Raw genomic sequence first — 57671 nt, 5'->3', positions numbered from 1 at the left:
ATTCAGCAGCAGCAAACTGCTGGGATTGTTGATCTCATGGGCCATGCCAGACACCAGAATGCCCAGCGAAGTCATTTTATCCGCCTGAATCAGTTGTTGCTGCTGGAGCTGCTGCGCTTTGGTCCGCCGGGCCACTTCCCGGCTCAGCGCCCGGTTCCAAATCATGATTCCCCCCAGCACCAGCAACAGAAGGGCAGAAATCGTGGCGGCAGCCATGCCCAGTTTCTTCCAACTGATCCCCGGCGCTTCCAGCGGGCCCAGCCATTTGTCATAGATAGCCTGCTGACGGCCGGTATTTTTCAGAATCGCCAGCCCTTCGCTGAACTGGGCCAGTAAATCTTCATGACCTTTTTGCACCGCATAACCGTAATGCTGGGCACCAAAAGGTTTTCCTACCGGAATGATATTCGACAGATCCAACGCCTTGCCGGTATACAGACCCGGCAGGTTCGCCACCAGCGCGTAGTCATGCTGACCGGAGGCCAGCAAACGCAGCCCGTCGGCGTGAGAGTCCACCAGCACCAGGTTTGCACCCGGCTGCTGATTGCTCAGGTAATCGTGCATTGCCCCGCTGCGCTGAACAATCACGGATTTGCCCGCCAGGTCATCAAGACTGGCCACAAAGGGGGTGCCCTTTCGGGCAAATACCGACTGATGCACTATGGCATGGGGCGGCGAAAAACTGTATCTCGCCTGCCGGGCACTGGACTGGATCATGCCCTGGACGATATCAATCTCGCCCTGATCAAACTGGCGGCGGATATCATTCCATGCCCCCATTTTGATCTCGATATTAATGCCCATCAGTTCGGCAATCGCCAGGGTCAGCTCGGTGTTGTAGCCATCCGGCTCACCGTCTTCATTGATGAATTCGTAAGGCGGGTAGTTGTGATCCGCGCCGATAATAATGACCTGACTGTCTGGTGCAGCCATCACACCGAAGGTGCAGAAGAAAGACAGTCCGACACCGAACCAGCGCATCCAGGCACCCCATACGTCACGACAGCCTGTCAGCTTCTGGATCATGCACTCTTCCTTCATCAGCCCGGCCTGACCGGTAAAGCAGTCAGTACGCCGGATTTGGCGACACCGGGCAGAACGTGATATTCCGCCCAACAAATGAAGGGGCTATTTTATAGATTTGCCAACAATAGCCAAGGAAAGAAAGTGGGGCTGTGGTTGAGTGCCTTTTTGTTCTTTGGTGTTGTGCCTGGGGTTTTGGTACGGCTGAGGTATGTCGCGCTTGAGTCCGGTGGCTCTTTTGGCATGGTGCGATGCGCGCCAGACACTCTTTATAGGGATAAAGAGTGCCCAGAAAGCCCTTTTTGTTCTTTGGTGTTGGCCGGGTCGGTTGTAGGCGCTCCCGGCGCCGACAACCTAAAAATTCGTCCTGAATTTTTCCTGTGGGAATGCCATCAATGTACATTTTCAACCCGTCATTCCCGCGATAGGCGGGAATCCATACAGCGAGTGCAGTTTTTAAGGCTGAGGATTCTGGTGAAGCGGAGGTATGTCGCGCTTGAGTTCGGTGGCTTACTTGGCATTAATTGATGCGCGCCAGACACTCTTTATCGGGATAAAGAGTGCCCAGAAAGCCCTTTTTGTTCTTTGGTGTGGTCCGGGCCGGTTGTAGGCGCTCCCAGCGCCGACAACCTAAAAATTCGTCCTGAATTTTTCCCTGATTCAGTGATAACTATACCGGCTCTCGCTTGTCATTCTCGTGAAAGCGGGAATTCATGCAGTGAGTGTGATTTTTGCGGTCAGTCATGAATCACAAAAAAGTCCATAACATCAATTGGGTAGCATGAGTGATTTAGGTAAGATACACGCTAAGATGTCGTATAACTTACTGATGGATTTATATGATTAAGCATGAATTATCTAAATTAATCATTCATTTAGGTGGATTTCATCAAGAATAGTTATACGACAGAGTTATGCGACATGATGTCGTATAACAAAATGTTAGGCATATACGAGGATAACAATAATGGAAGCTGTTACTTGGGGTTTTATTGGGACGATTATCGGAGCTTTAGCAAGTATTGCAACAACAGCGATAACAAGTTGGAACTCACATATTTTAAGCAACAAAGCTAAAGAACATGAAAAAAAAGAAGCTGCCAATGCTTTTCAAAGAGAAACAATCCTCGAGCTTCAAGTTGAACTTTTAGAGTACTTTCGGTCTTGCTGTCAAATCTATAGAGATGACAAAATTAACTTTGAAAATACCGAACAATGGGGACGTCCAATCTCAGAAGAGTTAAACGTTCAAAATCGGGCTTTAAACGCTAAAACTTCAATTTTAGTTCAACGTGTTGTAAATGATGAACTTCGGGCTAGTTTACAAGTATTGAAAGACAATTGTACCAAATGCTTGATGGCAAAAGATGAACCTGAGGCGACAGCTTATCATTTGATAGCTTCGGATGATTATATTAAGGCTAGTGAATTATTGGGTAAAGTATTGAGATCTACATATTGGCAACCAAGTGCCTAAAAAATAACTTAGTTGAACGCCAGAGGGCGGCGATGCGGGCTGTTTTTATCAGGTACAGTAAGCCCATAAGCCATCAGATGACTAATAACTTCAGTTGGTTACATGATTTTTGCCGTCGGTTGTAGTACGTTCCTCCGCTTGCGGTGTGGCTGGTTGCTTCTGCTACGGGGGGCTGGCTTCGATCCCGATCATTTCAGGTGCGATATCAGCAAACGCTTCAAGGACTATAGAACGCGCTATTGTTTTGTGAATCAACACCTTGCCTTGGTGATCTTCACCGTGAATACTGAAGCTATGTTTGGCTAAATCAATGCTATTGATAGATAGTGACATCTTGATGGCCTCAGGCGATTTCTTAATCAGACTTGCCCAGTTGTGACAAACCTAATGAGGGGGAGTCCATGTCATTCGTTAGAATGACGACTGAAATGATATCGGGATGGAAAATGAGAAGTATATTTTTAGCATTTGTTCTTACTTGGGGAACGAGTGCTTTTGCTCAAAATAATCATGCGCTTGAGGACTCCCTCCGGGAATTGGTTCCTGATGGATATTTCGTGACTGAAACGATTTATGGTGACTTAAACAAAGATAGTCAAGAGGACGTTGTTTTAATCATAAAAGGAACAGACCCAAATAAAGTTGTTGTTGATGAATTTCGTGGTGAAGTAGACCTCAACCGAAGAGGGATCGTTGTTGCTTTAAGAAACCAACAAAAATACGAATTAGTCATTGAAAATCTAAACTGCTTTTATTCGGAAGAAGAAGATGGCGGTGTATACTTCGTACCAGATATTTACACCAAAATTGAAAAAGGAAATCTATATGTCCTTTTCGCTCATGGTCGCTATGGACACTGGCGCTACAATTTTCGTTATCAAGGAGCAGATTTTGAGCTGATCGGTTATGACAAAAGTGCTAACAGAGGGCCAACAGTAGAAGTAGTCACTAGCATTAACTACCTGACAAAGAAAATGCTGGTGAAGAATAATATTAACCGTCATGAAGAACATGCAGATCCAATATTTAAAGAGAGTTGGACGAGCTTTACGCTTGATAAGCGATTTAAGCTAAGTGAAATTAACGATTTTAGTGAGTTTGGTGATGGGTTACGGGAGTAGATAGACTTGTATCGAAACGTAATTCGAACAAACAACTATAGCGTCAATCCTTAAATTAACGCCGTTTTTTCCCATCGTAGCCACCCCGCAGCATCGCATTGAGGATGACAACCATTTACCTGAAGCATGCAATGATGGCAACTTCTTTCGGTTTACCTTCAGCCAGAAATCGTTGATAAGTGCGCTTGAATACAGAGTTACGCTGCATTCAACTCAACAATAGTCGGTGACGACTCAAGGAGTTTTGAGCGCGCTATTGTTTTGTGGATCAACACCTTGCCTTGATGATCTTCACCGTGGATACTGAAGCTATGTTTGGCTAAATCAATGCTATAAATAGAATGTGACATGGTGGCCTCCGGTAATTTCGTAGTCAGACCTACCTAGTGTGGCAGAGCCTGATGAGGGGGAGTCCATGTCATTCGTTAGCTGTCTTAAGGAGAGAGTGCATTTAGTCCAATAGGGGTGATAGGTGGGGGTTCAATTCCCCTAGCGATTGTTGGCTCCATAGCCTTGTTATTGATTTTGCTGCGTTACGTAAGTATCCGTTTGGTTCTTTTGGCCAACGACAACAATGATAAGGAGGTGTCTATGGTAAAAACATTAACTGCTCGAACTCGTATTTTTTTAAGCTCTACGTTTGAAACTTTATGGGCTATCGGAGTCAGCAGCGTGGCAGGTTTGCACCTATTGGCCTAAGTGCATTCAACAGCTAACAAGCGCAGCCACAGGGACAAAGTTTCCGCTGCGCTTCAACTTTGCCCGTGCTGCGGGCGTTAGGGCTCTGTATAAGGAATTTATTATGAGAACAGGCGATCTTATTTTTACGCAAATTGGTAGCTCTGCTAATGCAATATCATCTGTTACCGAAGGATTTCGTGGGGCGAGGGTAAACCACGTTGGAGTGGTTGTTGAGAACTCATTTGGTAAGTACGTCTTAGAAGCATACTACCCCGAAGTTCGGCTAACCAACATTGCGACTCATATCCGGCGTTCAAGAGATCACCGTTCAAATCCAAGGTATATGATTGGGCGATTGAAGAGCAGCCATCAAGATTTGATTCCAGACGCTATAGTATATGGACTTGAGCAACGAAATATTCCTTATGATCACTTGTATCTGACAGGTGAGTCAGCTTTATATTGCAGTGAGCTAATTGTTGATATGTTTAAACATGCGAATGGCGGTACAGAGTTTTTTACTGAACAACCAATGAGTTTCAGAGACATTGAAACTGGTGAAGTACATGATCAATGGATCTCATATTACGAATATTTCGGGATGCCGGTACCAGAGAATGAGCCTGGGTCAAACCCCGGTGATATTAGCAAAGACGCTCGCTTACATATTTATGATGTCGTTGGCGATATATCAGGTTATCAGCCCTAACAAGGCCAGTCAGCCGCAGCAAAGCTGCGCCTCTGCTGGCGGCGTTAGGCGATTAAAGTAACCCTCTCATGGAAAAAGAGTATTTAAAGCGAAACAGATTAGGTGAAGTAATTGCATTAATCCAAGTTCAAGTAATGCAAGGTTTGGGACTGCCGCTCTACATTCGGTCTGTTAACTGGCTTTGGTGCCATGACCCTGATAACAGGACGCGGTTGCGGTTCCTCATTCGTTAGAAAGCATCAAAGGTGCTAGCCGCATGATCAGGCTTTTCCGCAAAAAGCCTGAACCTTACAGCATCATTGGCTGTTGCAATAACCCGGTGAACAAGTGAATCCGTAAATCAGCACCTTGCCTTGGTGATCTTCACCGTGGATACTGAAGCTGTGTTTGGCTAAATCGATGCCATAGATAGATGGTGACAAGTGGCCTCAGGTAATTTCGTAGTCAGACTTACCTAGTGTGACAAAGCCTAATGAGGGAGAGTCCATGTCATTAGTTATGTGTAGAATGGAGAACGCATGAAAGATTTGTTTTTCATCGACGAGTCCGTGTCTGGCAGGTGTGGACCAGACAAACTCATGTGGGATCTCGATGAACTCAAACGTAACAATATTAGAGCCATTCTATCCGTTAACGATGGAGAATTGGTTCACACTTCGAGATTAAGTGAGTTAGGGATAGTTTATGGTCATATTCCGCTTTCAAGTAATGTACCCATTCAAAGCGGTGACCTAGAGTTTTGTGTGGAAGCCTTACCTAGAATCGTTGAGTTCATCAATAAAAATCGAACGGAAGGAATTGTTTTAATTCACTGTAAATCAGGAAAAGATCGTACGGGTTTGGCTCTTGCCACTTATCTAATGCAGTCGGAAGGCTATGAAGTTAAAGAAGCAATGAAAGCAGTGAAAAATATCCGAAATATTGCATTTACTGCACCTGGCTGGAGTAAGTTTTCAGTGGCGGTTCTTACTGAGCTGAAAAACACATAACAAATAAGGATAAGTGTCTCGCAGCCGACACTTTATCCGGGTGTTGGACAAGCCCGAAGCGGCATTATTATGGAAATAGCTTGGTTGAACGCCGGAGGGCGGCGGTGTGGCGGGTTGCCTCTGCTACGGGGGGCTGGCTTCGATCCCGATAGTTGCGGGTGGATATTAGCAAACGTCTCAAGGACTTTTGACCGCGTTATTGTTTTGTGGATCAACACCTTGTCTTGGTGATCTTCACCGTGAGTACTGAAGCTATGTTTGGCTAAATCAATGCTATTGATAGATAGTGACATGTTGATGGCCTCAGGCGATTTCGTCATCAGACTTAACAAGTGTGGCGAAACCTGATGAGGGGGAGTCCATGTCATTCGTTATGTTCTAGGGAGATATAATGCATATGGACTGGGAAACTATTAACGGGATAACGGGCATTATTAGTGCTATTTGCTCTGTTTTAGGATTGGGCTACTTCGGTACAAAACGTAAATCCCAGATTGCTCTAAGCGATCATGTTTTGACATTCCCAATGTTTATGTCTTTCCTACTAATTAGTGGTGGTTGGGCTTTGTTGTGTTTATGCGGTTTATGGGTATTAGAACCTTTTGGTTCGTATATGCAAAACGATCAATATCTTAAATTTTATGGTGTAGTCCTAGTTCTGCCATCTCTCATGATATTAAATTTCGGGGTTAACACACTTAAGGCGCAACGAACATAACAAACAACTATGGCGCCAATCATTCAATTAACGCCGTTTTTTCTTCTCGTCGGACGCCATCCCGAAGCATCGCATTGAGGATGGCAATCATTTTCCTGACGCATGTAATGATGGCAACTTTTTTCGGTTTTCCTTCAGCCAGAAGTCGTTGATAGTGTCCACCGGTAGTTACAGGACGGACTGGCCAAGTGTGGCAAAACCTGATGAGAAGGGAGTACATGTCATTCGTTAGCACACAGCCAGTAAGTTATGGTCGTATCCTGTTACGGTATTTTTGTTCATTGCTTCTAAGCCTTCGTTTAGTATCGGCATCTCTTTCTTACTCAGAGGCTTAAGATGAAAAAATCAGTAATCACATTGACTTTAATACTCGCTTTAGTGGGTTGTGATGATGCGAGTAAAGCAATTGATGAGGCTCAAGCTGCAGCGAACAAAGCAGTCGATAGTCTGCAGCAGAAGGCAGATTCACTAGATTTGAATCATCTCAATCTTGAAGTTTTTGGTGATGCGACACAAAAGGCTCAAGATTTTACTCAGTCGATAGACTCATTGATCAACACAGATTTCACTGACCATCAAGCGGTTGTAGCAGCAACCGATAAAATTTCTCACAGTTACAGTTGCTTAGTTGATGTTTCTTCTGAGGCGACAGCAGAAAATTTGCTCGATAAAATCGTGTCTTCAGTGAAGAACGATCAAGTATTGGCAATCATCGAAAAAGGTGTCGCACAAGCGAAAACGGCGACAGAGTGCATGATGTAGCCACGCGGTGCTCACAAACATCTCATGAGGGACTGCCATGTGCACTGGCTTTGAGGCCAAATCCTGATAACAGGCGCGATTGCGGTCCCTCATTCGTGATAATGCAGCATCAACTTCTTGCTCATCACAGCTGGCTGAACTATCATTTGTACGTTATTTTGTACCAAATGGAGTTCAACATGAGTCGTATTCATTTCGATCAAGATATTCAGCCGTTGTCTGAATTTCGCGCAAGTGTCGCTTCTTACATCAAACAAATCAATGAAACTCGTCGTCCATTAGTAATTACACAACGTGGTAAAGGTGTCGCTGTGGTTCTTGACGTTGCAGAGTACGAGGCAATGCAAGAGAAAATCGAATTACTGGAAGAAATGCGCACAGCAGAAGCTCAGTTAGCTTCCGATCTGGGTGTTTCTCATGAAGATGCACGCGCCCAAGTGCTGGCACGCATTAAGAAATGAAAGTAGTTTGGTCTCCTTTAGCGCTTCAGAAGCTTGGTGACGTAGCAGAGTTCATCTCTTTAGATAATCCATCTGCTGCAGAAAAGTGGGTCAATGATGTTTTCGACAAAACGAAGTTACTCGGAAGCATGCCTGAAATGGGGCGCTTTGTTCCAGAAATACCCCACACGAACTATCGTGAAATCATTTTCGGTCACTATCGTATTATTTACAGCTTAGGCCATGAGATCAGAGTGCTAACGGTTCGTAACTGTCGACAAGTGTTGTCGGAAAAGGACGTATAAAACTGCGTTCTACCACGATTATGATGCAACAACTCTGAAGCATGCCTGTTCAATCACGAGCAATAAACCAGCGTTCCCCACTCCCCCAGGGGAAAATTCAGGACGAATTTTCAGGTTGTCGGCGCCAGGAGCGCCTACAACCGCCCCGGACAACACCAAAGAACAAAAAGGGCTTTCTGGGTACTCTTTGGCCCACAAAGAGTACCTGGCGCGCATCAAACAAAGTCAAATGGACCACCGAACTCAAGCGCGACATATCTCAACTGCACCAAAATCCCAGCCACAACACCCCAAAAAAACTAAAAGAAACCCACTCCACAGGGGAAAATTCAGGACGAATTTTCAGGTTGTCGGCGCCGGGAGCGCCTACAACCGAACCGGACAACACCAAAGAACAAAAAGGGCTTTCTGGGTACTCTTTGGCCCACAAAGAGTACCTGGCGCGCATCAAACAAAGTCAAATGGACCACCGAACTCAAGCGCGACATACCTCAGCTGTACAAATATCCACAGCCTCAACACCCCCAAAAAACGAAAAGAAACCCACTCCACCAGGGGAAAATTCAGGACGAATTTTCAGATTGTCGGCGCCGGGAGCGCCTACAACCGCATCGGGCGCTCCGAACAGCCCGTGGACGGCCTTGTAAACGTATCAATCAAGGCGAGGAACATATCCTCGCCTTGCATCATTGCGGAGCAGTTTGGTTTTTTGAAAAAACTAATTTAATCAAAAGATAACTCTGCCACTAACCCGGCTAAGCATCTCTGTATTGGTACTAAGCCAATAGTTCTCTTCGGACGATGTCTGCACCTGCACTCAAGGCATTCAGCTTGCCCCTTGCGACGTCACGGGATAAAGGTGCCATGCCACAGTTGGTGCAAGGATAAAGCTTGTCGGCATCGACAAACTGCAGTGCTTTTCGCAGGGTATTGGCAACTTCCTCTGGCGTCTCAATGGTATTGGTTGCGACATCAATCGCTCCTACCATGACTTTTTTACCCCGAATGAGTTCCAGTAGCTCGATTGGAACACGCGAGTTGTGACATTCCAGTGAGATAATATCGATATTCGATTGCTGCAGTTTGGGAAACACTTCTTCGTATTGTCGCCACTCTGAGCCCAAAGTCTTTTTCCAGTCTGTGTTAGCCTTGATGCCGTAACCGTAGCAAATATGTACCGCCGTTTCGCACTGAAGTCCTTCAATGGCTCTTTCCAAAGCCGCAATGCCCCAGTCATTGACCTCATCAAAAAACACATTAAATGCAGGCTCATCAAATTGGATGATATCAACACCAGCGGCTTCTAATTCTTTGGCTTCCTGATTGAGGATTTTGGCAAATTCCCAGGCAAGTTTTTCACGGCTTTTATAATGGTTATCATAAAGCGTATCTATCATCGTCATAGGGCCAGGCAGGGCCCATTTAATCAGTTGATTGGTTTGCTGACGTAAAAACTTGGCATCTTCAACAAAAACCGGCTTGGGGCGACTCACAGGACCCACGACTGTCGGTACACTCGCATCATAGCGGTCACGGATTTTCACTGTCTTACGTTGCTCGAAATCAACGCCGCTGAGGTGCTCAATGAAGGTCGTCACAAAATGCTGACGGGTTTGCTCGCCATCACTGACAATATCAATACCTGCCCGTTGTTGCTCTTGTAATGACACACGTAAAGCATCGTGTTTGCCGTCTATTAACTCCTCACCTTGTAATTTCCAGGGTGACCAAAGTGTTTCAGGTTCTGCAAGCCAAGAGGGCTTAGGTAAACTGCCAGAAGTTGAAGTCGGTAATAATGTTTTCATAATAGGCTCTATTGTAATTTATCGTTAATTATAAAGCGTAATTAGCAGACCACTGCTCAAGAATACTTTGGTATGGTTTGATGAAGTGTTCCTCAGCAAATTTACCTTGCTCAATAGCCAACTGGCTGCGTTCTGCTCGATCATAAACAATTTGAGTTAATGAATGATCCTGATTCTTCAAATTGGGCTGATATAATTTCCCCGCTGAAGCATTCGCATTATAAATCTCAGGTCGGTAAATCTTTTGAAACGTTTCCATCGTGCTGATGGTGCTGATCAGCTCAAGATTCGTATAATCATTGAGCAAATCACCAAAGAAATAAAAAGCTAAAGGCGCGGCACTGTTTTGAGGCATAAAATAGCGAACCTGCAATCCCATTTTCTTGAAATATTGCTCAGTCAACGAAGACTCATTGGGCTGATACTCAAAACCCAATACAGGATGCTGGTTTTCAGTGCGATGATAGATCTTGCTATCCGAAACACTGAGGCAGATAACAGGCGGCTTACTAAAATTAGCCTTGTAAGCATCTGAATTAACAAAGCACTGGAAGAGCTTTCCATGCAGTTCGCCAAAATTATCCGGAATGCTGAATTTGGGTTGATTCTTATTATGATCCAACAGTAATACGCTAAAATCATAATCTCGCACGTAGGAGGAAAAATTATTCCCTACAATGCCTTCAATGCGTTCGTTGGTTTTATGATCAACAATGTTCGTTTTCAATACTTCAATCGATGGAAAAGCCTGACCACTGCCTTCAATATCCATATCCACTGAAATAATTTCAAGCTCGACAGAATAACGATCGCCTTTTTGATTATCCCAACTGGCCAAAGCATTAAAACGATTGTTAATCATCTTTAAAGTATTGCGCAAGTTCTCTTGACGGCTTTCACCTCGCGCCAAATTAGCAAAGTTAGTTGTGATACGGGTATTATCTGAAGGATGATAATTTTCATCGAAACAAATATTCTTTATCGTAAATCTAAAATCTTTATTCATGGTAACCTGTCATCCAATTCTCTGAGATAATCCTGAATTTATTTCTTTTTCTTTCCGGACTTTACAATTTTATATTTTTGTTTTTTCCAGTCCGTCATCGTCACAGTTGTTTGATTTTCACCTAATGGCCTCAATCAGAGCCAACTGTAATATTGTATAAAGCTGACAATAGAGTGATTTATACTTGGGTCGAACCATGAATAAAAATGATTTAATTTCATTAATCCATGAGCCACACTCATGAGTTGTTAAAGTCGAACGTTCCCGCAAACCATACTAAAAGAAACACCGGGCTCAAGCGCGACATGCCATCAATGCAACAACTGGTCACCGTACTCGCTGCATGGATTGCCGCCTGCGCGGCAATGACAGAGGTAACTTAATGAATGTAGACCTAAAAACGCTCTATCCAACAACGATTCAGAATCCAAAGTTACCCACTCTACAAGGGGAAAATTCAGGACGAATTTTCAGGTTGTCGGCGCCGGGAGCGCCTACAACCAACCCGGACAACACCAAAGAACAAAAAGGGCTTTCTGGGTACTCTTTGGCTCAACAAAGAGTACCTGGCGCGCATCACACAATGCCGACAAAGACACCAGACTCAAGCGCGACATACCTTCAAACTCAGATATAACAACTCGTCACCGCACTCGCTGCATGGATTGCCGCCTGCGCGGCAATCACAGAGGTAACTTAATGAATGCAGGCCTCAAAACGCTCTATCCAACAACGATTCAGAATCCAAAGTTACCCACTCTACAAGGGGAAAATTCAGGACGAATTTTCAGGTTGTCGGCGCCGGGAGCGCCTACCACCGCCCCGGACAGCGCCAAAGAACACAAAGGGCTTTCTGGGTACTCTTTGGCCCACAAAGAGTACCTGGCGCGCATCACACCATGCCAAGTGAACCACCAGACTCAAGCGCGACATACCTCAGCCGTACAAATATCCACAGCCCCACCCCCCCCAAAAATGAAAAGAAACCCACTCCCCCAGGGGAAAATTCAGGACGAATTTTCAGGTTGTCGGCGCCGGGAGCGCCTGCAACCGACCCGGACAACGCCAAAGAACAAAAAGGGCTTTCTGGGTACTCTTTGGCCCAACAAAGAGTACCTGGCGCGCATAAAACAATGCCAAGTGAACCACTGAACTCAAGCGCGACATACCTCAACTGCACCAAAAATCCCAACCACAAAACTTTCACTCACAGTAAGCGGGTTATAAATCCACCCTCAACCGCAGCATATCTTTATGCTGAATACCCAACTCAAAGATTGCCTCATCATAATGGTCGAGAAAGAAATCTTTGACGACACTCTCGACCCGAAACCCCAGCCGCTGGTAAAACGTCAGCTGATAACCGAACGTACCGGTCCCCAGCACGACTGACTGAACACCCTGCTCTTTCAGCCGGGGAAATAATGCAGATAACAGCTGCGAGCCTATGCCCTGCTGCTGAAACGCCGGATAGACCGCCAGATTGAAGACTTCGTATGTATTTTCTGCGATCAGCTTGGCAACACAGACCCCGATGATTTCGCCATCAACCACAGCAGCCAGGCAATAAGCCCCGTTCAGATAACGCTGGATACAGGCTTCCGAAGGATCAGCTTCCAGCAACAATGACATAGGGATCTGTGCCGCATCCAGATGCTGAATCTCAATCATGGCAACCTAAGTGTCATGATCAGCTCGTCTGCGGTCTCGCCTGTGACCTGAAAACCGGCTTTTTCATAACGGTGCTTTGCCGCCAGGTTATGCGGATAGACATCCAGCTGGAGTACACAAGCCTGATACTTTTCAGCCGCCGTGTGTCTGGCAGCATTGATCAGCGCCACGCCGACACCAGAGCCCTGGCATCGGCTTTTGACGTACATTTGTGTAAGCAGCACCGTTCGGTTTTCCAGTTCAGACACACCACACAAACCGACGAGTTGCTCACCCTCAAATGCCCCCAACATAGTGTGTTGCGGGCTTTGGTTGGCAATGTTGCGCTCAAAGTACATGGTTGGCTGCTGCCGCTGCTCCTCATAGCTGGCACCAAAACAGTCTGGATGTAACCGCAGGCTTTCCAGACGAAGGTCGCGATATGCAGGAATATCAGCAGGGGTTAAAGCACGAATGACCACTTCCATATCTCTGTCTCTCAGATTTCCTTTTCACCTGCATGTTAACCACAATTTCAACAAGTTGTATAGCCTGTTTCCCACTTAGAATCAGGCGACCAGAACCTCCGGGAACCGGTCAGTATTTGATGTTTTCATTGACCTACTGAAACGATTCAGCAATCATACTTTGCCAAAGGAATGTTTCTGTTTTGGGGAGATACAATGAGCAAAATATGGGTAACCGGCGATGCAGTCGTCGACTTGATACCAGACGGTGAAAACCGCTATCTGAAATGCCCGGGCGGGGCGCCGGCCAATGTTGCCGTGGCGATTGCCCGTCTTGGCGGTCAGGCCGCATTTTTTGGCCGGGTGGGACAGGATCCTCTGGGCCGCTTTATCAAACAAACCCTGGCCGGTGAGCAAGTGAATACCGACCACATGAGACTGGATGAGGCACACCGAACCTCAACCGTGATTGTCGATCTCGATGCCAGCGGCGAGCGCAGTTTTACCTTTATGGTCAAGCCAAGTGCTGATCAGTTCATGCAGGTATCCGATATTCCTGAATTCTCTGCCGGTGAATGGCTTCATGTCTGCTCTATTGCGCTGGCCAGTGAACCCAGCCGCAGCAGCACACTGGAAGCCATGCGCCGTATCAGACGCAGCGGTGGCTTTGTCAGTTTTGACCCGAATTTGCGTGAGGAAGTCTGGTCAGATACTGACGAGATTATTCCCGTGGTCCGCCAGGCAATAGAACTGGCCGACGTCGTCAAGTTTTCCGATGACGAACTGCTGTTTCTGACACAGACAGAGAATCTTGAGCAAGGTCTGGCAGCCATTCAGCCTTACAACCACCCCTTAGTGTTGATCACCCAGGGGGCAAAAGGCGCGCTGGTGCTTTTTGACAATACCTGCGAGCTGATGACAGGCCAGACAGTGAGTCCTGTCGATACGACAGGCGCCGGAGACGCTTTTGTTGGTGGCCTGCTGGCGAAGCTGGCGCAGCATCCGGCGTGGGCAAACAGCGAAACCATCCGCGACGCTGTCAGGTGGGCAAATGGCTGTGGTGCACTGGCGACCACGCAAAAGGGTGCCATGACCGCTTTGCCAACCCGGCAGGCTTTACTTGAATATATCGAATAGATGATTCAACAGACTGCCGGGAATCGCCGGGCAGTCTGTTCTCTTTGCTCATTGCTTTGCGCTAAGACGGGAATGGCGCACTGGCCGGGCGGTATGTCCGCAACAGCGCTGATCGCGCCTCGCCGGACAGCGAAACACAGGTTGCCGTTTGGTCGGTAAAAATCCGTGAACTCATTACGGCTTCGCCGCCGTTGACAAAGATTTCGATCGAGGACGTATCAGCCAGAATACGCAGCTGCACACAATCGGATGTCAGGGGCAGTTCGCGAACCGTGTCCTGGGCACGGTTCAGGGTATGGCAGCGGTCCAGGATCAAGGCCCGGCGCTGGCTGTCAGCCCGAATCACAAGATGTTGCGTTTCATTCTGAAACAGCCGCAATTCATCTCCCCATTGCAGGCTGAGTGACAGATCAAACGCTTTGGTTGCCAGATCCAACGGCGTTGCAGAGAGTTGGATCGCCTGCTCTGCGATCACCAGTTTTTCCTGCTCCCGAACGGGCCACTGGCATAACTTGCCGTCACGTACCGTCAGTTCTCTCATGCAGGTTAACTGGTGCACCCAGCCGTTATCGGCGCTTGGCTGATCGACCTCATCCGGCAGTCCCATCCAGCCGCATAACACCCGGCGGCCATCGGGCGTCAGCAGGGTCTGGGGCGCGTAAAAATCAAAGCCGTAATCCAGCGGCTGAAACCCGGCAAGAGTGAGCATCCCCTGCTCGTCCCAGCAGGCTTTGGCGATGCCATTATGATGAGGAACGCTATTGTGCGGCGAAAATGACGCAATGCCCTGCGGCCCCAGCACCACAAAGCGCTGATCGCCCAGCTCAAAGTAATCCGGGCACTCCCACATATAGCCAAAGTCACCGAGTTCCTCGCCACAGAGGCGGTCAAATGTCCATTGTTTGAGATCGTCGGACTGATAAATCGCCAGCCGGCCTTTCAGATCGTCTGTTTGCGCGCCCAGCAGCATCAGCCAGCGGTCCTGATGGCGGATGACTTTAGGGTCACGGATATGCGGGGTCACACCGGGTGGCAAGGCCTTGATAACCGGGCCTTGCTTGGTAAAGTGCACACCGTCGGCTGAAGTTGCCAGACACTGCGTGGTCTGCCTGTCCCTTTGTGCACCAATACGGGTATTGCCGGTATAAAACAGCAGGAGTTCGCCAGCGTGACTGATGGCATGACCCGAAAAAGCGCCATGACTGTCAAACCAGTGAGAGGGCGTCAGGGCAACGGGCTGCCAGGTCCAGTTGATGAAATCCGGGCTGGTCAGATGCGCCCAGTGCTTGTCATTATGGGTGCAGGCATAAGGAAACCACTGATAGAACAAATGATAACGGCCATCATGAAAGATAAAGCCATTGGGGTCATTCAGCAGCCCCTGAGGCGGGGAAATATGCCATGAAGGACGAAACTCGCACGGTACGGGTCTGGCAAAATCCTCAGACCGTGCCTGTTGTCTGGCGGCAATCAGATTTCCCATCGTCAGCAAATCGTGTTCAGAGACATCTTCAGGACGCCTGAAGGTAACCTGCAGCTTGCCCTGTACCGGCCCGATATGCTCAATCAGTCCGGATTCTCTGACCAGCTCGGCATTCAGCACTTCAAAAATCAGTGTATCGTCCGAAATGAGTATCCGGGCGAGATTATCAATGCTGCCGCAGAGATTGGATAAGGACTGAAGAGACATATGTGCAAACCTAAATTGGGAACGTTTGCAAAAAGTACATCAAACAACTGAACGGGACAAGCAGAAAGCGGGTGTTCCGGTGCGTTTACCGTGATCACTGCCACAAAAAAACCGGACAATGCCGGGCGGTGTCAAAGCGGCTCAGCAGGTTTCGCGGTCGATGTTCTGGAAGGTTAAAACAACTTTGCTCATGACCTGCGGCTTGCCTTCGATGAGTTCCAGCAACACTCTGGCAGCACTTTCTCCTGCTTTATCAAAAGCATAATTAAAAGTAGACAAGCTAGGTGAGCAGACAGAGCTCAGCTCGTCGTTCCCGACCCCCAGCACCTTGACGTCCTTTCCTGCGGTTTTTCCGGCGTCTTTCAGCGCGTTGATAGCACCGATCGCAATCCGGTCGGTGGCACAAAATACCCCGTCGGTTTGGGGGAAGGTCTCGAGCAACTGTTTCATCTGGCTGTAGCCGGACTCAATCGTGAATTCGCCGTGGCTGTGAAACAACAGCGGCTCGGCCTGACGCATTTGCAGTGCCTGCTGCAGCCCTTCTGAGCGCAGTTTGTCGACGGCGACATCGGAATCGGCAACGCCAATAAAACCAATCTGCCGGCAGCCGGCATTCAATAACCGGTTGCCGGCTTCAAAACCAACCCGGAGATCATCATGAATGATGCTGGGAATATTAAACAACGAGCCATCCTGCCCCACCAGAATGACAGGGGCATAGGACTGCTGAATAGCGTGCACCAGTTGCTGATCGATATGTGTGGCATAAAGGACAATACCCTCCACCCGTTTTTTGTTAAACAGCTGAATATACTCAATTTCTTTTTCAGCGTTTTGCTGGCAACTGGCTAAAAGCACGTGCTTTTGCGCATCGTCAAAGACCTGACTCAGCCCGTCCACTCCTTGCGCTGTGGCATGCGAGGAGACCCGCGGAACAATCACCCCGACTAAGTTGGTTTTCTGTGACTTGAGATCTTTGGCGACCTGATTGACCACATAGCCCACCTCTTCAACAGCTTTCATGACCTTGATTCTGGTCGCTTTTTTAACGCCGTATTCATCATTGATCACACGTGAGACTGTCGATTTTGACACGCCAGCCAGCAGCGCCACGTCATGCAAACTTGCCATCGCCTTGGCCTTTTCTTCTAACTGATTGGGATTGTTTGCAAAACTACCAGAATCTCGCCTGATTACCAGTGAGACAGAGCGCTTTATGGCGCGCTATTAGCAGATCCACTTCACATAAAGACGGAATGTGCTTTGACGACACCGGTTTCTTCAAGAAAAATGATTGTTGCAAACGTTCCCGAAATTATAAAACACCATAGATAGTACATAACGATTACAGCCAAATACCTACCGGGGGATGAAATGGACTACCCAACAATTGCCAAGGCGCTACTCAAGCAACTTGGCGGCAAAGAAAACCTGCAAGCTCTGGCGCACTGTGCAACGCGTCTTCGTCTGGCACTGAAAGATGATGCCATAGTCGATGAGAAAGCCATTGAGTCGCTTGATGGCGTCAAAGGCCAGTTTAAAGTGGCCGGCCAGTACCAGATCATTTTTGGTTCAGGGATTGTGAATCAGGTCTACGCTGAGCTGGCCAGACTCACAGGCATGGCCGACATGTCGACAGCGGATGTCGCCAATACCGGCGCGCAGAAACAGAATATCGTGCAACGGGCTGTGAAAGGCCTGTCTGACATTTTTGTCCCTATTATCCCGGCGATCGTGGCCGGTGGTTTATTGATGGGAGTATTTAACCTCCTGACAGCAAAAGGGCTGTTTCTTGATGAGATATCATTGATTGATGCATATCCGGGCCTGGCTGATCTGGCAAATATGCTCAACACTTTTGCTAACGCTCCTTTTGTGTATTTGCCCGTTTTGCTTGCATTCTCGGCCAGTAAAAAGTTTGGCGGCAACCCTTTTCTGGGGGCTGCGCTGGGCATGCTGATGGTCCACCCTGATTTGCTCAACGGCTGGGGATTTGGCAGCGCCAGCGTTACAGGTACGGTGCCGACCTGGAACATCTTCGGCTTTAGCATAGAAAAAGTCGGTTATCAGGGCTCTGTCCTGCCGGTGTTAGTCTCGGCATTTATTCTGGCTAAAGTTGAAAACGGATTACGGAAAATTGTCCCGTCAGTGCTGGATAATCTGCTCACCCCTATGCTGGCAATATTTGTCACCGGGTTTCTGACCTTCACCCTGGTTGGTCCGGTGACGCGGGATATCGGCTTTCTGCTGGGTGATGGCCTGAACTGGCTCTATGATTCCGCGGGCTTTTTAGGCGGTGCCTTGTTCGGGTTTATTTACGCGCCTTTCGTCATTACCGGGATGCACCATAGCTTTATTGCCATCGAAACTCAGTTGCTGACCGATATTGCGGTCACAGGCGGCACCTTTATCTTCCCGATTGCGGCCATGTCGAACATTGCCCAGGGAGCGGCAGCACTGGCGGTCGGCTTCTCAACCAAAGAGACCAAAACCAAAGGTATCGCCCTGCCGTCCGGTGTCACTGCGCTATTGGGAATTACCGAGCCGGCCATGTTTGGCGTGAACCTGAAACTGCGTTATCCCTTCATCGCAGCGATTATCGGCTCGGCCGTAGCAAGTGCCTGGATTACATTGTTCAATGTCAAAGCTCAGGCGCTTGGCGCGGCAGGTTTGCCCGGCATCATTTCCATCAGCCCTGGCTATATTGGTTACTTCGTCGTTGGCATGCTGATCTCGTTTGCTGTCACCTTTGTGCTGACGCTGCTGCTCGGTATTCGTCAAAAAGCCAAAGCGGGCGCTCTCGCAGCGGCCTAGTCTTCAACACAGACATAGCTTTCAACACTATACCAAGCCACCGGCAGACGCTTCCTCTAGCGAAGCGTCTGTCTCTTGCGTTTCCTCCAGCAAAGAGTCACTGGCGCGCATCACACAATGCCAAATGAACCACCGAACTCAAGCGCGACATCCCTCAGCCGTACAAACATCCACAGCCTCAACACCCCCCCAAAAAACGAAAAGAAACCCACTCCCCCAGGGGAAAATTCAGGACGAATTTTCAGGTTGTCGGCGCCGGGAGCGCCTACAACCGACCCGGACAACACCAAAGAACAAAAAGGGCTTTCTGGGTACTCTTTGGCCCACAAAGAGTACCTGGCGCGCATAAAACAATGCCAAATGAACCACCGAACTCAAGCGCGACATATCTCAGCCGTACAAATACCCACAGCTTCAACATCCCCAAAAAACGAAAAGAAATTCGCTATCCGGTCAACCAAAAATAGCTCATTTAGTGTTGCAAGAACAAATTTGAACCTCTATGATAACCATTAAATGAGCCACACCAAATGAACCATATCCTGAGACCACAAACAGAAGCGGTTCTGTTAAGGAGTCACCATGCCGACCTTATACGGCTATATTCGCCTGTCGCCGAAAATGAGCGATCCTGAGGCGTTGATCCGGCAAATTACCAATTATGATCCCAATCTGTGTCTGTTCCGGGAAACCGGGATCCGCGGCAATGTCCCTGCTGAGGATCGCCCGCAGTACCGCGACTTATTCAACAGACTGAAACCGGGTGATCAACTGATCGTCCGCTGGTTGACGGATCTTGGTTTTCATTTTGATGCCTGCCACCAGACCCTTCAGCAACTACTGGACAAAGGCGTGATCGTCCATACCGTGAGCCAGCCGCTGACCTTCAAGCCGGACTGCCCGATCACCGATGCCCTGCTGCTGATGCTCAAGGGTTATGCTCATTCACACACCCAGCACCGGCTGTGGGCCGCCGAGGCGGGCCGGGAGTCGCTGCGTCAGAACAAAGCCGCGTGGAAAGAAAAGTTTCGCGGCCGCCGTGCCAACCATGAAGTGCACCGCCAGATTGCCATGCTGCTCGAGGCAGGGAAAACCCTGCAGACAGTGGCTGACGAAACCGGTGTCAGCCTTTCCACGGTAAAGCGTGTCAAAGCAAAAATGCAGCATCACGGCCACGAGCTGTAAACCCGAATTCAAACAGAGACCAACAGATGCAAAAACGACTACAAGCCAAATCATTTACTGTACAGCAAGCCTTCGATATCAGCCCGAACATGCGCCGCGTGATTCTGACAGGCAAGGATATCCACCATCTTCCGGCCGACAGCGCCGGTCAGTATGTCAAACTGCTGTTCACTCCTGCCGGCAGTACCGACCTGAGCACACTCTCTGAGGGTCAGAAACCTGTGCTGCGCACCTTCACCATCAGTGAATTTGATCCGGAGCAGGGCACCTTGTCACTGGATTTTGTCAAACATCATCACAAGGACAAGAGCCAGCACAGAGGCGAGATCACGCCGGAACAAGGCGGTTACGCGTGTCACTGGGCCATGCACACTCAGCCAGGCGAGCAGATTTCTCTCGGCGGGCCGAATACCATTCAGGGCCTGGCCGATGACAGTGACTGGGTGCTGATCATAGGTGATATGACAGCGCTGCCTTCCATTCAGCTCAAAACAGCCCGCCTTGCTGCTAATAGTCAGGGTTATGTGGTGCTGGCACTGGGCAGCGAGCAGGATCTGCCCGCGCTGCAACTGCCTGCCGGTGTTGACTTAATCACTGTGATCGAGGGGGAGCACTCGGGCAACGCACTGGCAGAGAAAGTGGCGGCGCTGCACTGGCTGGAAGGCAAACCAGCGATCTGGTGCGCCTGCGAATTTAACAATATGCGCGCCATTCGCCAGCACATCAGCCAGCAGAATCAGTTCGATCGCAAAGCCTGTTACATCAGCAGTTACTGGAAACTCGGGGTGACAGAAGACGGGCACAAGGTTATCAAACGCGACGATCAGGACAGCTATCATGGCAAAGCCTGATGCCGAAACAGCTGAGGGAACAGCGGTGTCAGCCGCTTTTTCCTGGCGCCCGATTTTGCTGGCCTGCCTGACCATCAGCATAGGTCAGTTTGGCATGGGGCTGGTGTTTCCTTCCCTGCCCTGGATAGCCAAAGACTTTGGCATATCCATCGATCAGGCACAGCTGCTGATTTCGGTCTACTTACTCGGTTTCGGTCCGTCGCAATTCATCTATGGCCCGATCTCGGATGCCTTAGGCCGTCGCCGGGTGCTGTTAGCCGGTATCCTGCTTGCAGTGGCCGGTCTGATTCTGGTGATCCTTGCCAGTGACAGTTTTTACGGCTTAGTGGCCGGTCGACTGATGCAGGGGCTGGGGGCGGGTTGCTGCGCTGTGCTGGCCCGCGCTTCGACACGGGATTCCTACACAGGTGAACAGCTGCCGCAGGCGCTGTCTTATCTGACCATGGTGGCCTCTTTTACGCCGATTTTTGCGCCCGTGATTGGCGGTTTCATTAACCACCACTTTGGCTGGCTGTCGGTCTTTATCGTGCTGGCGAGCTACATCACCCTGGTGTGGTTTGCATTGTGCCTGATGTTCAAAGAGACCATGCACGACATACAAGCGGTGCCTTCAGTGAGGAAAATCGCTGCGGATTACCGCTCCCTGCTATCGTCGCGCTATTTTCTGAGTTTTGCCAGTATCGGCTGGCTGAACTTCAGTCTGGTCGTCACTACCATCTCGCTGATGCCCTTTATCATGCAGGTTCAGATTGGTATGACCTCAGATGAATACGCCCTCTGGGCACTCCTGCCGACCGCAGGGTTATTTGCCGGTGGTTTTCTGGTCAGCTGGCTGCGGCCCAAAATCGGTACCAAACGCATGCTGTACCTCGCGCCTGCCGTTCATCTCATTGCGGCTGTCTGGTTAATCCTGGCGCCGCTGACGCCATTGATGATGATGCTGGGTCAGTTCCTGATGGTGTTTGGCAACGGCATCGCAATGCCTTGTGCCCAGTCGCAGGTGATGCTGCCGTACCGCAAACAGGCTGGTACGGTGGCCGCGTTATCCGGTGGCGGGCAGATGCTGCTTTCAGCCCTGGTCAGTATGGCGCTGATCAAGCTGGGTATTCAGCAGGCCTGGCAGCTTGGCTGTGTGATCGGGATCTTTGCTCTGATTGTCACCCTGAATATCCGCAGCGGATTCCGCACGCCGTTACCTGACAGCCAGTAAAGAAACAACTGCCCCTGTTTGTGTTAGCAGGGGCAGGTGCTCAGTCACAGTAAAACGGCAGGGTTACGATGAGCGCAGGAAATCCAGCATCCAGCGGGTGACTCTTTCACTGTCTACCGGCATGTCCAGCGACGTCAGTCCGGTATCCAGCACATTGGCCGGTAACAGCGCCTTTCTTGCCAGCATCAGATCCCGTGAATAGGCCTTGCTGAATTCCGGGTGGCCCTGAATGCCAAGAAAGTGTTCTCCCACCTGCAGCATGTAATACGGGCAGAAATCACTCCCGGCCAGCACAGCCGTATCATCCGGTAACCTGACCACCTGATCCTGATGACTGACCAGCAAAGACAGATCAGGCGGGGACGCGGCATTTTCCGTTACTCCCGCTGGCAATGCATGCAGCGCATGTGTCGCCACACCAATCCCCCAGCCCTGCGGCGCCTGAATCACTTCGCCGCCCAGCGCTTTTGCGATCAGCTGATGACCAAAGCAGATCCCCACCAGCTTCTTTTTGCGGGCATGCAACGCCTGTACAAAAGCCAGCAACGGGGGGATCCAGGGCAGATCATCGTTAACACTGTGACGACTGCCCGTGGTCATATACACATCGCATTCATCAACATCCTGCGGCAACTCGCCGTCCAGCGCCCGGTAAAAAACCAGTTCCGGCGCGTCACCGGCATCGCGCAGCAGCTGAGTGAACATCGCCGGATAATTACCGTGGTCGGCCTGCAAATCCTGCCTGACATCATCGCACTGCAGAATACCCATTTTTAGCGTCATGGAGCCTCCTGGTGTCAGTGCTGCGGCAAGCGGCCCGTCACAGCATCCACAAAAATCCGGCTGTATTGCTCGGCGCTCAGTGCGACAGGATTTCCGCCTGCCGACGGATCCTGCACCGCCATACTGCCGACGCGCTGTGCTTCTTCCACCGTGATGTCGATATCCGCCAGCGTATGGGGGATCTGCAGCGCGGCACGGAAATCCAGAACCCAGGTCAGAAAGGCATCGAAACCGGGCTCGGGTAAATCCAGATAGCGGGCCAGATGGGTCAGCTTATCTTCAATCGCACTGCGGTTTGCCACCAGCACATAGGGCATCAGGATGGCATTCAGTAAGCCGTGATGCTTGTCGTATAACGCCCCCAGTGTGTGGGCGATGGCATGCATGCCGCCCAGGCCACGCTGAAAGGCAGTCGCGCCCATACTGGAGGCCACCAGCATCTGGGTGCGGGCCTCAAGGTTACTGCCGTCGGCAACCGCCTGTGGCAGATAGACTTTAATCAGCCGGATGCCTTCAAGTGCGATACCTTCGGCCATCGGATGATAGCCGTTGGCACAATAGGCCTCAAGGTTATGCGACAGCGCATCCATACCGGTCGCCGCTGTGATATGCGGCGGCAATCCGGTCGTCACCGCCGGGTCGAGCAGCACACGTACCGGCAGCATCTTAGGATGGAAAATGATCTTTTTGACGTGATTGGCCGTATCTGTGATTACAGATGCACGCCCGACTTCAGAGCCAGTCCCGGCTGTGGTCGGGATCGCGATAACAGGGGCAATGGCATCCGCATTGGCCTGCAACCAGTTATCGCCCACATCCTCGAACGCCCACAGCGGCAGTGACTGTCCCGCCATCAGGGCAATGGCTTTGGCAGCATCCAGACTGGAACCACCACCAAAGGCAATCACACCGTCAAAACCGCCCTGACGATACACAGCCAGGCCGTCGTCGACATTCTCGCCGGTCGGATTACCCTGAATCCGGCTGAACACCTCACAGCCAATGCCGGCTGCGCGGCATAACGCCACGGTTTCCGTCACCATGGGCAGGGCGGCCAGCCCGGGATCGGTGACCAGTAATGCGTTGCTGATCCCGGCGCCCTGACATGCCTGTCCGATCTGCTGTAAACAGCCTTCACCTACTGTGATTGGCGTTGGATAATTCCAGTTTCCTTTCAGCGACATCTTGCTCTCCTTAACGCCGGTTCAGGCCAGTGTTTTAATATGAAATGATTTCGGACGTGTCAGCGCCGCAAAGCCCAAGGCCGACAAGGTACAACCGCGGCCAGACTGTTTGACACCGGTCCAGGCCAGCGCCGGATCGAGATAATCACAGCGGTTAATAAAGAAAGTACCGGTTTCCACCTGCTGACCTAACGCAATACCCCGCTCAATATCACGGGTAAAAATGCTGGCGGTCAGGCCGAAATCGCTGTCGTTCATCAGAGTGATGGCTTCTTCATCGCTATTCACTTTCATAATCCCGACAACCGGCCCGAACGATTCTTCGTGCATCACGCGCATCGTATGATCAACCTGGGTCAGAATTTGCGGCGCCAGATAGGGCGATCCGGCCTGACTGAGCGGAAAAGCCTTTTCATCGATATGGGCCACCGCACCCTGCGCGATCGCTTCCTGGATCTGGCCGCGGACAAAATCAGCGGCACGGGTACGGACCAGTGGCCCCAGCGTTGTCTCCGGCTCATCCGGTCGGCCCAGCTTATATTGCCTGACGATCCCCACCGCTTTTTCGACAAAAGCGTCATACACAGAGGCGTGAACATAAATGCGTTCAATACCGCAGCACGACTGGCCGCTGTTGAAAAACGCCCCGTCAACCACAGTGTCAGCGGCATTATCCAGATCGGCATCTTCACGCACGTAAGCCGGGTCTTTGCCGCCCAGCTCCAGCCCGACCCCGATAAAGCGACCCGCAGCAGCTTGCTCGACCTGCGCGCCTGCCGGTACTGAGCCGGTAAAGGCGACATGATTCACCGCGTCAGACTGAATCAGTTTGGTGGTGTCCTCGTGCGTCAGATGCAAAAACTGAAACACCCCTTCCGGCAGACCTGCGGCATCAAACGCCGATTTCAACCGCTCAGCACACAAAGGCGTCTGCGCAGAATGCTTAAGGATGACACTGTTGCCGGCCAGCAAAGCAGGCACAATGCTGTTGATGGCCGTCAGGTACGGATAATTCCAGGGGGCGATCACTGCCACCACACCCACGGGTTCGCGGGTGATATAGCGGCTGAAGCCGGGCTTGTCGGGTAAGGTGATCGCGGCCAGCGCCGCATCGCTTTCGGCAATCATATGGCGTGCCCGTTCCGCCAGACCGGCGATTTCGCCCTGCGCATAGCGGATCGGCCTTCCCATCTGCCAGCAGATTTCCTGGCCGATTTCGGCTTTATTGGCTTCAAACCAGTTAACCGCTTTGCTGCAAATAGCCTGACGCTCGCTCAGTGCAACGCTGGCCCAGCTTTTCTGGGCACTTTTCGCCAGGCTGAGCGTTTGCTGAATGGCTTCATCAGAGGCAAGCGGACGAGTGACATACACACTGCCGTCTACCGGCGATATTGTTTGTTGCATTCGAGTCATGACGCATCTTCCTTAAATAATTTCGAAATAACGATCCATTTCCCAGTCAGTCACGTGTTTTCTGAATTCCCGCTCTTCCCACTCTCGGCTGGCAGCAAAGTGCTCAACAAACTCATCACCGAACATGGTCCGGGCCGCATCTGACTGCTTAAACCGCTGCGCGGCATCCCAGAGCGTACGTGGTAATTGTAGCTCTGGGGCGTGCTGCTGGTCGTAAGCGTTGCCCTTCACCTGATCGAACGGTTCCCATTCCTGCATAATGCCGTACAGACCGGAGGCCACTGCGGCCGCCAGCGCCAGATACGGGTTGGCATCTGCCGCCCCTAAGCGGTGTTCGATGCGCTGGGATTGCTCACTGCCGGGGATCACCCGCAGGGCCGTGGTACGGTTTTCCACGCCCCAGGTGGCCTCCGTCGGTGCCCAGAAGCCGGGGATCATACGGGTATAGCTGTTAATGGTTGGTGCAATCAGACACAAAAACTCAGGCATTAAGCGCTGCTGGCCGGCCAGAAAATGCCGCTGCAGTTTGCTCATATTGTGAGTTTGTGTCGGATCGTAAAACGCCGACGAGCCGTCTTTGTTTTTAAGCGACACATGAATATGGCCGCTCTGGCCCGGATAATCCCCCGACCATTTCGCCATGAAGGTCGCCAGCAGCTCCCTTTTCTGGGCCAGCACTTTCATGAAGGTTTTGAACAAGGCCGCTTTGTCGGCCGCCGCTTCAGCGCCATCCACCGCGATGGCAGCTTCTAAAACACCGGGGCCGGTTTCTGAGTGAATGCCCTCAATCGGAAAATCCATCTGCTCACTCATGCCCAGAATGGCTTCATACAAGCCGGAATGCACCGAGTTGCGAATCATCGAATAACCAAACCAGTCCGGCGTGATGGTTTCCAGATTGCGGAAGCTTTTTTCTCGGGCCGAGTGCGGTGTTTCATTGAAAACGAAGAACTCATATTCAAGGGCGGCAAACACGTCAAAGCCCATGTCATTGGCTTTTTGCAGCACCTTGCGCAAGGTGCCGCGCGGGCAGACTTTTTCGGCTTCATCGGTAAATTCGGCAATAAACAGCAACATACCTTCTTCACCGTAAACCTCCCGGCAGGTGTGCGGCAAAATGCGTACCGGGGCGTCCGGGTAGCCGGTATGCCAGCCGGTATATTGAGTGTTGTCGTAGAGCTGATCTTTGGAGTCCCAGCCCAGCACCACGTCACAAAACGCAAACCCCTTTTCGAGCGATGAAAAGAACTTGGATTTCGACATATATTTCCCGCGCATGATGCCGTCGTTATCAAACAAGCCGACTTTCACGTGGGTCAGTGCGCGTTCTTCTACAATGGCCATTGCATCGGCAATCGTCTTCACTTCTCTGGCTTCCATGTGTACCTCTTTCATCAAGATGACTCGTTCCTGAGCCTGTTTGGAGATAGGTTCAATCCGGACGCGCTGACCGGCAGCGGCAGCCGCGTCCTCAAATGACATTAACTGAGTTCAGACTCTGCATCAGCAATCAGGTCAAACTCTTCTTCCGGTGCATTAGCAACAATACGGTGACGGCTGTACAGCGCGAAGTAGGTCAGCATGACAGCGTAAAAGAGTGCGGACCACAGCGCCGCCTGCAGGCTCACCACGAAAGTGGAAGCCAGCGCAACCAGCGACAATGCCAGCGCAATGCCCGAGGTCAGGGTGCCACCCGGCGTTTTATAAGGACGTTCCAGCGCTGGCTCTTTGCGGCGCAGAATAATATGGGACAGGCTCATCAGAGCATAAGACACGGTCGCGCCAAACACCGCCATGGTGATCATCAGATCCCCTTCGCCGGAAAGCGACAACAGAAAGCCGATGATGCCGGGTACGATGAGTGCCCAGACCGGCACTTTACGCTCACCGGACAGCGACAGAAAACGCGGCAGGTAGCCGGCACGCGACAGCGCAAACACCTGGCGTGAATAGGCATAAATAATAGAGAAGAAGCTGGCAATTAAGCCAAACAGACCAACAAGGTTAACGAATTTCGCCGCCAGCGATTCTGTACCATACACCGACTGCAAAGCACCGACCAATGGCGCACTGTGCGATTTCATCGCTTCGGCTCCGGCTCCGCCCGGCACCAGAATCAGTACCACAGCGGCAAACACTATCAGTACCAGCATGGAAGCGATAATGCCACGCGGCATATCTTTGGCCGGATTGGTGGCTTCTTCCGCCGCCAGCGGCACACCTTCGACCGCCAGAAATAACCACATGGCAAATGGCAGTGCCGCCCAGATCCCCATGTAACCTTCCGGCAGAAAAGCACTGGCACCGGCGACATCGGAATTAACGGCAATATCAAAAAGGTTGTTGATGTCAAAATGCGGCAGCATACCCAGCGCAAAAACTATAATCGCAATCACCGCCAGTAAGGTGATCCCCATCATAATGCGCAGCGCTTCTCCGGCACCCCACAAATGGATACCGACGAACACACAATAAAAAGCGGCATAGACTACCGGCCCGTCAATGCCGATTAACTCATTCACGTAGCCGCCGATGAAAATCGCAATCGCGGCAGGGGCAATGGCATATTCCAGCAAGATAGCGGTGCCGGTCAGAAAGCCTCCCCACTGGCCCATGGCGCGACGGGCAAAACTGTAACCGCCACCCGCCGTGGGAATCGATGACGACATCTCGGCCAGACTCAGCACCAGGCACATATACATCAGCCCCATCACTAACGTCGCCAGAAACATGCCGCCAAACCCTGCGCGCTCTAAGCCAAAGTTCCAGCCTGCGAAATCCCCGGAGATCACATAGGACACACCCAGGCTTGCCAGCAGTACCCAGCCTGCCACGCCTTTTTTGAGTTGCCGTTTACTTAAGTATTCGTCAGAAACGGTATGGGTTTCGACGGTTTGCTCGTTGCTGCCAGACATAACTTTTCCTTTTCAACAGTGAATGAAGTTAAATCGCACATCTTGTTAAGCTTTTGTTAACTTAATGGCGACATCTACTGCCCGGCAACAAGAATCAGTTAAGCTAAAACTAAGGTATAAGTTTTATTAATAGTAGGCGGCATTTCCGTGACGACGGGCCGCTATGTGATGAATCTTAAAAGGAAAAAGTCGACGTCTGTGCTCGCTTATGTATGGCCGCTGATGCCGGGGCAAGTACCATTAACTGGTGAATTGATGGCCTTGTGGGGGTGTAGCGGATGGACAGGCAGACACACCAGAACGATAGAGAATTAAAGACGTAGCTGAAGAAAAGATTGTTCCGGCTCAGCTGTTATGCCGGAGTAAAAAGACATGCTTCAGCAAGGGAGAACCAGCTCCCTTGCTGAAGAGTCCGTTAATCAGAAATAACTATCGTACCTGTCTTGCCAGCTTGAAAGCGCCGACCAGTCGGTCCAGTTTCTCTGCCAGACCGGCCAGATCCTGACTGGTTTTTTCCAGCTCCATGCTGGCATCCAGCCCGGCCTGCACCGCCTGATTCACTGTATCCATGTTGAGGTTGATCTCATTGGCCACACTGGATTGCTGCTCTGTGGCCGTGGCGACCTGAGTGTTCATGTCCAGAATCGCGACGACCTGACCCGATATTTCGTCCAGCGCATTCAGGGCGTCTTCGGTGGCTTTGGTGCCTTCCTCTGTCAGGGATTTACTGCTTTCCATCGCGGTCACTGCGTTTTTCGCTTCATGCTGCAACTGGTCAATCATACGCTGGATTTCATCGGTAGACTGAGCCGTTTTAGTTGCCAGATTGCGCACTTCATCCGCGACCACAGCAAACCCACGACCGGCCTCACCGGCACGCGCTGCCTCAATGGCCGCATTCAGCGCCAGCAGGTTCGTTTGCTCGGAAATGCCGCGAATCACATCGAGAATCGAGCCGATCGACTGCGTCTTGTCTGCTAACGTCGCAATCACCGCAGACATGTTATTCATTTCACCGGCCAGATGATTAATGGTATTGGTCGCCGCTTGCAGCGTCTTGCGTCCGGCCTGAGTTTCGCTGTTTGCACTGCCTGCAGACTCTGCGGCACCTGCGGCGTTATTGGAGATTTCATTAATCGTCGCGATCATTTCATTCATCGACGTTACCACCAACAGCGTCTGTTCGCTCTGGTCCTGCCCCCGCGACAATGCGTGTACTGACTGATCACGCAGCGAAACTGCAGAGCGCCCCAGGCCAACACCCGTATCAACCACCTGAATGATAATGTCGTTGATCTTGCCGACAAAGGTATTGAACGCCTCAGAAATATGGGCGATCTCATCATTCCCTTTGACCGGCAGACGCACCGTCAGGTTACCATCGCCTTTGGAAATATCCTCCAGCGCCTGCTGCAATCCGGTGAGCGGCATGAACAAACGGTTCAGCATCCACATCAGAAAAGCCGCACAAATGATAAAAATAATGATGATGGCGGTGAGCTGGGCAATCACAATTTCACTGGCGGCATTATCGACTTCTGTAATCGGAATACCGACGTCAAACGCGCCGTAAAGCGATCCGTTCACGTACACAGGCATCATGATGTCGTATACCCAGACTTTCTGAACATCCGCATACCACTTGGAGTGTTTCGGTTTACCCTGCCCTGCCCCTTCCACTGTGTAGCTGTCGTCATAGACTTTGTTCAGCTTTTGCGGATCACTGTGGGCAACGGCCGTAATGTTTTTATTAATCACCACGGCATAACTGATATCGCTGCGCTGCTTGAGCGACAACACCAGTGCCTGTAAATCGTCTTCCGGCTGCTGAGAATTCTCAAGCACATACTCAACATTCTTTGCCAGTAACTCAGCCTGAGCCTGCGATTTTTTCAGAATAATACTGTCAATTTCCTGGTGAGAAATATACGAGGTCGACCAGATACTCGCTATCGCTGCAATGGCAAACATTGCACAGACAACCATCACTATAAATTTTTTCATTTTTATAAAACCCTGACGCAAGAAAGACTATAATTTAATAATTAAAATCAATAACTTAAAAAAACACCAGTCTCCTGGTTGCCCTGTGTTCATCCAAATAAAAAACGGGAAAGCACTTGTCAGCAACAAAAAACCAATCTGGAAACCAATTTGAGCAAAAAGCTTATGCATCGATCCACTTATTTGATACTCAGCTTGCATTATTTGAAGTGAATGCACATTTTTACATCAACACAGACCCACAAGACCAGAGTCATTTGACCTGATAGTCGTAGTCGCATCAAAAGGAAATAACTGGCAGAAAAATGAGTACCACTCCCATTCATGCACCACATCAGCCTCCAGCACTTGCTGGTGTTGTTGTTGCTTATACTCTTCCGTGTATTCAGGTAAAGATACTGTTGTGGTCATATTACAACACTCACTCGTATTAGCCTTAGGCTCGTTCTGAACGTTAATCTGCAAACCGAATGTATTGCTTCAACACTTTTTCAATGTGAGGAAAGTCTGATGCCTTACATTGAAAACCAAACCAATAGAGGTTATATAATTTCTGGTCATCAAAACTTGGAATGTCGCACATAAATGTATAAATATCCCATTGATAAATATCATCTAATTCAGAGCAGGTATTTCGATAAGTAAAGCTTTCCAGGAACGGATACACTAATACTTGCCGCTGTTTATGAAACCCCGTCATCTTAAACGACAGCAAGGCAAAAGCCCCGGCGCCAACAAAGGCCAGCGGCCCGACCATCAGGGCGGCAATCACGCACACCACAATGCCGATATAGGCCATACCCCGCGTTGCCTTGTAGAAGATTTCCGGCACCCGTTCTGTTTTCTGAATAATGATGCCTTTGGGAGTGATTTGGCCCTTGTAGTCGTAGTCTGTATCAAATAAAAAATAGGTTAGGGGCATGAAAATTAATATTATCCCGACCCACAAATAAAGTATGAGTACATCTTGATTAAAATAATAGGTCACGCCGAAAAACATGCATATCCCTAATCCTATAATGAGTGTAAATAATTCCTTAATTTTATTCCTCAAGATACACTCCCACTCATGCACCACCTCAGCCTCCAGCACTTGTTGATGTTGTTGCTGTTTATACTCTTCCGTGTATTCGGGTAAAGATACTGTTGTGGTCATACCGCTGCACTCTTCAGTACAGACTGAATAATATGGGTTACCTCAATCATCACACTTTATTCTCGAATTCAACAAATCGGGATAACTGAGAAAGAACTTCCTTTTCCTGATCAGCGGTGCAGTTAATTGTCCACCGATGAAAGCACCTTAGCTGCTCTGCATTGTCATTTAAGTCTTTTAAACTTTTACAGTGACTGGAAAATTGTTGAACTTCGTATTGGTACGGCATTTCAGAACGTCTGATTCGATAAGGGATACCCTTTAAAAAGGAACGAACATACACTTCCGGCTGTTTATGAAACCCCGCCATCTTAAACGACAACAAAGCAAAAGCCCCGGCGCCAACAAAGGCCAGCGGCCCGACCATCAGGGCGGCAATCACGCACACTACAATGCCGATATAGGCCATGCCTCGCGTTGCCTTGTAGAAGATCTCCGGTACCCGCTCTGTTTTCTGAATAATGATGCCTTTAGGAGTGATTTGGCCTTTGTAGTCGTAGTCGGCATCGAACAGGAAATAGCTGACAGGAACGAAAATCGCGACAAAGATAGGCCACATATATAAAAAGTTGGTATCGGTGCTCAAATAATATGAAATACCAAAAACAACACTAATCCCACCAACCATAAATAACGGTAAATGATGCTTATCCTGATGACGAAGCACACACTCCCATTCATGAACCACCTCGGAGTCCAGCACTTTCTGACGCTGTTGTTGCTTATACTCTTCCGTGTATTCAGGTAAAGATACTGTCGTCACCATGATGCTATAACCTTACCGGTATTAACCGCAGCTTTCAGTTTCTTTCGCCACATCAATATACTGGCGTATTATTTTGTCTATCTCTGGCAATTGCTCATCAGTACAACTAAATGCAACTTCATAGACACCATAAATCGGAGTTCTTAAAAATTCTTCCACGCCATATCCATGGGTACACACTGTGTATTGATAAAATGATTCGTACCCCATGTATCGGTATTGCTTGTCTCGAACAAATGGAATGACCTCAGTTTGAGCCTTTTTATGAAACCCCGTCATTTTGAACGACAGCAAGGCAAAAGCCCCTGCACCGACAAAGGCCAGCGGCCCAACCATCAGGGCAGCAATCACGCACACTACAATGCCGATATAGGCCATGCCCCGCGTCGCCTTGTAGAAAATGTCCGGCACCCGTTCTGTTTTCTGAACAATGATGCCTTTGGGGGTGATTTGACCTTTGTAGTCGTAGTCGGCATCGAACAGGAAATAGCTGACAGGAACGAAAATCGCGACAAAGATAGGCCACATATATAAAAAGTTGGTATCGGTGCTCAAATAATACGAAATACCAAAAACAACACTAATCCCACCAACCATAAATAACGGTAAATGATGCTTATCCTGATGACGAAGCACACACTCCCATTCATGCACCACATCAGCCTCCAGCACTTGCTGGTGTTGTTGTTGCTTATACTCTTCCGTGTATTCAGGTAAAGATACTGTTGTGGTCATACGTCCTCTATTTTTACTGAAATCAGTTGTTGGCCGATCATATCGCTTGCCTGGCCGTCTTTCATCACATCCGTTTCAGCCTGGAGCTGCGGATGCAATTGATATTGATAGTACTGTGCCGTCTGCTGTGATTCGGCAAAGGGGTTATGGTTGTTGACAATGGCAAATACCCTAATGGTGTCGATACGTTCGACCCAGATAGGAATATCCAGCACCAGAATCGGCCCCTTGTGTTCATCAAATTCCCAGCCGCCCCGAGCGATATCCTGCTCAGTTAGCTGATAGGTAAAAGCATCAACTTTAGTGGTTTTGTAATAGCCTTCGTAAACTTCCCGCTCCCGCAACCCGGAGACAGTGACGCCGACCTTGATGCGCTGTCCAGGCCGTTGCTGCGGAAAAGTGAGCTTCAACTGCTGCTGAAAGGTATAAGGTAAAGGCGCATAAGGGGAGGCGACTTTACCCGGTAGTTGCCTGGCACTTTTGACCACCGCCTCAATGTGCGGCTGATTGAGAATTTGCAACAGCGCCTGATATTCAGTTTCTGCTGTCCAGTCGCCTTTGGGTTCTGCCCCCCAGACACTGTTGCGCAGCCAGTTTTCCAGCGGGGATTGTTGCAACGCATTGATGATCACGGACACGGCCAGGTAAGCGATCCCCAGCCAGAACCAGGCTGCCACCATCCAGCCTTGGAGTGCAGCCCCAAGAGCGATTCTGTTAACTAAACCCCTTCCACTTTGAAAAGCTAACGCTAACCATGTAAAACCTTGAGCATATAAAATCACACTCTTCGTATACAGGAGACCTTTTTCCACCATAAAATCAGCTTTCTCAGCATCCTGCCAGGTTCGGTGGGCTTCCCACCCCGCCGCGACAACACCCAGCATGCCTGCCAGCATGGAGCGCTGAAGATAGCTTTTGGCAAGTTTCCCGATATCAGCTCCATGATTAGAGTGAATATAAGATAAGGAACGATTAAGAGTCTCGCTATGCTGCTTCACCCTATCAAATGCCAGCCCGCGGAAGATCTCACTGGTGGCATGCATCAGCCAGGCGGTGCTGAAGCCGACCACATGGCGCTGGGTATTCACGTCGGCATTGGGTGTGGAGGCCAGCGTCTCTTCCACTGCGTATTGTTGGGCGACCACGTTAATGGCATTAAGAAATGCCACAATAAAATCCAACCGGCCGAGCCGACTGAACCCCTGATTGGCCCGGTCAAGAACACTGTTGAACGTCTGCAATTTTGCGCCGTTGAAACTGTCGTATACCCCCGGTGCCTCGGTGACCATCCGGGCGACACGGGTTTCCATTTTCTGCTGTTTCAGCTCCAGCGCTGCCCGGTTAGGTGAATCGGTAGGCATCCGCCTGAGCTGCTCATCCAGCGATTGCCACTCTGAGACCGCACCGCTAAAGCGCTGACGAAACGCCTGGCTGGTCTGCTCAAACGCCGGATTCAGGCCGATTTTGCCCTGAGCGATCTGCTCCAGACTCCAGGTCATCGCCGCGACATTGAAGCCACTGCGGAAACCGCCTTTTTTCATGGCGATCCCTAAATAGGTAAAATATCCCTTCTGAAATCCCATGCCTGCCGTTTTTTTCACCGCTTCAATGGCACTGTCAATCAAGCCACCCAGCGGCACCACCATAGATAAGGTTTTTTGGTAAAGTGCCGATTCTGTCCCCAGCCCAAACCCCAGCACGCTGTTCAGACCGGCGACCACACCAGTAACAGGCACCGATTCACGTTGCAGATCCAGCACATCACTTTCTTTCACCAGTTCATCGGCTTTGGTATAGAACTCCGCCGAGAAAAATGAGGTGGCCAGTGCCATCAGGTTATCCGGTGTCTCCTGCACCAGCGCCTCGGCCAGCTTCTGCTGCATGGCGTCATCGCTGGCGCTGCTGTTGAGCGCGGGCAGGATCTCTCCGAAGAGTTCCATCAGATAAGCCATGTGATCGCTGTACAGCATGTCCAGCCCGAGACGCATCGGCTCAGTACCCAGTTTAGGCAAGGCGGCTAACAGCCGGTCAAAGGCGCCGGGGATCGCCGCATAGGCGCCCGCCTGCGACGCCAGATAGGCTTTATAAAAGGTATCCAGCCCGTCCCAGTTCACCTGTGAGTGGGCTTTTCGACGTTCGGTATATTCCTGCACATAGTCTTCAACCCCGAAAAAGCCCATGGCTTCCAGCTTGGCCTGCGCCTTGAGACTGGCCTGTTTGTATTGGTTAAGCAGCTCAAGCCTGGCTGACAAAGTATTATCTGGTCCCGTATTCAGTACGGGTATCTGATACTGATATTCCAGACAGGTATCCAGCGCGCTTTCAAAATCAAGCCATTGTTCCGGCTGGATTACCGGCATTTTATCTTGCGGGATCGACACCCGAACCATGGAGCGAATGGCTTCTGCCAGCACCACTTTGCGGTGGGTTTGCTCATCGGGCGTGGTGGTCAGTACCGGCTCCAGCAGAGCAAGATAAAGATCGCTCAGGTCGGCCAGCGGATCGTCCAGGGCCACAATCTGCTGTCCGTGTGCTGACGGTGCCTGATAAGTGTAACTGGCCAGTGTCTTTTTCGGCGGGACATGAATAAAATCGTTCGGTTTGCCGGGCTCCCCTGTCAGCGGCGCGCAGGTTCCGGCAAAAGGATCCTGCCCTTCGACGTTCACATCGGCAACAGCACATTCCACCATGGCGACATCTGCGCGGTGAGTATGCTGACCCGATGCATTCAGATCGACTTTGCGCAGCCAGTTGTCGCGGGCCTGTGCATCGGTGAGATAAAAATCGCAGATACGATCTGTCCAGCGCTTCACGGAATAGGCCAGGTAATACGGGCTCGCCGTAGCACAGAGAATATGGCTTTTCGGCGGCTGAGGCTCCGCCTTTGCGCGTGCTTGTGCCGTGTGGCCTTCTACCCGGCGAAACTCGCCCTGCTCAATCTTGTATTCTTCCAGCTGCCACGCTTCCGATTCTGGCAGCAGATGCAACGCATACAGCCAGCCGTCACGGATCTGCCGCAGAGTGTAGGGTGTCTCTGCTGACTGGAAAATCCCCCCGGAAAACACCTCTGTGTCCTGAATGGGGTGCAAGCCCTGTCCTTTTTCGTTACGTGCATCAATGGCGTAACGCACCGGGGAAAGGGCCGTAAACTGGCCCCCATCCGCCTCAGCCACTTTCACCACAGGAAAATCGACCCAGCCCTGCGACTGATTGCTGATGGCGAAAACGCCGTCTCCCAGCATCATTGCAGAAGCCGGGTAACGTGCGTCCTGACCATGGGTGTATATCCCCACCGGCTCAAGGTAAACCTGACTGCCAATGCTCAGCTGTGTTTTTTTATCACGCCAGAATGGATTGAGTGACAGCAATGATTCCAGCGTCATCTGGTGCTGCTCTGCGATACCGGATAAGGTCTCTCCCTCAACCACTGTGTGCTTTTTACGTTGTCCGTCATTTTCTGTCAGCGGGATAATCTGCTGCATGTCCAGCTTCACGCCATGTTGATCCAGAAAGGCGGTATCGACACTGTGAATGGCATCGTCAGTCAGTGCTTCCTGACTATAGAGCAGGTATTGATCCTGCACCGTCTGGCCGTTTCGCTGCCAGAGGGCAAGGATGAATTCGAGCGGACGATCAATCGCAGGCTCAGGATACATGGCCTCCGCACGGCTCTGGGTAACCTGAAAGCGCGGATAGGTTTCCCCCATGCAACGGTATTCGCTGATCAGTTTGCCTGCCAGAAAATGATAGAGATAACCCTTGGTCGGCAGCCCCAGCTGCTCTCCCATCTGAATCGCCGGGCGAACAGGCACAAAGGCTTCCTGAATCACAGCGGCAGACTTGTCGTGCGGCAGAACAGCATCCACTCCAAAACTCACTAAAGGACTGGTTCGCCACATCACCCTGAGTGACTTCTCTTCATGCTTACTGACTTCGCACGACACATGAGTATGCTGGCCCTGCGCTTTCTCTGACCATTGCGAGCGCGCACCTTCTTCCGCCGTCTGATTTAATTGCAGTGACAGATAAGGTTTGACGTATTGCCGATATGATTCCGCCCGACAAGCAAATGCCACAGAATACCCATATTCGGGTACTGGCTCTGTCTCTGGAACCGGTTCAGGTTTAGAGCTGTAAATTCGCTCATCCAGTGGCTGATAAGCGGCTTTGACAAAACGTTTGGTCGGTTTGATATCAGACGACATGAAGAAAACACCGTTGGGATCAAAAATGGCCCATTTTAGCCGACCTGCCTCTTATGCGCATGTAGCATTATGCCGGAATAACCAGGCATATTCACGGTCAGCACGGAGAATGTCACTATTCGTCCGTTTTTGTGCAGTAGATCCCAGGGCTTATCCAGACGAAGCCTGAGCATGAAATGCCAGCCAATCGCTAAGGAGTCACCGGATAGCACTGACACTTTGCCGGTTTTTCTGACAGATGACTCAAGTCACAGCAAGAGTGTGATCAGGTAAGAATTGCAACAGTGCTAGCACCCATTCCATCAGACAGCAAACAGGGACACGTTTTCTATCGCCGTTCCCGCAATACTCTTGCTGGCACATTACACCTACTTTTAGCAGCTGATGGTGATCTGAATGAAACTGCTTGTCCTGTTATTCGTCCTGACGCTTTCGGCCTGTTCGTCAGAAGAACACATTGTTTTCAAAAGCGGCGAACATCAACTATCCGGGGTGTACCTGCCACCGACAGGGAGCCAGACTAGCAAGGCGGTGCTGCTATTTGTTCATGGTGACGGTGAAATGCCCTATGACGCTTACGGATATTACCCTTTGCTGTGGGATCAGCTCCGCGCCGAAGGTTACGCAATACTGAGCTGGGATAAACCTGGCGTCGGGCAATCAACCGGTAACTGGCTTGCGCAGTCGATGGCAGACAGACAGGCCGAAGTGCTTGATGCGATTCAATGGGTCCAGTCCCGCTATGGCTTTACGGCCCGGCAAACCGGTTTAGTGGGATTCAGTCAGGCTGGCTGGGTACTGCCGTCTCTGGCCGTCGATCACCCGTCACAGTTTGGTTTTATGGTTGGTATTGGCTTTGCAACGAACTGGATTGAGCAAAGCCGTTACTATACCCGGATCAAGCACACTGAGGCTGGCGCAACAGAAGCTCAGATTCAGGCAGCCCTCAGGGCGTATGACGATGAAATTGCCTTATTGCTTCAAGCCCCCGACTATGCAGACTACCGGCAAGTGATGGGTGATCACGCCATGCCGGAAGACAGGTATCACTTTGTTCTGAAGAATCTTGAGTCAGATGCCCGTCAGGACTACCCGCTGATACATGCACCGACTCTGTTCCTCTGGGGAGAGGATGATCTCAATGTCGATGCCCGGCTTGAGTTTGAAAGACAGCAGCGCGCTTCAAATCCTTTTGTCTCAACCCGGCTGATCGCAAGCGGTAATCACGGGCTTTTAGATTCAGCCTATTTTCCCAGACAGCGTATGGATACAGGGGATCTGCTCAAACTGCACTGGCTGGGCCAGTCGGCACTGGCGCCCGGCGTTATCCCAACGCTGATCCACTGGCTGAATCAGCAGACCCAGCAAACGGCACACTCCCCCTGGCTGAGCCTGCTCCAGACTGACAGTACGCATAAACCCAGACCGGCAACCCTCCAGCTGTAACGAGCGAGGCTATCGCGAGCGAACCAGGACCAGCCATCACCTTGAAATTCCATGCACAAGCGGGCATAGTGGCAATCACCTTCACTTCGCCTTTACAGCCATGAAGCAGACTGCGGATTCTTTTGATTCCTTAACATCGCTTTATGAACTCGTGCCCGAGCGCACCCTGCTCACGCCGTTGGCGGACAATATACGAAAGCGCTTCGAAATGGCTTTGCAGCTGATGCACAGCACACTCAGTGACAGGCTGACCTGGGAGCAAATTGCCAGCAGAAGCGCCATATCGCCCTTTCATTTTCACCGGCAGTTTACTCAGCTGTTTCATGAAACGCCGGGGCAATATTTACACCGTATCCGGCTGCAATACGCCATCTCGCAATTGTTGATGTCGCGAAACAGCTCAATTACTCAAATTGCGTTGTCTTCTGGCTATTCCTCGTCGCAGGCACTGGCGAAAGCCCTGAAACGAGAAACTGGCTATCAGGCCAAACACATCAAAGCGTTAGGGCAAACAGGCACGCCAGATCAAACCATCGCTTTACTCAGGAAACTGGCACATCCCAGCCAACATCGCACCTCCGAAGTGGTACAGCCTCCCCTTGAACAGCAGTTGGCTTCATCTATGCCGTGTGAATTAACCTGGTTTCCGGCAAGAGGGATTTACACGCAGACAGCTCACAGAGGAGACTGGCACAGCCTGTTCAATCAACACGGACAGCAGACGGCCAAAATGCTCTGCGCCACACCCGTGCTGGAGCTGGATCGCCCCTGGCATGACATCACATCCGTCACAGGAAAATGGCGAACACCACCAGAGCCAAACGACCATCTGATTGCAGAAGGCTATTATTTATGTAGCAAAGTCCGCGTCGCCTCTGACATTGCTTATCTCAATGCCATTGAGAGCCTGTTCCGGCAAGCCGAATTACTTGACTATCCCCTCGACAATCACGGCAGCCTGATCGAAATACTGCTGAATATGGATACCCGTTTCACGGGCACAGCCAGTTTTCATTTTCAGATTCCGGTTCAGTTGGCGCAACTAAAGGATGTGTGAGTTGTCGTATAAAACCTAACTGACACAGGTCATCACTGAATCAAACCACCTCCATCCACATCAATTGAGGTGACGAATACGTCGGCTGTGCCGACTTGGATGCCAAGAACTTGCGATAACAGTGGATCCAGCACCGACAATAACAGCGAATTCAATAACGACGCGACTAAAGGTAAAACAGTATTTGTCAGTAATCCAAGCACAATGTTCAGCACTCCGTTAAGCAACCCTAGATTAGCCACATTTAACTCAGCATCCAGTTCAATGTTATTCAGGGTGTCGCTCAGCGTTGTTCCAATTGGGGGGCTGACACTTCCCACCAGTTGCGGGAGCTCAAGCATTGGGTCTACTGTATTACTATGTTCGATAAAATCTGATGCAGAAACGGGCACATTTGCTGATATATCAATTTCCACAGGTACCGTACCAAGAAGAATATTGACATAAGCACCTATGCGAATGGGCTGAGAAACGTCACCAAAGTCAGTGGCATCATTTGGCGGACCACCATCACCTACCTTTAAAAGCGCAACCGAGGGTTTGGTCGCAAAGGCCATAGTCATACCGTTTCCGCCGGAAAACTGACAACCATTGGCATCTAATAGACGAGTTTCGGCTTTCGCAACTTCAGCACTTACGCCAATAGTACCAACATTTAACACTAACACGCCCAGATCTAACCCTCCTCCCAAAAGCGTGGCTTTCAACTTTAACTCAACCTGAGAGGTGGTCACTGAAGTGACAAAACCATCCTCTGCACTCGCCGGTAACACTCCCATAGTAAACTGAGGTGGCTCTGTCACTTTTAGCGCAACAACAAGGCCAGCCACACCCAAATCGACTGCGAGGTTAGGAATTAAGAGAAAATTATCTTTATTCGCTGCATAAATGGCCCCGGAAACCAAATCAAACAATGCTATTTGGCTGGCTAACGCAGCACGGCGAATTTCGTCATTCATTTCCTCATTTGCGCCAGCTGCCAATTTTATAATGTCCGAAAGGGTAAGATACAATGCAGACACTTCAGGCATACTCTCCAGCTGATGTAACGCTGGTAAAACATCAGCATCCAGCACGGCATAATCACTGACTGCAAGAATGTTGGCTTCAATAAACTGCGCAATTGTTAACTGAGTATCTAACACCTCATCCAAAGTACCAGCCGTCAAATCTACTGCCAGTAACCCCATATCATTCAATGCACTAAGCAGTCCACCCAAACGGACTTTTGTATCGGCCAAACCCTGATAGGAAACAACAGAAAGACTGCCTCCTAAAGCGGCCCCCAGTACTGAGTTCGTCAAATCAACATCTATAGTCCTGGACCCCACCCCAAACCCAACCGACATGCGTTTATACACCGCCGCCGACGCACTCAAAGTGACATCATTGGGGTTATACAGCTGCGAAATCAAACTGCCGGGCACGGTTTTACTGATGGTGACTCTGCCAGCACTTTTGACGGCCGTGCTCGCCGGTTCGAATTGCCACTGGTTGCCGGTAATCTGCGCGGCACCAAATTCAATGGTGGGGTTGGATGCTGAGGTATCAAAGCCATTGGCTGCCAGATTCTGTTTTACCAGTGTCTCCAGGGCATCTTTATTGTTGATTCCATCGATATAGCAGGCACTTCGCCCTAAACTGAGTGCCGCCAAATCGGCCTGTTTCTGGAGCTTGCGTTTTTCCATATACAGGCGGCCGGTGTCGACGGCCATCGCCAGAAACAGCACCATGCTGATCATGAGTAAAATCAGACCGATCCCGACCGCGCCGCGCTGGCGGGATCTCCGGGCAAAACGACCAGGTGATCTTGATGGACTCAACATATCCTAGCTCCTCAGGGCGACGGTAAGTGATAACACTGATGACTCAGTGTGTCGCCAGTGCTGATGGATCAGCGTCATGTTCCGTAACCTGGATTCCCGCCGGCGCGGGAACGACAAGTCATGCGCGGATATCTGGCGTTTAGCTCACCATTAACTGCCACCAAAGTTGTCTTTAATAAATTTATCCGGAATCGGGTGGCTGAAGCTTTGCTGCATACGCTCTTGGGTTGCCTTCGCGGCTTCCGGCGTCAGGGTATCGGTCTGGGATGTTGCCATTTGGCCGCGCGTCTGCATATTCAGCCAGAGCTGAGTCATGTTCTTGCGCTCACTTTTCATCACAGGTTTTAACTGCGCTGTAGTGGTTGCAGGATACGCACTGATTTTTCCCGCTTCTGTCGCTGAAGGTGTTTCTGCGGCCTGCGTCGGTATTGTTTCTGCCATAACCGGCGCGGCAGTGCCTGCAAGCGCAAACGCCATCGCAGTAATCAAAGAGGTGTATGTCCTTTTCATCACAAAGCTCCTGTACTTTCTTTGCCCGATTGAGAAGGATCCAGCTGCAACGGCCTGAAGGCAGTAATGGCATCCATCATTTCCTGCTGATCGGCATAGTCCCATTCAAACCGGGAAGCCAGCGTCGCAGCCGCTTGTTTCTGGTTGGTTTTCAATAAAACAAACCACAGATTTTTCGCCGCATTCGGATGCGACGGATTCAGTTCCAGCGCGGTTAACAATTCATCTCTGGCTTTCTGATCCTGCCCTGTTACCAGCAGCAAAAAGCCAAGATCATTGCGGACATCGGCTTCAACCGGGGCGGCTTTGGCCGCTTTTTCCATCCACTTCATGGCGTCCTGCATATTGCCCTGATACGAAGCTATCAAACCCAGGCCGTGATACGCACTGCCCGCAAGGCAGGTGTTCAGCATTTCTTTATATAAAGCGGACGCTTCATCCCATTTACCCAGTTTGCGGTAGCTGTTAGCACGCATGATTTTCACGCTCAGGCCATCCTCATCCAAGTCATCCAAAGCCGCCAGTGCCAGATAATACTGGCCTTGATCCATTTGCTGTTTCACCATCGACAGCTTCATACCGTCTTTGGCGATCAGTGTTTCACCACAAGCGCCAGACTGTACGGCCTTGTTTGCCGTTTGCTGGGCCGTTTCTTCCTGAGGCGAACCGGAGCAAGCTGTCAGTGTTATTGCCAGCAGGCCACCTGCCCAATAGCGGTAATGCCTGATAAATCTGTTGCTAAACTGACTTTTCATATCCACATCCTTGTCATTCTTAGTGTTACTTTACCGCCGCACGTTAATGGCAGAAGGCATCAACTGCCAATCGCCTTGATGAGTGCCATGAACCCCGGTCCGGCTAGCACGACAAACAGCGCCGGAAACAGGAACACCATCATGACCACCGACATTTTCCCCGACAGCTTGGTGACTTTTTCCTGCAATTGAGTACGTCGTCTGTCCTGTAACAACTGAGATAACTGATTCAGCGAAGCCGACATATTGCCGCCGGTTTCAGATACCTGCGCCAGCATGGTTAGCAAATCCTGCATGCCGGTGGAATCATTCACACTGGCCACTTCGCTGAAAGCAGAGGAACGTTCCTGGCCCGCTTCAATTTTGCTGAGTACCAGCTTCAGTTCCTTGTTCAGTTCTGGGGTCAATTCCGATAATTCACGGGTCAGGGTGCGCAACAAACTCTCCAGCGACAAACCGACATCCCACAAAATTTTCATGACCTGCAGGCCGATGATCATTTCTTCATCAATAATCCGGGTGCGCTTGGCGGCTTTTTTCTTAAGCCATTGAATAGTGAGATAAGCCGTGCCGAGCGCACTGATAAACACCAAGCTGATTTTATTGTTCACCGAGGCATCAGCCTGGATAAGCTGGCTGGCAAATACCAGCTGAACGGCACACCACACGGCAGCCATTCTGAACACGGCCAGTGTCTGCTCGCGGTTGGAGATGTATCCGGCTTTGCGCATCATCTCAAGAATCTCGCTCAGAAATGAAGCATTGCGCCGCTTGGTTTTGCCCCACAGCATCTGGCCAGTTTGAATCACACGCTCACCGGGTGTCTTACCCAGCGATTTGGCAAGGTTTTGCTCTACACTGCGTGCTTTTTGTAATTTGACTGACCAGTACATCAAACCGGCCCCGCCTGCAGTGAGCAATAAACTGGCAATGATCAAATAAGCGGTGACTGTCATTGTGTTTCCCTACCTGTACTTCTGTATCACTGACACTGGCGGCATGAACCCAGCCAAACCGCCTTATAACGACCGAACCATGCGCCACAACACCAAAGCGCCCAGTACCTGCGCCCCAATGCCCAGCATCAGCGCCTGCCGGCCTGACTCATCGGCCCACATAGACAACAACTGCTGAGGATTAGACACCAGCATATAAATTGCCATGGCCGTCGGTGCTAACCCCATCACCCAGGCTGTCACCCGGGTTTCCCCTGTCATTGACTTCAGTTCCCGCTGGCTGCGTTCCTGCTGATGCAGCAGCTCAACCAAATTCTCTAATGCCGCCGTCACGCTGCCGCCAAACTGATGATTCACCTTAAACACAGAGCCAAGCAGCGCAAATTCCTGTACACCGGTTATTTTTGCTTCTTTATAAAAGGAGTCATAAAGCTCTGTGCCCAGACTGGTGCGCTGAACCGCCCGTTGGGCAACACGGTGTAAAGGATTATTCATCGCTGGCAGCACCTGCTCGACCGCTTTATTAAGTGACATACCTACATGTACACGACGATTGAGGTGATCAATAAAACCAGGTAGCTGCTGAAGAATCCTCCGGCGTTTATTGCTTTTTCGGATCTGCCCCAGCAGCAGAATAAGCCCCACAGAAACAAGCAACCCAATGCCCAGCCCGCCAATACCGGACAGGCGCGCCAGCACGAAAGGCCCGCACAACAGGCAAGCTGCATACACCACCAGCATGTAAGCCGATGTGCTCAACCCCAGTCGCTGCCAGTTTTCCAGCATGCGATCCTTACGCTGTACAGGCCGTTCGTCTGCGCCCTGTTTCCGGGCTTTCTCTGTGGCAGCTTTTTCTGTCGCAGCTTTGGGGCGCCTGGTGGCAATCACCATCAATACGCAGCTGGCAAACAGCAATACTACCGCGATAAAGATCGCGCTGTTCATAGCCCCTCCTCCAGCTTTTTACGCAGGTGGACTGACATAGCATCAACGGGCAGGAAATCTTCCGTTTGCTGGTTGTATTTATACAGTTCCTGAATACGGATCTGATCGTCCGCCACGTCCTGAACTTCAACAATGTGAGTAATGACCCGCTTACCGTTTGGCAGGCGTGAAACCTGAACAATCATATCCAGCGCAGTGGCAATAATTTGTTTAATCAGCGATTCGGTAGAGGTGAAACCGGCCAGTGTGACCATCATTTCCAGTCGCACCAGCGCATCGCGCGGCGAGTTAGCATGCAGGGTACTCATCGACCCTTGGTGGCCTGTGTTCATCGCCTGCAACATATCCAGCACTTCGCCACCACGGCTTTCACCCAGAATGATGCGATCAGGCCGCATCCGCAGGGCATTTTTAAGCAAGTCTCTGGCGGTAACTTCGCCATGGCCCTCTGAGTTCGGCGGACGGGTTTCCAGACGGACAACATGCCCGTTTCTGAGCTGCAGTTCGGCGGCATCTTCAATGGTTACAATACGTTCGCCGGTATTGATGTACTGGCTGAGAATATTGAGCAAGGTGGTTTTACCAGACCCCGTTGAACCACTGATCAGAATATTAAAACGCGATTTCGCACAGCTTCTCAGCAACTGATGCATGGCAACGCTCATGGCGCCATTTTGAATTAAGGTATCCGCCGTCAGACCTTCCTTTTTAAATTTCCGGATCGACAGACAAGGGCCATCAATAGACAAGGGCGGGATCACCGCATTGATCCGGCTGCCGTCAGGCAAACGGGCATCCACCATAGGGTTGGATTCATCAATTCGCCGGCCAATTGGTGAAATCATACGGCGAATCACCCGCAAAACATGCTGATCATTCATGAATCTCAGGGAAATCCGGCTTAACTGACCACTTCGCTCAACGTAGATATTTTTCGGGCCGTTAATCAGAATATCGTCGATGTTTGGGTCATCCAGCAGGTTCTGTAACGGGCCAAAACCGACGATTTCATCCATCAGTTCTGTGACCAGTTCCTGCATGTTCAGATGTTGATTCAGTTCCTTATGCTGTTGAAAATACTGGCGAACATAATCATGAACATGTGGCTGCATTTCCTGACGTTCCATCTCAAACATCAGGCCATCTTCTTCCAGCTGCTCTATGATGTAGCGGTGTAATTCCGCTTTCAGAGCCAGCGTCGATTCTTCCTGCTGTATCACCAATTCCCTGCTTGGCCACACCATTTCATTTCCCATACCGACTCCTTGATTTGAGAAATCACCCAAGAATTCTTACCAGCCCAGAGAAAACTGCCAGCGTGATTTTTCTGTCGACAGCCAGAGCAATTTCTCAACCGCCTTCATGTACAACCTGAACTCACCGCTGGGCGGAAACAGTGCGTTAGCATTGATGTCAGTGATGACTGCATAGGTGTACGGCAAATCGCCGCGAACTAAGATGGGGAGCTGATTCTGAATCATCTCTTTTCCCGGCATCACTTCAGGGGAAAAAGGCGCCAGCACTAAATTCACGCTGCCCGGCCTGATCCCCTGGAGATAAAGTAATTCAGCCAGATCGCAGGCGCTTTTCAGACTGACGTTTTTCTGATCGGCCAGCAGCCAATGCTGATCGCAGCGATTGACCATGAAAAACAGCAAAGGACTGGGTGGCATACCGGTGAGATTAATAATGATATTGCTGTACATATCCTCCAGCAGGTCCATCACTTCCACCAGCGCTTCCATCGTCACAGCACTGTAATTGTCCGAATCCGGCATGCCGATAACATGAATGCCAGCTCCGGCGTCCAACTCTTGCTCACCCAGCCACTGCGCACTGAGGTAATCTTTCTTCTCTAGCAAGGTGAGAAAATCAATACGGTCACCGCTGCCCAAATAAGATGAGACATCGCTGTAAGGTCGCCCCAGATCCAATAACAGTACAGGCTGTTTGTGCTTTCGTTGCAGTTGTGACGCTGTGGCTATAGCCAGTAACGCACCATCACAATCGTTACGCGGTGATAGCAGCGCTAAACGCGACGTGGCGTCAAAAGACGTCATCTGCGTCAGGTGAATGATCAGATCTGTCAGTCCTTCCAGCTCACACCAGTGAAGGTGTTTGCGTACCTGCTGGTTTTGCTGAATGCCATGCCAGTGCGCCTCTGGTGTCAGATCCACCAGAATGACATGCCGGGGCGCAAAGTTGTCCATCAGACTATCGATATCGGACATTGGCCAGTCAGAGGCCACTAAGATCAGAATACGCGTCTGTTTCCAGGCCAGGTTAGAGCTAAGATGAGACGCATCCTCTATCCATGTCAGCGTACACCCTTCCGGGATCGCTTCTGACACATCCAGTTTGGCGTGATGATCCGCCGTATAGGCCATAAGCTGCATCTTAACCCTCCCCTGCAAAACCCATTTTTACGGGTAGTTCTCTGGGTTCAGCATCCAGAAAAATTAATTCGAAAAAGTTGGGTTTAAACTGACGATACATTTCGCCCGGTAACGGTGGTAGTGGCGCATTACTGGCAAAGGGTTTCACCAGATGAGGCGTAACGACCATCATGAGTTCTTTGTCATTGTCCTCTAACCGGGTTGAGCGGAAAAAAGCGCCAAGAATAGGAATATCACCCAATCCCGGAAAACGGTTGGCATTTTTGATAGTGCTGCGGCTGACCAGCCCGCTGATCACAAAGCTTTCGCCATTGCCCAGCTGGACTGTGGTGTCTGTGCGGCGTACTGACAGTCCCGGCACTATCACACCGGAGGCCTGTACACCCTGGGCATAGTTCAGCTCACTCACTTCAGGGGCCACTTTCAGCATGATGCGATCGCCCGACATCACAGTCGGCGTCAGATTCAGACGAACCCCAAATTCTTTAAACTCAATGCTGATGTCATCATCACTGGTGCTTTTCGGATACGGAAATTCCCCACCGGCCAGAAAGGTCGCCGTGTGGCCGGACATAGTCACCAGGCTGGGTTCGGCCAGCGTGTAGGCAAAGCCGTTGCTGTCCAGCGCACTCACTGTGCCGAGAAAATGATCCGTCACATTGCCGATCACCAGATTGAACGCATCGCCACTGGATAAGAAGCTGCCACGAAAACCATTGAACGAAGCGCCAGTGATCGCGCTTGAATTGCCAATGCCCCAAAACGTACCGCCAGTGCCCTGTTTACCGAAAAAGAAGCCGGCTTCCTTGAGCGCACTTTTACTGACTTCAACCACTTTGATGTCTGTCTGCACCTGAATATTGGATGTCGCAACATCGCCGGGATTGACAGAAATACGGTGGCGAACGGGCTCATAAGCTCCCTGCTCCCAAATCAAAAGAGAAGTCGACCCTGTCTGTTTACCTGTCACCAGTAACTCAGAGGTACTCAATACTTTGACGCCCGCCACAGAGGGTTCGCCAATGGCTGCCCGCTGAATGCGTTTTCCGGAATGGACAGTCACTTGCTGACCCACATCCAGTTGAAAATCACGAGCATTGACGGACAAACTCAGGCTTAAACCCACCAACAAACATAATCCATTAACAAAACGCAGCATTCACTCTCTCCCTGTCAGTGACTGGTGCGAACCAGAGTTCGGTTCTCGCCCTGATACACCTCAACCCGAGGTGCAACGTAACGGTATTTCACCGGAGTCGGTTTTTTCACTTCCACTTCTGCTTCGCGGTAGCCACCCAGTGTTTTTAATGAGATGACATAACTGTCGTCCTGTTTAACATCTTCAGGCTCTTTGACCGTTGAATGGCTGGGTGCTGTCATCATTACAGCAGGCGCACCCTGTGAGGTACTGGCTGTTTTCTGCGAAGAAACAATGACTTTAGGCGCCTGGATAACGCCCGCTTTTTGATTGGCACCAAGTGGCTGATCAGGAACCGGCGAGTAAGCCATCATGCTCTCTGTGTCGGTGGCTGAGTCAACGGCCGGCGCCAGCTCCTGGGTGCCTACCACCGCCAGTCTGAGCTGCCCCGTGGTTTCAGCCAGCAATAGCTGAGGCGTATCTGTGGCGGGAACGGCCAGCACGACAGTTCTGGCCTTATCGTTGATTTGCTTCTCTGTTTTTTTGCCGTCGAAGTTGAGTTGATCCCCGACAGCCAGCACTTCTACATTACTCAGAATGCGCCGGGCAGTACTGTTGTCGCCCGATTCTTTATTAGCGCGGAGCAGGTAAATCACATCCACCCGATACCCGGGATGAACATGGCCGCCGACTGTGGTCAGTTCGCTGGCTTGAATTGCAATCGCGCGGTATCCCTGAGGCAGAGACTGTGCAATGGGTAACTGGCCCAGCAACAGCGCTGATTTGAGGCGGGTTCCTTTCACAACAGACAATTTCAACTGCCTGCCGATAAAGGGAGAATAGTCGCGAATGTCTTCGGCGGTGGCATCGGTCACTTGTGTGGCGACCAGCATATCTTCGGTCAACACAGCCTGTTTCGGTACATCATTAGCGAATGCCCAGACAGTCACCACAGGCTTAGAAACGGAAACCGCTGGCGATGAGGCTTGCGTTGAGGTGCGGCCACTCAGGGTAACCCCGTACCAGCCAATTAAGAGCGCCATTACCAATAAGACGGCAGCGGCAATTTTTAACGTGCGTCCCTGCATTTTACCCTCACTCTACTCTCGCTGTCTGACAGCATAGTTTAAGAAATGCTAACAAAGCGCATTTCTATAAATTTAATATTGCAGTCGATTTTAATTCGTCCGGAACAGGCAAACCGAAAGACGGTAAGAATGGTTTGTTCTTATAGTTATAGATGATGGTGACTTTACAGCAAAATGTATCTGAATCGATATTGATTGAAAGGTTATCATCCAGGCTCTGCCCGAAGAGTGAGCCTCTGCCTGAATTTGATCCGGTATAGTTTTTTATTAATGACTCTGCAGATTGCTCAATATGATCTTCCAGTTCGCTGCTGTCGCAAGCACCGCCGTAGTAACAATTCTCATCCACATAGGAAATACTCTTGCGAAGCGCTTCTTCTGAAACATAATTCAGCATCTGAATGGAAACAAAAATAAGGCTGTACTGGGCAACGGCATAAAAAATCATCAGCACAACAGGCAGAAGAAAGATGGTTTCCAGGGCAGCAGAGCCCTGCTGCTTTATCCGCTTGATCCTGAAGCACTTCTTTCTTATAGAATCCATAACGATACAACCACCCCAACCAGCAAGCTTGGTACAAAGGGAGCTTCTTTCTGGCCACGGGCAAACAACCACCAGTACACTGCGAAGCAGACAAATGAATATAAAAGAACATCCAGCATCTGAGTGAAAGACAATATTAGTGCCATGATTAACAGTATTTTCACGTCAGATGCACCAAAAACCGAAAAATATAACCCTGGAAAAGTTAGGGAACAAATCAATATCATTGAGTTTACATCTATTGCTGTCCACCCTCTATTTTCTGGATAAAAAAAACAAAGGCTGACAACAATAAAGAATACCAACAGCATCCAATTTGGCACTTTCATTCTTCTATAATCTACTAATGAGAATATAAAAAGAAAAGAAACCAGTACAATCTCTTTCATTGTTACTCAGGGGTTACACCAGCTGATACCACTGTGTTATTTAATAGTGTACCCGCACCAGCAATAACACCATCCAAATTTAGTAAACTCACTGCACCAACAATCACTGCCGCGATCAACACATACTCAATCGCTGAGGCACCCTTTTCTTCTTTGATCAGACGCTGAATAAAGTTTGTTGTGTGAATCCAGGCTAATACTAAATACTTCATGGAACATCCCTCACTTTGGTTAAGCATTCTTGTAGAATAGTTTTTCTCTTCTCTGTCTCAAATATTAGATTCTGTACAAATTTTGTGTGAAAAAATTATTGTGTTACTTGAACTTTTTTTTCATAAGCACTGTGTTTTTTATCTGATACCGACTTAATAAAATGTAAGTCGTCAATAAGCTGACACATCAACCCTACCCCATAGCCTGCTTGTTGCCTGGCTCTTTCTCTGCAATATCAGTCTGTTGCCAAATTTCATCGCTCTGTGCGGGTGCAGGGTCATAGTGAGCAAACTGGCGTTTGCCCTGACGCTTAGCCTGGTACATGGCTGAATCCGCCCGCTTAAGCAGTGTCTGCGCATCTTTCGCATGAACCGGGTATCGGGCGATCCCGATACTGGCCGAAACGCGGCACTGGTTGTCACCAAAATTAAAAGGCACGGTCAGAGTGTGCAGCAATTTTTCAGCAATGGTTTCCATTCTGAACGTCAGCTCTTCATCGTTATCCCCCCAGGTAAGAATGGAGGGATCGCGGCGCTCAGACTCATCTTCATCAAAGACAATATCTTTGGCGGGCTTATTGATCTTTACTGCGTATTCACCCAGTGGCACCCAGACAACAAATTCGTCGCCGCCAAGGCGAAAGACTTCATCTTCCACCCTGAGACATCCCCGCATCCGCTTGGAAGCGTGCTGCAGCAAGGCATCACCCACATCATGGCCGAGAGTGTCATTGACCTGCTTAAAACCATCCAGATCGATAAACATGAGTCCGAACACTTTGTTCTCTACGTCCGGCGCAGAAAAGGCGGCTTTGAGCACTCGGTTAAGCGCCCGAGTGTTTGGCAAGCCTGTCAGCTTGTCCTGCAAAGCGGCCTGTTCCATTTGGCGCTGCCGTTCAATGACATCCGAAATATCCCGCTGTGTGCCAATCAGGCGAGATGCGTCATTGACTAACCCCTGCACCACCAACTCCAGCACTCTGGGTTGCCCGTCCAGCGGATCAATCATGTCGATAAGCAGCGTCTGCTGCTTGTTTTTACCCGCGATCTGTTTCAAGCGGATCACCTTGTCGCCATCACCACTTTTCAAACGCGACATCCAGTCACTCAATGCCAGCTTACTGCCGACGCGAATACCATAGAGATCATACAGATAAGGGCTCCATTGCAAGGTGTCGGCATTCACGTCCCATTCCCAGACACCAATGCCCGCCACTGAGGTTGCCAGGCTCATTCTTTGATTGGCACGGGCAAGCTCACGGTGAACACGGGAACGACGGCTGTGCTGCTTCCACAGCAGGCTGACAACAGACAGCAGCAATGCAGCCAGTACCAAACCTGTCAGTACCAGCCAGAAGAAAGGAAAATTGACATGAAGTGAAAATAGATCTCCCGATGCCGAAATGATATCGGACAGACTACCAATGCCGTTTAAGACAGAACTCAGAAAAAATTCCAGCGAATTCATGATAGGTACACACTTCCATTTGTGTCTGCTGCGATAACCTCTGAAATATCAGACCCGTTTCACCCGATAGCGGTTGTGATTGATTATTTGTACTCAGATCACTTTGGTATTTTTTTGCCGCTATCGATAAGTTCAACCTAGTCTACGCTGTTGATAATTACCAAAATAGAATGCGGCAATTGTTTTATATGCTGGGTGGGAATCACACTTATTCTATTTAGAATCAAACAGTAGCCGGCTTTTAACCGGCATACAGTTCTGTATCCAGCCAGGGCAAAGCATCCCGAATCTGAGGAAAAAATCGTTCGTTAATAATTTGACGGCTGTCTTCCGCCAGAATATGCGGCAGGTTTCCCAACTCGTTGTGACGACAAACCAGTGTCAGATTGCGATAAAAGGGTTCTTCGCGGGGAAGGGGGAGGCAGGTGAGTTTTTCATTGGTCAGCCCGTACTGGAACATACAAAGCGGTGTCGTGATTGTCCAGCCAAGCCCGGCTGCCACACTGGATAACACGGCAAAGGTATTATCCAGCTGCATTCTCACCGGCACGTTCATAGCCAGTCGGCGTAAGTAGCGTTCAATCGTCACGCCTATCAGCGAGTCATTAGAATAGCGGACAAAATCAAGCTGCTTTGCGACTTGCTGTAATCCCTGATACTGACCGGCGAACTGGCTTGGCATAACCAGAACAAAAGGTTCGCGTAACAGGCGGTAGCGGCTGAGGTGCTCGTTATTTTCCAGCGCATCGTCAGAAATAATAATATCAACGTTGCGTGAAAGCAGCGCCTGGGCATGCATGTGAGAACGGCCAGTATTGATCGTCCAGTTTTCTGTATGCCGTTTAATCACCTCAACCAGAGGCTGTCCTAACGAGGTGGCCAGTGAATCAACCATGGCAATGCGTAATAAATGCAGTTTCTGAAAACTGCTTTTCGTCATCACGCCGTGTGTTTTTTCTGCTTCAGCAAGCAAATGGCATGACTGATCATAAAAATAGCGTCCGGCGACGGTCAGCTCAACCGGGCGAACGCTTCTGTCCAGCAGCGTCACTTTAAGATTGTGCTCAAGAGAGGAGAGTGTCTGAGAAACGGAGGACTGTGTGAGGCCCAGTTGGTTAGCCGCCATCGTCATGTTGCCTGACTGCGCGGTAGCAACAAAGACTTCTAACGAGCGAAGATCAAAACCCAATCCTTTCAATGTAGCCATCCTTTATCCAACAGAGATCCCGCAGAGAAACCTGTTAACTGCTTGCCAAACCGACTTACGACCAAAAGTTCAGAACAAATGCAAGCGCAACAATACGCCAAAAATAACCTAAGGGCATAACTGACAAGTTAACATTCCTAATCAGCAAAACTATCAGTTTTACTCTGCTTGTTACAGTGTTTAAGAAACAGGTGGCAAGATAAGTAAGTGAAATAACAAACAAAGCGGCTAAATCGGAAAGGTAGCCGTGTCAGCAATCATGAAGACAAAAAGCGGAGGGGAAATTGCCACCATTTACAAAAATGATGGCAATAGATTCTCTATTTACCGGCAGCGGCAACAAAAGCAATCTCTACCAGGTAATCCGGATCAGCCAGTTCAACTTTCACGCAGGCGCGGCTTGGCGCAGCGCCTTCTGGCAGCCAGGCGTCCCAGGCGGCGTTGAAAGCAGCAAGGTTAGCCCAGTCGGTAATATAAATAGTGACAGACAAAATACGGGACTGATCACTGCCCACGCTTGCCAGCATGGCTTCTGCCTGAGCAAAAACCTGTTCTGCCTGACCCGTAATATCAGCACTGGTATCAGATTCAGGGACTTCGACAAAGTGAGCAATACCATTGAACACAGTGACATCAGACCAACGTTTTGTTGGGTTAATTCGCTGAATATCCATTTTAATTCCTTAACTGACGTGAAAAGCCCAACAATGTATGTTTTCTGCCGCGATGAATCAATCGAAGATGCTGTTTTTTTAATTGTTCGTCCGCAAGCGGTTGACCACCAGCTCCGACAACTGACTAAAACCAAGGGCGGCTTCGCCAACGAAACCAGCTTGCTGAACTGACGGTGCACCGCCTCAACCGCATTGGTGGTGTAGATGGCCCGCCGGATCTGCTCGGGATACTTGAAGTATACCGACAGATTGTCCCACTTGCTGCGCCAGGATTTGATGACCAACGGGTACTGCTTACCCCATTTTGTTTCCAGCTCGTCCAGCGCCTGCTCAGCAGCATTTTGCGTTGCGGCCTTGTAGACACACTTGAGATCCGCCATGAAAGCCTTCTGGTTCTTGCTCGCAACGTACTTCATGGAGTTGCGGATCTGGTGAATGACGCAGATCTGCACCTCTGTCTCAGGGTAGATGGTTTCAATCGCTTCCGGGAAGCCTTTCAGGCCGTCTACCGAGGCGATCAGGATGTCCTTGACGCCGCGGTTCTGCAGGTCGGTCAGCACGCTGAGCCAGTAATGTGCACCTTCATTCTCGGACAAGTACAGCCCCAGCAGCTCTTTTTTACCCTCAACGGTCAGGCCCAGAATAGTGTAGACGGCTTTTGATATGAAGCGACCGTTCTCTTTGATTTTATAGTGAATTGCATCCAGCCAGACGAAGGGGTAGAGCGGCTCCAGATCCCGCTCCTGCCATGCTCTGAGTTCAGGTACCAAACGGTCGGTAATGGTGTTGATAGTGCCGTTGGAGATACTCATGCCGTACAGATCTAAGATGTGTTCGCGGATGTTCTGATAGCTGTTACCAAGTGCGAACAGAGAGAGGATCTTCCCCTCCATCTCATCTGTCAGGCGGGTCTGATACTTCTTGACGGTCTGGGGTTCGAACGTGCCATTACGGTCTCTCGGCGTTTCCAGTTCAAATTCACCAGATGATGTTTTGACCGTCTTTCTGGAGGTGCCATTCTTGCGGTTGGCAGAAATTTCATTCGTCAGGTGCTCGTCCAGCTCTGCTCCCAATGCGGCTTCGGTTATCTGCTTGATCAGCGGCGTGAGCAGGCCATCCTTGCCATTGAGGTTTTGCCCGGACTGCAGCGCTTTGGCAAATGCCTGGATATCAATTTCGTATTTATCAGCCATGATGTGTCTCTCCCTTTTTTAGGAAGTGTAGGAAAAGACACAAAACTTTGAACACTACCGTTAAGTATCAATCCTCTATGAAGAAGATGTTGAACGATGAGATGCGAATGGGTTTATATTTTGCTGATAAACAGTTGCTTGTTAAGTATTCATTGTCAGAGCATTGTGACCTTCATTTTAGCTCAGAGTAATACGAATGATCAGTAATACATGCCCAGTTTTTTCTCTGTTTCAGCGTTGATGTTTCATAGAATAGGGTTTCCGAGATGTTAAAAGTACAACAATCAATTTTGAAAACATATAAATAGCTATATTCTAAAGTAATAAAAAGAAGATATCAAATAGACTTTGATGTCTTCATGAGAGTTGAATCCTAGCTATTCATCCACTTATGCAACAATTTCTTCCTTTCATAATTTAACTCTTCTATATCATTAGGATTAAGTTTAACCCATTTATATAAAGAGTCTTTTTTATGAGGTTGTATACCGTACTCTTCGGATTCTTTTTGTTTATCAAGCAAATCAGACTCTAAACTTTCGTGTTCCGTATTCGTTTCAATTCTTCTAACAACATTATCAATTAATTTTTTGTCACTTAGTTTGTACCATTCAGAAGGCACTTCAATTGGTCTGCCATGTAGGCGGATTTCATTTGATTCAGCACCAGATAGACCCGAATTATAAGGACCATTAATTAATATTTTAAAATTAACGAAATTATTCGATTTTGTTCCCATGAATTCATAACCGATATCTAGCTTTTCAGGATAAATCATAGGCGTTAAACCGCTGACCTCTTCACCCAGTATATTGATATATTTCAAGGATAAGCTGTTCCCCCAAATTTCAGTTTTTTCAAATTTGAGAAATAGGTTTCTTACAGCTAGATTTTCCAAATCCTTTTTACCCAATCGCTTATATCTACTTTGTAGCATTTCAACTTGACTAGGTAAACCATCTTCATACTGTGCTTGAGTAAATTCTAGTTCATTATTTTCATCATAATCAATATACCCAATCCTATATAAACAATTTAATTCATCGATTTCATATTTATAATCTTCTTGCAGTATTCCACTACGTGCCACTAAAGCTTGATTTTTTAAAAAAATACAATTCTCTTCAAATTTTTGAGTTTTCAATTGTGATTGAGAATTTTCAACTGCCTTCGTTCTCACTATAACAGAAAGTCGCGTACTTAAGTTCCAGTCAAAACCAGCAATATCTCCTCTTAGAAACGAGCGGGTTAATAATTTAGGGACTTTTTCTTCATGATTTATTTCTGCTTCACCCCGCAGGTATAACTTTTTATTAGGCTGCCCAATATATAAGTCAACTTTGGGATTATCAAACACCTTGACAAAACTTACTTTTTCACCTTTAGATTTATCATTCAAAAACCCTTGTTCGTAAAATATATGATCAGATTTTAATAAATTTTCATTCAATTTATTATTAACCTTGAACTGATATTCTCTATTTGGATTGAGCGTTAATATAAATCGTGCAGAGGAATGGCTATCAAATGTATATTTTGATTTTTTCTTGACATGCGAAACAATTGACTTTGTTTCTGAACGTCCTGGTACCTGTACTTGATAAAAATATTTCAAATATTTTTCTGAGCCAATGATAGTTGCGCGATTATCCTCTTCCTTTTTTGAGAAAAGGTTTTTCATGGTTCTATCGTTATAATCTACCAATGGCCGCGTACCAAATATTTGATGCATACCATAATAAAAGGAAGGCTCAATTATCACGCCCCAAAGGTTATCACCTTCGATTTTTTCGACTTCATGATCACATAACTCATTTCTTGATATTTTCCGTATATAACCTGTATTACTTGACGCCACCTTCTGTTCTGCAGGTATATCATACATCATTTCAGTTTTAGCAAGACTCTCAAGCTCGGTCACTGCTTCAACATTGATTGGGAAATTGAGAATAGTTGTATCATCAAGATCCAGTTTATCCCTGTCGACTATAACTAAAATTCTGATTTTATCAAATGGAGATAATTTTCTCTGTCTATGCTCAATATAAAATTCATTGAAGTCAATCCATTGTTCACTATCAGGTAACTTTGCCGACATTGATATATTTCGATAGATTGACTTATCGATATTTTCAGGAATATGACAACCAAAAACGGATTGAAATTGATCAATAGATTCAGCTGAAAAATAATGTATTGGGTAATACTTATTATTTACAGTTGCATCTTTTAATGAAACTTTACCATCATCATTGATAATTGCTTTATTCCATAGCATCCTTCCTGCAGCAACTAACATTTGTGAAGAAGGAAAAACATAACCATCACTAAATAACTGATCCTAATTGTGCTTCACTTTCAGTAAACCATGACCTCCGCCAGGAAATGGTGACGCATTGTCCATGAAGTGGCGTACTTGCTGCAGGAGTTTCCACATTGTCTTGCATTGGTGATTGCGTGTGATTGTCTCGTGTAACGCATGCCAGAGTTTCTCAATTTTATTTACCCAAGGAGAATAAACAGGCTGAAAAATCAGGACGAACTTCGGATTTTTTTTCAACCAACTCAGGGTCTTTTTGCTCTTATGAATGATGTAGTTATCAACAATGAGTGTAATTGTTTTGGCTCGACGATACTGGCTTTTTAGTTGTTCCAACATTGTAATG

50 protein-coding genes and 2 pseudogenes (1 of these 52 running past the window's edge) are annotated in these 57671 nt (G+C 49.4%); 15 read left to right on the top strand and 37 right to left on the bottom strand.

Features of this window, described 5'->3' with window-relative positions; genetic code table 11:
• Window positions 1-1026: the 5' portion of a transporter substrate-binding domain-containing protein gene (locus tag H511_RS0101450; protein WP_027250715.1), read on the bottom strand. Its footprint begins 684 nt before the window's first position; the window shows 1026 of its 1710 coding nt (coding positions 1-1026); it begins with the start codon at window positions 1024-1026; its stop codon lies off the left edge, out of view.
• A gap of 964 nt (window positions 1027-1990) precedes the next feature.
• Here H511_RS0101450 and H511_RS0101440 point away from each other — a divergent pair.
• The 5 genes from H511_RS0101440 to H511_RS0101415 all read left to right on the top strand — a co-directional run bounded on the left by H511_RS0101440 (window position 1991) and on the right by H511_RS0101415 (window position 6718).
• Entirely contained in the window at window positions 1991-2500 is a 510-nt protein-coding gene (locus H511_RS0101440) for a hypothetical protein (RefSeq protein WP_027250713.1), read from the top strand.
• Window positions 2501-2946: 446 nt separating this feature from the next.
• Window positions 2947-3621 (top strand): hypothetical protein, encoded by a 675-nt coding sequence (locus tag H511_RS0101430; RefSeq protein WP_027250712.1) that lies wholly within the window; start codon window positions 2947-2949, stop codon window positions 3619-3621.
• An 802-nt stretch (window positions 3622-4423) separates the two neighbouring features.
• Entirely contained in the window at window positions 4424-5011 is a 588-nt protein-coding gene (locus H511_RS0101425; RefSeq protein WP_027250711.1) for a YiiX/YebB-like N1pC/P60 family cysteine hydrolase, read from the top strand.
• A gap of 518 nt (window positions 5012-5529) precedes the next feature.
• Window positions 5530-6000, top strand: coding sequence for a protein-tyrosine phosphatase family protein (locus H511_RS0101420; protein ID WP_027250710.1), 471 nt, complete (start codon window positions 5530-5532; stop codon window positions 5998-6000).
• Between the two features lie 391 nt (window positions 6001-6391).
• On the top strand, window positions 6392-6718 hold the full coding sequence (locus H511_RS0101415) for a hypothetical protein (protein WP_027250709.1): 327 nt from the start codon (window positions 6392-6394) through the stop codon (window positions 6716-6718).
• A 19-nt stretch (window positions 6719-6737) separates the two neighbouring features.
• On the opposite strand, the pseudogene H511_RS24545 reads toward H511_RS0101415, so the two are convergent.
• A pseudogene (locus tag H511_RS24545) lies at window positions 6738-6872 on the bottom strand (IS110 family transposase); the annotation flags it as partial.
• Window positions 6873-7054: 182 nt separating this feature from the next.
• Between H511_RS24545 and H511_RS0101410 the strand changes: the two are divergent.
• From H511_RS0101410 to H511_RS0101400, 3 genes are all read left to right on the top strand, one after another.
• A complete protein-coding gene (locus tag H511_RS0101410; RefSeq protein WP_027250708.1) occupies window positions 7055-7480 on the top strand; it encodes a hypothetical protein in 426 nt (141 codons plus the stop codon).
• Window positions 7481-7659: 179 nt separating this feature from the next.
• Window positions 7660-7941: a type II toxin-antitoxin system Phd/YefM family antitoxin gene (locus tag H511_RS0101405; protein ID WP_027250707.1), complete on the top strand. Its 282-nt coding sequence runs from the start codon at window positions 7660-7662 to the stop codon at window positions 7939-7941.
• Window positions 7938-8225 carry a type II toxin-antitoxin system RelE/ParE family toxin gene (locus H511_RS0101400; RefSeq protein ID WP_027250706.1) on the top strand — a complete coding sequence of 96 codons (288 nt, stop codon included), beginning with the start codon at window positions 7938-7940 and terminating at the stop codon, window positions 8223-8225. The genes H511_RS0101405 and H511_RS0101400 overlap by 4 nt, the downstream gene beginning before the upstream one ends.
• A gap of 776 nt (window positions 8226-9001) precedes the next feature.
• Here H511_RS0101400 and H511_RS0101390 read toward each other — a convergent pair.
• The 4 genes from H511_RS0101390 to H511_RS22155 all read right to left on the bottom strand — a co-directional run bounded on the left by H511_RS0101390 (window position 9002) and on the right by H511_RS22155 (window position 13174).
• A complete protein-coding gene (locus tag H511_RS0101390; RefSeq protein ID WP_027250704.1) occupies window positions 9002-10030 on the bottom strand; it encodes a methionine synthase in 1029 nt (342 codons plus the stop codon).
• A gap of 28 nt (window positions 10031-10058) precedes the next feature.
• A complete protein-coding gene (locus H511_RS0101385) occupies window positions 10059-11036 on the bottom strand; it encodes a DUF1852 domain-containing protein (protein WP_027250703.1) in 978 nt (325 codons plus the stop codon).
• 1221 nt (window positions 11037-12257) lie between these two features.
• Window positions 12258-12707, bottom strand: a complete 450-nt coding sequence (locus H511_RS0101375; RefSeq protein WP_027250701.1) for a GNAT family N-acetyltransferase — start codon at window positions 12705-12707, stop codon at window positions 12258-12260.
• The gene (locus tag H511_RS22155; protein WP_036758370.1) at window positions 12704-13174 is read right to left on the bottom strand and encodes a GNAT family N-acetyltransferase; all 471 of its coding nucleotides are present in this window, start codon (window positions 13172-13174) and stop codon (window positions 12704-12706) included. Before H511_RS22155 ends, H511_RS0101375 begins: the two co-directional genes overlap by 4 nt.
• A gap of 195 nt (window positions 13175-13369) precedes the next feature.
• Here H511_RS22155 and H511_RS0101365 point away from each other — a divergent pair, with 195 nt between their 5' ends.
• Window positions 13370-14290: an aminoimidazole riboside kinase gene (locus H511_RS0101365; RefSeq protein WP_027250700.1), complete on the top strand. Its 921-nt coding sequence runs from the start codon at window positions 13370-13372 to the stop codon at window positions 14288-14290.
• Between the two features lie 61 nt (window positions 14291-14351).
• Here the strand turns inward: H511_RS0101365 and H511_RS0101360 are convergent, their stop codons facing one another.
• Both H511_RS0101360 and H511_RS0101355 read right to left on the bottom strand, forming a co-directional pair.
• The gene (locus tag H511_RS0101360) at window positions 14352-15980 is read right to left on the bottom strand and encodes a glycoside hydrolase family 32 protein (protein WP_027250699.1); all 1629 of its coding nucleotides are present in this window, start codon (window positions 15978-15980) and stop codon (window positions 14352-14354) included.
• A gap of 141 nt (window positions 15981-16121) precedes the next feature.
• Entirely contained in the window at window positions 16122-17111 is a 990-nt protein-coding gene (locus H511_RS0101355; protein ID WP_027250698.1) for a LacI family DNA-binding transcriptional regulator, read from the bottom strand.
• Window positions 17112-17354: 243 nt separating this feature from the next.
• On the opposite strand from H511_RS0101355, the gene H511_RS0101350 reads away from it, so the two are divergent.
• The 4 genes from H511_RS0101350 to H511_RS0101335 all read left to right on the top strand — a co-directional run bounded on the left by H511_RS0101350 (window position 17355) and on the right by H511_RS0101335 (window position 22040).
• Entirely contained in the window at window positions 17355-18794 is a 1440-nt protein-coding gene (locus tag H511_RS0101350) for a sucrose-specific PTS transporter subunit IIBC (protein ID WP_027250697.1), read from the top strand.
• A gap of 582 nt (window positions 18795-19376) precedes the next feature.
• Window positions 19377-19979 (top strand): recombinase family protein, encoded by a 603-nt coding sequence (locus tag H511_RS0101345; protein WP_027250696.1) that lies wholly within the window; start codon window positions 19377-19379, stop codon window positions 19977-19979.
• A gap of 26 nt (window positions 19980-20005) precedes the next feature.
• Window positions 20006-20830 carry a siderophore-interacting protein gene (locus H511_RS0101340; protein ID WP_027250695.1) on the top strand — a complete coding sequence of 275 codons (825 nt, stop codon included), beginning with the start codon at window positions 20006-20008 and terminating at the stop codon, window positions 20828-20830.
• A gap of 25 nt (window positions 20831-20855) precedes the next feature.
• Window positions 20856-22040, top strand: a complete 1185-nt coding sequence (locus tag H511_RS0101335) for a multidrug effflux MFS transporter (protein WP_027250694.1) — start codon at window positions 20856-20858, stop codon at window positions 22038-22040.
• 63 nt (window positions 22041-22103) lie between these two features.
• On the opposite strand, the gene H511_RS0101330 is transcribed toward H511_RS0101335, so the two are convergent.
• The 11 genes from H511_RS0101330 to H511_RS0101285 form a co-directional block, all read right to left on the bottom strand.
• Entirely contained in the window at window positions 22104-22823 is a 720-nt protein-coding gene (locus H511_RS0101330; RefSeq protein ID WP_036758366.1) for a glutamine amidotransferase-related protein, read from the bottom strand.
• A gap of 14 nt (window positions 22824-22837) precedes the next feature.
• A complete protein-coding gene (locus H511_RS0101325) occupies window positions 22838-24007 on the bottom strand; it encodes an iron-containing alcohol dehydrogenase (protein ID WP_027250692.1) in 1170 nt (389 codons plus the stop codon).
• A gap of 21 nt (window positions 24008-24028) precedes the next feature.
• Complete coding sequence (locus H511_RS0101320) at window positions 24029-25420, bottom strand: aldehyde dehydrogenase family protein (protein WP_027250691.1); 1392 nt, start codon at window positions 25418-25420, stop codon at window positions 24029-24031.
• Window positions 25421-25432: 12 nt separating this feature from the next.
• The gene (locus H511_RS0101315; RefSeq protein ID WP_248616556.1) at window positions 25433-26902 is read right to left on the bottom strand and encodes a glutamine synthetase family protein; all 1470 of its coding nucleotides are present in this window, start codon (window positions 26900-26902) and stop codon (window positions 25433-25435) included.
• Window positions 26902-28335 carry an ethanolamine permease gene (gene eat / locus H511_RS0101310; RefSeq protein WP_027250689.1) on the bottom strand — a complete coding sequence of 478 codons (1434 nt, stop codon included), beginning with the start codon at window positions 28333-28335 and terminating at the stop codon, window positions 26902-26904. The genes H511_RS0101315 and eat overlap by 1 nt, the downstream gene beginning before the upstream one ends.
• A gap of 429 nt (window positions 28336-28764) precedes the next feature.
• Window positions 28765-30339, bottom strand: coding sequence for a methyl-accepting chemotaxis protein (locus tag H511_RS0101305; RefSeq protein ID WP_027250688.1), 1575 nt, complete (start codon window positions 30337-30339; stop codon window positions 28765-28767).
• Between the two features lie 228 nt (window positions 30340-30567).
• Complete coding sequence (locus H511_RS24750) at window positions 30568-30750, bottom strand: hypothetical protein (RefSeq protein WP_162144595.1); 183 nt, start codon at window positions 30748-30750, stop codon at window positions 30568-30570.
• A 43-nt stretch (window positions 30751-30793) separates the two neighbouring features.
• Window positions 30794-31495 carry a hypothetical protein gene (locus H511_RS23975; RefSeq protein WP_027250687.1) on the bottom strand — a complete coding sequence of 234 codons (702 nt, stop codon included), beginning with the start codon at window positions 31493-31495 and terminating at the stop codon, window positions 30794-30796.
• Window positions 31496-31544: 49 nt separating this feature from the next.
• Entirely contained in the window at window positions 31545-32261 is a 717-nt protein-coding gene (locus H511_RS23970; protein ID WP_027250686.1) for a hypothetical protein, read from the bottom strand.
• A gap of 21 nt (window positions 32262-32282) precedes the next feature.
• Window positions 32283-32996, bottom strand: a complete 714-nt coding sequence (locus H511_RS23965; RefSeq protein WP_027250685.1) for a hypothetical protein — start codon at window positions 32994-32996, stop codon at window positions 32283-32285.
• Window positions 32993-37201: a LysM peptidoglycan-binding domain-containing protein gene (locus H511_RS0101285; RefSeq protein WP_027250684.1), complete on the bottom strand. Its 4209-nt coding sequence runs from the start codon at window positions 37199-37201 to the stop codon at window positions 32993-32995. Before H511_RS0101285 ends, H511_RS23965 begins: the two co-directional genes overlap by 4 nt.
• Window positions 37202-37597: 396 nt before the next feature.
• Between H511_RS0101285 and H511_RS23960 the strand changes: the two genes are divergently transcribed.
• Both H511_RS23960 and H511_RS0101275 read left to right on the top strand, forming a co-directional pair.
• Window positions 37598-38647, top strand: coding sequence for an alpha/beta hydrolase family protein (locus tag H511_RS23960; RefSeq protein WP_051287667.1), 1050 nt, complete (start codon window positions 37598-37600; stop codon window positions 38645-38647).
• Between the two features lie 208 nt (window positions 38648-38855).
• Window positions 38856-39704: a helix-turn-helix transcriptional regulator gene (locus H511_RS0101275; RefSeq protein ID WP_162144594.1), complete on the top strand. Its 849-nt coding sequence runs from the start codon at window positions 38856-38858 to the stop codon at window positions 39702-39704.
• Window positions 39705-39736: 32 nt separating this feature from the next.
• Here the strand turns inward: H511_RS0101275 and H511_RS0101270 are convergent, their stop codons facing one another.
• The 18 genes and pseudogenes from H511_RS0101270 to H511_RS0101190 form a co-directional block, all read right to left on the bottom strand.
• A complete protein-coding gene (locus tag H511_RS0101270) occupies window positions 39737-41530 on the bottom strand; it encodes a pilus assembly protein TadG-related protein (protein ID WP_027250682.1) in 1794 nt (597 codons plus the stop codon).
• Window positions 41531-41680: 150 nt separating this feature from the next.
• Window positions 41681-42040 (bottom strand): DUF3613 domain-containing protein, encoded by a 360-nt coding sequence (locus tag H511_RS0101265; RefSeq protein WP_027250681.1) that lies wholly within the window; start codon window positions 42038-42040, stop codon window positions 41681-41683.
• The gene (locus H511_RS22130; RefSeq protein WP_051287662.1) at window positions 42040-42795 is read right to left on the bottom strand and encodes a tetratricopeptide repeat protein; all 756 of its coding nucleotides are present in this window, start codon (window positions 42793-42795) and stop codon (window positions 42040-42042) included. Before H511_RS22130 ends, H511_RS0101265 begins: the two co-directional genes overlap by 1 nt.
• A gap of 59 nt (window positions 42796-42854) precedes the next feature.
• Entirely contained in the window at window positions 42855-43751 is an 897-nt protein-coding gene (locus H511_RS0101255; protein ID WP_027250680.1) for a type II secretion system F family protein, read from the bottom strand.
• A 63-nt stretch (window positions 43752-43814) separates the two neighbouring features.
• Window positions 43815-44696 (bottom strand): type II secretion system F family protein, encoded by an 882-nt coding sequence (locus H511_RS22125; protein ID WP_051287660.1) that lies wholly within the window; start codon window positions 44694-44696, stop codon window positions 43815-43817.
• Window positions 44693-45952, bottom strand: coding sequence for a TadA family conjugal transfer-associated ATPase (locus H511_RS22120; protein WP_248616555.1), 1260 nt, complete (start codon window positions 45950-45952; stop codon window positions 44693-44695). The genes H511_RS22125 and H511_RS22120 overlap by 4 nt, the downstream gene beginning before the upstream one ends.
• 36 nt (window positions 45953-45988) lie before the next feature.
• A complete protein-coding gene (locus H511_RS0101240) occupies window positions 45989-47092 on the bottom strand; it encodes a CpaE/TadZ family protein (RefSeq protein WP_027250679.1) in 1104 nt (367 codons plus the stop codon).
• A gap of 1 nt (window position 47093) precedes the next feature.
• Window positions 47094-48251, bottom strand: a complete 1158-nt coding sequence (locus H511_RS22115; protein ID WP_036758362.1) for a type II and III secretion system protein family protein — start codon at window positions 48249-48251, stop codon at window positions 47094-47096.
• Between the two features lie 14 nt (window positions 48252-48265).
• Complete coding sequence (cpaB, locus tag H511_RS0101230; protein WP_027250678.1) at window positions 48266-49318, bottom strand: Flp pilus assembly protein CpaB; 1053 nt, start codon at window positions 49316-49318, stop codon at window positions 48266-48268.
• A gap of 64 nt (window positions 49319-49382) precedes the next feature.
• Window positions 49383-49862, bottom strand: a complete 480-nt coding sequence (locus H511_RS0101225) for a TadE family protein (RefSeq protein ID WP_027250677.1) — start codon at window positions 49860-49862, stop codon at window positions 49383-49385.
• Window positions 49850-50251, bottom strand: a complete 402-nt coding sequence (locus H511_RS0101220) for a prepilin peptidase (protein WP_027250676.1) — start codon at window positions 50249-50251, stop codon at window positions 49850-49852. Before H511_RS0101220 ends, H511_RS0101225 begins: the two co-directional genes overlap by 13 nt.
• Window positions 50252-50253: 2 nt before the next feature.
• Window positions 50254-50463, bottom strand: coding sequence for a Flp family type IVb pilin (locus H511_RS0101215; RefSeq protein WP_027250675.1), 210 nt, complete (start codon window positions 50461-50463; stop codon window positions 50254-50256).
• Window positions 50464-50656: 193 nt separating this feature from the next.
• Entirely contained in the window at window positions 50657-51931 is a 1275-nt protein-coding gene (locus H511_RS0101210; protein ID WP_027250674.1) for a GGDEF domain-containing protein, read from the bottom strand.
• A gap of 241 nt (window positions 51932-52172) precedes the next feature.
• Window positions 52173-53138 carry a LysR family transcriptional regulator gene (locus H511_RS0101205; RefSeq protein WP_248616554.1) on the bottom strand — a complete coding sequence of 322 codons (966 nt, stop codon included), beginning with the start codon at window positions 53136-53138 and terminating at the stop codon, window positions 52173-52175.
• 320 nt (window positions 53139-53458) lie between these two features.
• Window positions 53459-53812 (bottom strand): RidA family protein, encoded by a 354-nt coding sequence (locus H511_RS24230; protein ID WP_081669148.1) that lies wholly within the window; start codon window positions 53810-53812, stop codon window positions 53459-53461.
• A gap of 155 nt (window positions 53813-53967) precedes the next feature.
• Window positions 53968-55005, bottom strand: a pseudogene (locus tag H511_RS22110) (IS256 family transposase); the annotation flags it as partial.
• A gap of 373 nt (window positions 55006-55378) precedes the next feature.
• Window positions 55379-57283: a hypothetical protein gene (locus H511_RS0101195; RefSeq protein WP_027250672.1), complete on the bottom strand. Its 1905-nt coding sequence runs from the start codon at window positions 57281-57283 to the stop codon at window positions 55379-55381.
• Between the two features lie 63 nt (window positions 57284-57346).
• On the bottom strand, window positions 57347-57671 hold a 325-nt coding region (locus H511_RS0101190), incomplete at its 5' end, for an IS630 family transposase (protein ID WP_027250671.1).

The organism is Photobacterium halotolerans DSM 18316 (genome assembly GCF_000425165.1).
In the GTDB taxonomy this organism is placed as follows: Bacteria; Pseudomonadota; Gammaproteobacteria; order Enterobacterales; family Vibrionaceae; genus Photobacterium; species Photobacterium halotolerans.
This window is presented reverse-complemented; position numbering and strand designations above follow the sequence as displayed.

What these genes read in the sequence shown, in the direction of transcription:
- H511_RS0101415 (WP_027250709.1), top strand. Translation starts at nt 6,392, where the DNA reads ATGCATATGGACTGGGAAACTATTAACGGGATAACGGGCATTATTAGT.
- H511_RS0101330 (WP_036758366.1), bottom strand. Translation starts at nt 22,823, where the DNA reads ATGACGCTAAAAATGGGTATTCTGCAGTGCGATGATGTCAGGCAGGAT.
- H511_RS0101350 (WP_027250697.1), top strand. Translation starts at nt 17,355, where the DNA reads ATGGACTACCCAACAATTGCCAAGGCGCTACTCAAGCAACTTGGCGGC.
- H511_RS0101425 (WP_027250711.1), top strand. Translation starts at nt 4,424, where the DNA reads ATGAGAACAGGCGATCTTATTTTTACGCAAATTGGTAGCTCTGCTAAT.
- H511_RS23965 (WP_027250685.1), bottom strand. Translation starts at nt 32,996, where the DNA reads ATGACCACAACAGTATCTTTACCTGAATACACGGAAGAGTATAAGCAA.
- H511_RS0101215 (WP_027250675.1), bottom strand. Translation starts at nt 50,463, where the DNA reads ATGAAGTATTTAGTATTAGCCTGGATTCACACAACAAACTTTATTCAG.
- H511_RS0101205 (WP_248616554.1), bottom strand. Translation starts at nt 53,138, where the DNA reads ATGGCTACATTGAAAGGATTGGGTTTTGATCTTCGCTCGTTAGAAGTC.
- H511_RS0101365 (WP_027250700.1), top strand. Translation starts at nt 13,370, where the DNA reads ATGAGCAAAATATGGGTAACCGGCGATGCAGTCGTCGACTTGATACCA.
- H511_RS0101390 (WP_027250704.1), bottom strand. Translation starts at nt 10,030, where the DNA reads ATGAAAACATTATTACCGACTTCAACTTCTGGCAGTTTACCTAAGCCC.
- H511_RS0101275 (WP_162144594.1), top strand. Translation starts at nt 38,856, where the DNA reads ATGGCTTTGCAGCTGATGCACAGCACACTCAGTGACAGGCTGACCTGG.
- H511_RS0101285 (WP_027250684.1), bottom strand. Translation starts at nt 37,201, where the DNA reads ATGTCGTCTGATATCAAACCGACCAAACGTTTTGTCAAAGCCGCTTAT.
- H511_RS0101320 (WP_027250691.1), bottom strand. Translation starts at nt 25,420, where the DNA reads ATGACTCGAATGCAACAAACAATATCGCCGGTAGACGGCAGTGTGTAT.
- H511_RS0101345 (WP_027250696.1), top strand. Translation starts at nt 19,377, where the DNA reads ATGCCGACCTTATACGGCTATATTCGCCTGTCGCCGAAAATGAGCGAT.
- H511_RS0101385 (WP_027250703.1), bottom strand. Translation starts at nt 11,036, where the DNA reads ATGAATAAAGATTTTAGATTTACGATAAAGAATATTTGTTTCGATGAA.
- H511_RS0101305 (WP_027250688.1), bottom strand. Translation starts at nt 30,339, where the DNA reads ATGAAAAAATTTATAGTGATGGTTGTCTGTGCAATGTTTGCCATTGCA.
- H511_RS22130 (WP_051287662.1), bottom strand. Translation starts at nt 42,795, where the DNA reads ATGAAAAGTCAGTTTAGCAACAGATTTATCAGGCATTACCGCTATTGG.
- H511_RS24230 (WP_081669148.1), bottom strand. Translation starts at nt 53,812, where the DNA reads ATGGATATTCAGCGAATTAACCCAACAAAACGTTGGTCTGATGTCACT.
- H511_RS0101360 (WP_027250699.1), bottom strand. Translation starts at nt 15,980, where the DNA reads ATGTCTCTTCAGTCCTTATCCAATCTCTGCGGCAGCATTGATAATCTC.
- H511_RS0101255 (WP_027250680.1), bottom strand. Translation starts at nt 43,751, where the DNA reads ATGACAGTCACCGCTTATTTGATCATTGCCAGTTTATTGCTCACTGCA.
- H511_RS0101265 (WP_027250681.1), bottom strand. Translation starts at nt 42,040, where the DNA reads ATGAAAAGGACATACACCTCTTTGATTACTGCGATGGCGTTTGCGCTT.
- H511_RS0101220 (WP_027250676.1), bottom strand. Translation starts at nt 50,251, where the DNA reads ATGAAAGAGATTGTACTGGTTTCTTTTCTTTTTATATTCTCATTAGTA.
- H511_RS22120 (WP_248616555.1), bottom strand. Translation starts at nt 45,952, where the DNA reads ATGGGAAATGAAATGGTGTGGCCAAGCAGGGAATTGGTGATACAGCAG.
- H511_RS0101315 (WP_248616556.1), bottom strand. Translation starts at nt 26,902, where the DNA reads ATGTCATTTGAGGACGCGGCTGCCGCTGCCGGTCAGCGCGTCCGGATT.
- H511_RS0101410 (WP_027250708.1), top strand. Translation starts at nt 7,055, where the DNA reads ATGAAAAAATCAGTAATCACATTGACTTTAATACTCGCTTTAGTGGGT.
- eat (WP_027250689.1), bottom strand. Translation starts at nt 28,335, where the DNA reads ATGTCTGGCAGCAACGAGCAAACCGTCGAAACCCATACCGTTTCTGAC.
- H511_RS0101240 (WP_027250679.1), bottom strand. Translation starts at nt 47,092, where the DNA reads ATGCAGCTTATGGCCTATACGGCGGATCATCACGCCAAACTGGATGTG.
- H511_RS0101420 (WP_027250710.1), top strand. Translation starts at nt 5,530, where the DNA reads ATGAAAGATTTGTTTTTCATCGACGAGTCCGTGTCTGGCAGGTGTGGA.
- H511_RS0101405 (WP_027250707.1), top strand. Translation starts at nt 7,660, where the DNA reads ATGAGTCGTATTCATTTCGATCAAGATATTCAGCCGTTGTCTGAATTT.
- H511_RS0101225 (WP_027250677.1), bottom strand. Translation starts at nt 49,862, where the DNA reads ATGGATTCTATAAGAAAGAAGTGCTTCAGGATCAAGCGGATAAAGCAG.
- H511_RS0101270 (WP_027250682.1), bottom strand. Translation starts at nt 41,530, where the DNA reads ATGTTGAGTCCATCAAGATCACCTGGTCGTTTTGCCCGGAGATCCCGC.
- H511_RS22155 (WP_036758370.1), bottom strand. Translation starts at nt 13,174, where the DNA reads ATGGAAGTGGTCATTCGTGCTTTAACCCCTGCTGATATTCCTGCATAT.
- H511_RS0101355 (WP_027250698.1), bottom strand. Translation starts at nt 17,111, where the DNA reads ATGGCAAGTTTGCATGACGTGGCGCTGCTGGCTGGCGTGTCAAAATCG.
- H511_RS24750 (WP_162144595.1), bottom strand. Translation starts at nt 30,750, where the DNA reads ATGACCACAACAGTATCTTTACCTGAATACACGGAAGAGTATAAGCAA.
- H511_RS0101210 (WP_027250674.1), bottom strand. Translation starts at nt 51,931, where the DNA reads ATGAATTCGCTGGAATTTTTTCTGAGTTCTGTCTTAAACGGCATTGGT.
- H511_RS0101375 (WP_027250701.1), bottom strand. Translation starts at nt 12,707, where the DNA reads ATGATTGAGATTCAGCATCTGGATGCGGCACAGATCCCTATGTCATTG.
- H511_RS22115 (WP_036758362.1), bottom strand. Translation starts at nt 48,251, where the DNA reads ATGCTGCGTTTTGTTAATGGATTATGTTTGTTGGTGGGTTTAAGCCTG.
- cpaB (WP_027250678.1), bottom strand. Translation starts at nt 49,318, where the DNA reads ATGCAGGGACGCACGTTAAAAATTGCCGCTGCCGTCTTATTGGTAATG.
- H511_RS0101340 (WP_027250695.1), top strand. Translation starts at nt 20,006, where the DNA reads ATGCAAAAACGACTACAAGCCAAATCATTTACTGTACAGCAAGCCTTC.
- H511_RS23960 (WP_051287667.1), top strand. Translation starts at nt 37,598, where the DNA reads ATGAAACTGCTTGTCCTGTTATTCGTCCTGACGCTTTCGGCCTGTTCG.
- H511_RS23975 (WP_027250687.1), bottom strand. Translation starts at nt 31,495, where the DNA reads ATGACCACAACAGTATCTTTACCCGAATACACGGAAGAGTATAAACAG.
- H511_RS23970 (WP_027250686.1), bottom strand. Translation starts at nt 32,261, where the DNA reads ATGGTGACGACAGTATCTTTACCTGAATACACGGAAGAGTATAAGCAA.
- H511_RS0101325 (WP_027250692.1), bottom strand. Translation starts at nt 24,007, where the DNA reads ATGTCGCTGAAAGGAAACTGGAATTATCCAACGCCAATCACAGTAGGT.
- H511_RS0101400 (WP_027250706.1), top strand. Translation starts at nt 7,938, where the DNA reads ATGAAAGTAGTTTGGTCTCCTTTAGCGCTTCAGAAGCTTGGTGACGTA.
- H511_RS22125 (WP_051287660.1), bottom strand. Translation starts at nt 44,696, where the DNA reads ATGAACAGCGCGATCTTTATCGCGGTAGTATTGCTGTTTGCCAGCTGC.
- H511_RS0101440 (WP_027250713.1), top strand. Translation starts at nt 1,991, where the DNA reads ATGGAAGCTGTTACTTGGGGTTTTATTGGGACGATTATCGGAGCTTTA.
- H511_RS0101195 (WP_027250672.1), bottom strand. Translation starts at nt 57,283, where the DNA reads ATGCTATGGAATAAAGCAATTATCAATGATGATGGTAAAGTTTCATTA.
- H511_RS0101430 (WP_027250712.1), top strand. Translation starts at nt 2,947, where the DNA reads ATGAGAAGTATATTTTTAGCATTTGTTCTTACTTGGGGAACGAGTGCT.